The following is a 57,671-nucleotide window of genomic DNA, read 5'->3' as shown; positions in this document are numbered from 1 at the left end:
TTTCATTTCATTTCTCTTTATAGGATTTTTAAGCTCTAAACTCGCGGATATATTTATAGATAGCGTGGCGAGTTATACCAAGACGTTCAGATACGAATGCTGTCGCCTCTTTCAATTCGAAAATACCATTCTCAAGCAATAGCTTGGTAATGGCTTTGTTTCGACCTTTCAAGTTGACTGACTCATCGTTATCGACTTCAAAAATAGCGTGCTCAAGTGCTTGCTCAATCACTTCTGTTGTTGAAGCTCCAAAGTTCTCATGCACACCCACAGGGGCATGAGCAATGTCCGGCATTAAAGTTTTTATGATCTCAGGAAACGGGTGAGACAAATTCATGTTGATACAGAATAGTCCAATCGGTTTGCCATTTTCTCCAGCTAGCACACAGGTCGTAGATTTAAGCAGTGACCCATCTTTGCTGGTGGTGAAGTAACTCTTTGGCGTGACCTCACCAGTGCTCTCAAACACACTCAGCATTTTCAGCCCTAGATCGGTGATAGGTGACCCTACTTCTCGACCTGTGTGATGACCGTTCACGATCTTCACCACTGATTTTTCAAAGCTCTCGAATGAGTGAATCACTACCTCACAATGCGGACCAATAAAGTCGGCAATAGTTTCGGCTAAGCGAAAGTTCAGTGCGAGATGCTCTCTGTCATTGTCGGTGAATTCTACGTTAAACGATTTATATGCTGATGCGTTCATTTTAGACCACTGTTGTTAACTTTAATTGCCTTTCATTATCTTTGGTTACTCGATGGATTTCAAGTTGCCAATTAACTTTATGTAACTATAAAACTATACACTCGCTCCTTGCACAAGTATAAAGTTACAAATAAGTACCTAAAATTGATCAAAATCAACAAAAATTCTGGTTTTAGATGGGTTTGGGTCACTATAGTTAACTGTAAGATCCTGGTCACATTATTTAACTGAAATGTCAGTAAGATGCTCATCGTAACGTAAACAAAATTGAACTATAGGGTCGGTTCGTAATTGCTGACCCAACAATAATAATTAGAGGCCCCAATGACTAACTACCTAAACCGAGGCTTTGAACAAGCTGAGTTTGAAAACAGAACATCACGCGCTCAAAAAGTTATGCATGAGATGAAGCTAGACGCGATGATTTTTACTACGGAACCAAACGTTCGCTATTTTACTGGTTTTCACACTCAGTTTTGGCACAGCCCAACTAGACCATGGTTCGTTGTTATCCCAGCAGAAGGTAAACCTATTGCTATTGTTCCTGAGATTGGTGCTAGCGGTATGGCAGGAACATGGGTTGAGAACATCATTACTTGGCCTTCACCAAGGCCAGAAGATGACGGCATTAGCTTGGTTGCAAGCACGTTGAACTCTTTACCTTGTCGTCACGGCAGAGTTGGCGCGACATTAGGGATTGAGTCTCACTTGCGTATGCCAGTAAATAACTACCTCAAATTAACCACCATGGTTAAGAAAGATTTTGTTGATGTGTCATTAGCGATGCATGAGCTTCGTCAGATTAAATCACAAGCTGAAATAGAAAAAACTCGCGAAATCTGTCGTATTACCAATGTGGGCTTTAGCAAAATTCCTGGGTATGCAAAAGCCGGCATGACCGAGCGCGAAATCTGTAAGCAGTTCCGTATCGATATGTTGCTAGAAGGGGCTGATGAGTGTCCTTATATCATTGCTGGTTCAGGCCCCGATGGTTACGACAGTATTATTATGGGCCCAACCGACCGCATCATTGAACCGGGAGATGTATTGATCATCGATACCGGTGCTGTTCGTGATGGTTACTTCTCTGATTTCGACCGTAACTGGGCATTTGGCTCGGCAAGTGAGCAAACTAAAGCTGCTTACCGTGCAACTTATGAAGCAACAACAAAAGGCTTCGAAGCTGCTAAACCTGGCGCTACAACCACTGATATTTACAACGCAATGTGGGGAGTATTGGAAGCCAATGGTGCATTGGGTAATGACGTTGGCCGTCTTGGTCACGGTTTAGGTATGGAGCTGACAGAGCGCCCGTCTAACACAGCAACCGATAACACAGTGCTTAAACCAGGCATGGTGATGACGCTAGAGCCGGGCATGGTTTACGCACCTGGCAAGTCAATGGTGCACGAAGAGAACATCGTGATCACGGAAGACGGTGCTGAATGGTTGAGCGAGCGTGCTGAACCCGAGCTGATCATTATTTAGCCCCTTACAAACTTAACACCCTACAAAAGCTGACTCTGGACTCCGGAGTCAGCATATAAAAACTATAAAAATACGAGTTTCTCATGCAAACAATAGAACAGTTTCGACAATTTGAAATCCCATTACACCACGTTCAGGCTCCAAGGATTGGTCGAGTTCATATCGGTTTAGTGCAGCTAAGTACTGACCACTCATTAGAGATGGACTGGGCAAAATTACTGGGCACACAAGCAGGAGTGTTTAGCTCCCGTGTTTATTACAGCAGCGAAATGACTCCAGAAGCGCTCGACCAAATTGCGGTTGGGATCAGCGAAGCATCAGATCTGATAGCGACGGGTTTATCCATGGATGTCATGGCGTTTGGTTGCACTTCAGCTTCTATCATTATCGGTGAAGAAAAAGTCGCTAACCTTCTTACGAAAAATCGCGGTGATATTCCCGCAACCAATCCATGGACAGCTGCTCAAGCCGCATTTAAGCACTTGGGTGCAAAGAAAGTTGCCGTGTTTTCCCCCTATCCAACAGAAGTGAATTTCCCTCTTTATCAACAACTGACAGCCGCTGGTTTTGAAGTTCCTGTTTTAGGTTCACTTGGCATTGAGAAAGACACTGACATTACGACGGTTTCAAAGGAATCGATGATGGAAGCGTTGAGCAAGATGTTGCCAGGCTCAGGTGCCGATGTGGTGTTTATGTCTTGCACCAACCTTCGTGTTCTTGACCACATTCAAGAGATTGAAGACCGATTTGGTATCCCTGTCGTGTGCAGCAACTCTGCGATGTTCTGGCACTGCATGCACTTAGTCGGCAACAAAGCTCAATGTCCAGGTTACGGCCAATTGCTAAATCAATAGCAAACACTGAAAGGAATTTAAAGATGAGTAATACAGTAAAAGGTTGGATTGCGGCTATTTTCATTGGCCTGTTATGGGGTGTTCCATGGATCGTTGGAACGCCTATTCTTGAAGTAATGGATGCACAAGTCTTGGTATGGGTTCGCTATACCGTAGCCTTCATTACATTGTTTGTGATTATCCAAGTCAGTAACGCTATAGGTAAACCACAGAAAAAAGTCGACTTTAAACTTAATTGGGCAAATCGACACGACATCTTCTGGGCAGCATGTTGCGGTATTATCGGTCAAGGCGCTTTCAGTTTTCTATCGTTCCTGTCTCTTGACTACATTACCGCTTCAGAAAACGGCGTAATCCAAGGCCTTATCCCAATCATCATTTTATGTGTAGGTTTCCTTCGTCATGGAGAACGCTTTACACCATTACAGATTTTAGCAGCTGTCGGTGCGTTTGCTGGTGTGGCTATCTTGGTCATGGATCCATCGGTTGAAGGCAGTGGGTTCAACATTGGTCACTTGATCTGTCTTGGTAGTGCGGCGAGTTTCTCTACGATGGCTTACGCTCGTGCAAAACTGGCTGAGAAATACGGTTCAGTGGCAACTATGTATCATCAGTTTGTTTTTGCGGCAATTGGTTTCGGTCTTTATCTATTGGTTGTCGGCGCCGATTTCTCATCAGCGCTAGGAATCTTTAGTTCTCCCCTTCGTGTGCTTTGTATTGCGATTCTAGGTGTGGGTATCTCTGGTATCAGTTACCTGATTTACATCTACGCAATGGAACGTGTTGGCGTAGATGGTACTGGTATGGCATTGAACTTAATGCCTCTATCTTCATTTGTACTCGCTGTTTTTGCTCTCGGTGAGGCAGTTACACCAATGCGATTACTTGCGATAGCCGTAGTTATTGGTTCGATGATGATGTTCATGAAGTTTGGCAAGGCGAAGAAAAAAGTGCCTCAGCTGAAAACGGCGACGGAAGCGAATTAACCACTAGTTTCTACATGTAAATCATGAATATTCAGGCGGTGTTCTGCACCGCCGTTATCAAAAATTATGGAAGATAGACAGATGAACACAACAAACAGAGACACATTTTTAGGATGGACTGCTGCCATTGCTGTTGCCTGTATCTGGGGCGTAACTGGGGTTGTATCAAAGCCACTTTCTATGGCGGTTGACCCGATGACATTGGTATTTTTCCGCTACGTTACCGCGGTAATTGGCCTTTCCATCATTTTCTTTTTTACATCACGTAGCAAAAGCTTGAGCGCTGATTTAGGTTCTTCATTGAAGATCGATACCAAAGATATTGGTCGCATTGCGCTTTGTGGCATCGTTGGACAAGGGGTGTTTTCACTGTTTAACTTCCTTTCTCTGTCTCACATTGGTGCGACTGAAAACGGTGTTATTCAAGGCATGCAGCCGTTCGCGACGGTTTTCTTTGGCATGATGTTTATGAACTTCCGCATGAACAAGATTCAGTGGGGTGCTTTTATTGCCTCTGCGGTATGTATCTATGCGATGAGTGTTGGTCCAACAAACTCCATTGAAGGTGGTACACCACTACTAGGCTATGTTTACGTGACGTGTTCAATGCTGGCGCTAGCGTGGACTGCTCACTTACGAGCGAGCCTGGCGGATAAATATGGCTCAGTCGTTTCTATGCTGTACCAATATATTTCAGTTGCTGTCATGGGCATTATTGTTGTGATCACCATGGGGTTAGACTTATCTCAGATCTACATCATATTCTCTAGCCCATTGTTGATTGCTCTGCTTATTTTCTTAGGTACAGGTATCTCTGGTGGTAGCTACTTGATTCAACTTTATTCCTTCAAACGTATTGGTGTAGAGAAAGCGACAATGGCTCTTAACCTAATGCCTTTGGTTGGTTATTTGGTGGCGGTACTAACACTAGGCGAACAGATGGCTCTGGGAAAAACCATTATCGTGTCACTGATTGTTGTAGCACTTTACGTATTCACTAAGTTCGAAACGAAACAAGAAGAGCAGACTACGGAAAGATTGCCTAGCAATAAAAAAGCAACACCGGAAGCGAGCTAAATGATGAAATCTGTGACTAAAGGTTGGATGGCGGCGATTGGCGTAGGGTTGTTATGGGGTTCTGAGGGCGCATTAGCTACCTTGCCATTACAAACCATTGATGCGCGATTGTTGGTGTGGTTACGCTACATGATGGCATTCTTTGTCTTATCTTTAGTCCTGATTTTCTCTGCAATGCTCCACAAGAAAACTCAAAGCAAACCGAAGTTGGCGTTTAGTTGGGCTAATCGGAGCGAACTATTCAAGTTGTTGGTGTGCGGTGTTGTTGGCCAAGGTTTGTTTAGCTTTCTTTCGTTTCTCTCGTTGGACTATATTTCACTGTCAGAAAATGGCGTCATTCAGGGACTTGTTCCCATCGCTATCTTAGCAATAGGTCAGCTTTTTTACGGCGCTCGATTTACTCGCATGCAAATCGTCTCTAGCGGAATTGCTTTGGTTGGCGTCACCATGTTAGTGCTCGCTCCTCCGTTTACTTCTCAAGATAGAGGGGTAAATATCGGGCACCTGATTTGTCTATTGAGTGTGCTGAGCTTTGCATCGGTGACTCATTTGCGTGCTCAGCTTGCAGAAAAATACGGTGCAACTTGCACCATGCATTATCAATTTGGTTTTGCGGCGGTTGGATTTTTCATTTATCTACTGGTTTCAGGCATTGATGTACCAAGTCTGTTACTGGTAATTCGCCCTTCTTGGTCGTTACTCTGCATTATTGTGTTGGGTGGCTTTGTATCAGGACTGGGCTACATCGCATACATATACGGCATAGAGCGTGTTGGTGTTGAAGGCAGCAGTATGGCTTTAAATCTCATTCCTATGTCTGCATTTTTCATCGCTGTTTTGGTGTTTGGAGAACCCATCACACCTTTTAGGGCGCTGGCTGTGGGCTTGATTATTGTAGCAATGACGCTGTTTGCGGCATCTAACAAGTCCCGCGAGATGACATCTAAAACAGTTTTAACGAATTAATTTTAAGTATTTATTGGAGTTTCCATGACTAACATTGCCAACGTTACAGAATGGCGCCGCCATTTACATCAGTACCCAGAATTTGGTACTAAAGAGTTCATCACATCTGAATTCGTAGCGAACAAGCTCGAAGAGTTCGGCATTGAAGTTCACCGCGGTATTGGCGGGACAGGTGTGCTTGGAATTCTGAAAAATGGCACAAGCGATCGCTCGATTGGTCTACGTGCGGACATGGATGCGCTGCGTATTCATGAAAAGAACACTTTTTGTCACGCTTCAAAGCATGAAGGAGCGATGCACGCTTGTGGACATGATGGCCATACCGCGATGCTACTGGGTGCGGCGCAAGAGTTAGCAACCAGTAAGCAATTCGATGGCACTGTGTACTTCATTTTCCAACCAGATGAAGAGCGAGGCACAGGAGCGAAAGCGATGATCGCTGATGGCCTGTTCACTCGTTGGAATATGGATGCGATTTACGCGATGCATAACTTACCGGGCATCCCAGAAGGTAAATTTGTGACTCGTCCAAGCTCGCTTATGGCAAGTGAAAGCAGTTTTGAGATTGTGATCAAAGCGACGGGCGGTCACGCGGCGATGCCACACATGGGAACCGACCCGATTGTTGTTGGATCTCAGGTGGTCACAGCACTGCAAACCATCGTTTCGCGTAATTTGAGCGCCATTGATGAGACGGCGGTTATCTCGGTGACTAATTTTGTTACTAATGGCACCGTGAATGTGATTCCTTCGCAAGTGACTATTTCTGGTGACACTCGCAGCTTTACCGATCAAGCATTGCATAAAATTGAGAAAGCGATTGAGCGTGTCGTCGCTGGCCAGTGCATGTCGGCAGGTGTTGATTATCAATACCACTTCAACAACAGCTTCTTATCAACGATTAACACGCCTGAAGAGACGGCTCATGCAGTGAAAGCAGCACAAGCGGTTGTTGGTGAAGAGAATGTGAATGGAGCTTGTGAACGCTTCACCATTAGTGAGGATTTCTCGTTCATGTTACGCGAAGTAAAAGGGTGCTATATGCTAGTTGGGAATGGTGTTGGTGAATGTGGAGGCACTGCGCTCCATAACCCACACTACGATTTTAACGATAATATTTTGGAACACGGTGTTGGGTTTTGGAAGACGCTTGTAGAGCAACAATTGTCACAGTAAGTTGATGAAAAAAAGAGCGAGAGGCTAACTTCTCGCTCTTTTTGTATCTAAGGTGTTCTCAAATTGGTGAACAGTTTGGCTGGCTTGGATTAGTTTGCTTAGCGATTCACTTGTTCAACAATCTCGCGTGTTAGGCGGGCAATTTCGTCCCATTCTCCATTTTCAACGAGTTTCTTGTCGACCATCCACGTACCACCGCAGGCTAATACTTGAGGCACTGCTAAGTAGTTATCGATGTTTGATGGCGTGATACCGCCTGTAGGCATGAGTCGAATATCGCCGTATGGACCAACGAGCGATTTAACCATGTTGATGCCACCAGAGGCTTCGGCAGGAAAAAATTTGAGAGTCGTTAGTCCCATCTGAAGTGCCGCTTCAACGGTGCTTGGATTGTTCACACCTGGAATGATATCGATACCGATCTCTTGGCATGCTTTAACTGTGTTTGGATTGAATCCTGGTGATACCACAAAGGTTGCGCCCGCTTCTTTTGCTGCGAGTGCTTGCTTACGGTTCAAGATGGTACCCGCGCCGATCAGCATGTCAGGCTGTGCTTGGCGAAGCAGTCGAATCGCTTCAACAGCGGCATCTGAACGGAACGTAATCTCAGCAGCTGGAAGCCCATTCTCTGCCAATACTTTGCCTAGTGGGATGATGTTTTCTGCGTTATCAATGGCGATAACAGGGATAACTTTAAGTGCTTTTAATTGGTCATTAATTGTAGGCATGGTTTACTTCTTAATAGGGTTTGAAAGAGTGTCGGTGATGGATTTTGGGATGATTGCGCCATGATGTTGAATAACTAATCTGGCTAATGCATTACCTTGGTGGCAGGCTTCTTCAATAGAACCTCCAGCGAGATAGCAAGATAAGAAACCGCCGTTAAAAGAGTCGCCAGCAGAGGTGCTATCAACCACAGTTTCGACCGGTGTCGTTGTGATTTTTACGGGCTCATTTGCGGGGTTTTCGCTGATCAAGCAGCCTTCAGCTCCAAGCTTGACAACAACGGTTTTGACACCGAGTGCATGCAGCCTTGTTATGGTGTCTTGTGGTGTTTGATCGCCCCACAACAGTTGTTCATCATCGAACGTGACTAGAGCTATGTCGGTCGTTTTATAACCTAATAGATAGCATTCTTTAGTTGCGGCCTCTGAGCTCCACAGCTTTGGTCGATAGTTGCTATCAAAGGCGATGGTAACGCCACGTTCACGTAGGCCTTCTATGATAGTGAGCAACTTTAGTTGATCGCTGTGTGGCAGTATCGCGAGGGAAATACCACTTAGAAACACCATATCAACGTCACGAAGTTGGTTCGCTATCTTATCGAAATCGGTGTGCTGTACCATGTAGCGAGCCGCAGAATCGTTGCGCCAGTATAGGAAGGTTCGCTCACCAACATCGTCGAGTTGAATCAGATAGAGCCCGGGTGAACGCTGCTCATCAATAAGCACGAACTCGGTTGATAGTCCTTCATCTTGCCATCGATTAAGCATCTCTTGGCTGATAACGTCTGAGCCTAGCGCCGTGACATAGCTTGTTTGTATCGCTGGATTCGCAGTGTTATTACTGCTCATGGGATTGCTAACCGCAGCGCTACGGTTCAAATAGATTGCCGCGTTTAATGTGTCTCCACCATAGCTTTGATGCATGTTACCAAATGGAGATCCATTCAGTTCAATCATGCACTCACCGATGATTGCGATGTGGGTCATAATATAGCCTTAGAAAGGAAAGATTGGATTTGTTCGTATTGAGGAAAGCATGACCATAACGAGATATGGTCATGCTTTTTCGATTCTAATCTTACGGGAGTGGGACTAGCCGATTACTTGTTGTCTAGTTTTACGAACAACATGGTTAGAACAAAAGAGAGTGCGAATACACCCACCACGCCCATAATTGCCTGAAGGAAGTTTTGTGTACCGCTTGCAAGGTAAGCTGGCAAGCTGAATACAGAAGAAAGAATGTAGCTTGTTAAGTGCGTATCGATTGTTACCGAGATAGCACCGAACACACCTGCAGCCAAACTCGCGGTCATCATCGCTTTGGTGTATTTCGTTAGTACACCAAATAGAGCTGGCTCCGTGATGCCTAAGATAGCGGTAACACTTGAACCCATCGTAATTGAAGATTGCTCTTTAGAAACCGTTTTACGTTGCTTGTGCCAGATAGCCATTGTCGCGCCAGCAATTGCCATGTTACCCAAACACATAATCGGCATCAGTAGATCCTTACCATACAGTGCAAAGTTGTTCAGGCTGATCGGCGTCATGCTGTGGTGGATACCAAATACGATGGTAATTGGGCGAGTTAGACCAAACACAAAGCCCGTTAATGTCGGAGAGATCTCCAGTAGTGAACTCATCACCCAGCCTGCACCGTTACTTAGCCAGATACCTGCAGGACCAACAAAAGATAGTGTGATGGTTGAAGTTACCGTAAAGGCCAACAGTGGTGTAAATACAGGCTTCGCAGAAGATGGTACTAGACGGTCAACTAACGGAGTCACTTTAGACAATAACCAGATAGCAAGAATCGCCGGTACGATAGCGCCGCCGTAGTTGAGCAGCTCAATCGGAACCACGCCAAGAACCGTCAGCTCCGGAGCAGCGCCTGCGTCTTTTAGCATTGTTGCTTTATCAACGAGCAAAGGCGCTAGCATTGCAGAAGAGACAGCAAGCGCAATATATTCGTTTACTTTAAAGACCTTGGCGGCAGAGAAAGAGACCAGCATAGGTAAGAAGAAGAACACAGCAACAGAAATTGAACGGAAGAAGTAAACCGTGTCTGAGGTTTCAGAGATAACATTGGTAGCAATAAGGCCCGATAGCAGACCCATGAGCATACCGGCACCAGCAATGGCTGGAACAACAGGACCAAAGATGCCCGCGACAATGCGCATCACACCTTGGAATAGCTTGCCTTTCTCTAGCTCATCAGCAGGAGTCGCGTCAGCTTGCTGAGTGTTTGAGAGTGCGTTGAACCACTTCTCTACCTCAACACCGATGATGACTTGAGTTTGGCCCTGTTGAAGGACAACACCTTTCACATCTGCGATCTGCTTGATCGCTTCTTCGTCTACCAGTGATTCGTCTGCTAATTTGAAGCGCAACCTTGTCATACAGTGCGTGATACTCACGATGTTGTCTTCACCACCAACAGCGGTGACTAATAACTGTATATTTTCGTTGAAATTTTTCTTTTTCGATGATGACTTAGAGTTATTCACAACGGCATCACTCTTTTCTACCATTTGCATACTACACCTGTTATTGGAAATATTTAACTCGAGAAATCATAACGACAACCAATTTAAATCCAACGGAGAAAAAAGAGATCTCAATCACATTTAAAATTCGAAAAATTAATTTTTCAGCGTTTTTTGCCAATTGGTATGTTTTGTTTATCAAAAAAAAACACTTAACGTACCAATTATTTTTGGGCAAAAATTAGCGCTTGAAATGTGATTTTTAAAGCGGTTAGATAATAGGAGTTGACTTAAGTTTAGGTTATTTAATTGTGAAAGAAACTATTATATCCGATATCCATTGTATTATTACTAAACCAGACAGACACAACCTCATTACCGTGGTAGTTGAAACGAATGAAGGTGTGACTGGCTTTGGTTGTGCGACATTCCAACAAAGACCGCTTGCTGTAAAAACAATGGTCGATGAATATTTAAAACCTATTCTTATTGGTAAAAATGCCAATAATATTGAAGACTTATGGCAAATGATGATGGTCAACGCTTATTGGCGAAATGGCCCTGTTATCAATAATGCAATTTCCGGTGTTGATATGGCACTGTGGGATATTAAAGCCAAATTGGCGGGTATGCCGTTACACCAGTTATTTGGTGGTAAGTCTCGAGATGCTATTCCTGTATACACACACGCGACTAGCGACACAATGGAAGGTATTTATGAGCTGGTGGAATCTTTCTTAGACAAAGGCTACAAGCACATTCGTTGTCAGCTTGGTTTCTATGGTGGCGTTCCAACCGATTTGCATACCACTCAAAGCCCGACTGAAGGCTCGTACTACGACCAAGATCAGTACATGGACAACACGCTAACCATGTTTAAGTCGTTGAGAGAGAAGTATGGTAATCAATTCCATATTCTTCATGATGTTCACGAGCGTCTTTTCCCAAATCAAGCGATACAATTTGCGAAAGAAGTGGAGCAATATAAGCCGTACTTCATTGAAGATATTCTTCCGCCAAATCAAACGGAATGGCTAGACAATATTCGTAGCCAAAGCTCAGTATCATTGGGCTTAGGTGAGTTATTTAATAACCCTGAAGAGTGGAAGTCTCTAATCGCGAATCGTCGAATCGACTTCATCCGTTGCCATGTTTCACAAATCGGTGGTATTACGCCCGCTCTGAAACTCGGGCATCTATGCCAGAACTTCGGTGTACGTATTGCGTGGCACTGTCCGCCAGATATGACGCCAATTGGCGCTGCGGTGAATACGCATTTGAACGTGCATTTACATAATGCAGCGATTCAAGAGCATGTCGAATACAACGAGAATACGCTCAAGGTATTCCCGAACGCTGCAGAGCCAATTAATGGCTACTTATACGCTTCAGAAATCGCAGGTATTGGTGTTGAAATCGACCGAGAGGTTGCAGCCGAGTTCCCTGTTATGTATCGCCCCCACGAGTGGACTCAAAGTCGCCTTCCTGATGGCGCAATTCATACCCCTTAACTCGTATTTATAATATAAAATGGTCGCTATAAGCGGCCATTTTTTTGAGTTGATTTGATTATCTAATTAAAATTAGGTACTAACAAGACTATATTATTGGTGATTTAAATTAATATTTTAATAGTCATTCACTAATCTGACCCACTCAATATAAGTATCATTTTCAGGTTAGTATTATTTCTTATCTCGGAAGCTCATGCTCTCATTGTTAAAAGGCGTGTGGTAGGTGCATTGGTAATTAATATCAATAATGTCGCTGACTATAAATAACTCACCAGACGCTAAGAAACCTCGGTTGGTGATATTCATCGCTGCCGCATTTTTTTTGCAACCAAGCAACTCTGCATCTTCCTTAGAAACGTTGATCGCTTGATACGTCGTTAAGTAGCTATCGATCTGAAGGCCTTTCGCTAGCGCATGTTTCTGGATTGAGCTTTCAATGATCTCGGCATTCATCTCTGGGAAGACACTGACAGGGATCTTGGCTTCTTCTATCTGAACGACTTTGTTGTTAATCAATCGAAGACGTCGAATTTTCCAAATGTAGTCATTGTCGTCTAAAGAAAAAATCTGCTGTTCGTGGTTATCGGGTAGCGCTTTATTCAGCTGGAGCTTTTTATAAGAGATCTCTTCAAAACTGTTTTCAGTGATGGAGTTGTAGACTAGTGGTGTACCAATGAGAGAAGTGTTGACGAAATAACCAGAACCCACCTTAGATTTCACCATGCCAATAGCCTCTAGCTTAGCTAGTGCTTTACGAATCGTGAAACGAGATAATCCATATATTTCAGACAGTTCTCTTTCAGCAGGAAGCTTATGGCTGATACTGTTTTGACAGATCTTACTCACAATATCTTGGACAACTAATTCGTATTTTTTCATAGTTCGATAACGTTAAAGTGGATTCACTGTGGTTAAAGAATAGTGAACTAAATCAGGGATTCAGCACGCTTTGAGAGACTAAGAATTATAACACATAAGGGCATTTGGAGGATGAGAAATGAGTCTTATTAAACCGCTTAAGTCGGTGCATTTTGAGGCTTAATCGTGAATGCGTATCTTGTGAACTCAAGAGAATAGAGGCTAAACTAGAAAGCCAAAATGTGCATTCTACGTCATCAAAATAGGGGAAGGGTATAGAATGGGACTTAATATACTGCTCATAGATAAACGTATAGCAATCCACTGCCAATATTGTGTGGAAACAGCTGGCGCGCCAACGATCGTGTCATCTGAAGCCGATTTGTGTTGATAGTTTGCTCACTTGTAAATAATGAGAAGGCCATCGTAATGATGGCCTTTTTTGTACTCCATTGGTTGTATATTCTATTCGATACTTTTAATTTATAAACGTTCGTCATGAATCTTGATGCGTGGCACTTTGTGTCTTTTTTCCATCAATAACATGGCGATCACAGGAGTATGTATGAGTTCTAATGAAATCAAAAATGTGGTGTTTGATGTGGGTAATGTCATTGTGCGTTGGGCACCTCTGGAAATTGCCCGTCTTACTTTTGGTGATACTGAAGACTTGGAGTCTCGAGCTCGTAATATTTTCCAAAGCACGATTTGGTTGGATTTGAATAAAGGTTTTTTGACCGAAAGTGAGGCCAAGCTTCGTTATCAACAAGAACTTGACTTATCTCCATTAGAGTGTGACCGCTTGTTTTATTACGTTAAACAAACGCAGATCTTACTGCATGGTTCTGTAGAACTCATTGAGCGTGTAAAGCGCTCTGGCTATGGCGTGTATGCGCTGACCGATAATGTGGTCGAGATTGTCGAGTACTTGAAAAAGACCTACGAATTTTGGCCGTTATTTGATGGTGCGGCAGTATCTGCTGAATTGGGCATGCTTAAGCCACAACCTGCAATCTACCAAGCGCTGTTATCTAATAATGGGCTTGAAGCTTCAGAAACCGTCTTCATCGATGATATGTCCTATAACGTTGAAGGGGCAAAGGCTGTAGGCATGGCTGGTATTCAGTTTACCGATGCCGCTCAGTGTGAAAACAGCTTGCAGGCGCTTGGCGTTAATTTAATCGATTGACACCTTGGCGATTGAGTTAAATTTGAGGATGTAGAAAATGAAAAGATACCCACTTAAGTCTATCGTTACATTCTTGTTTTTAACTATGTCGGTACTGGTTTTAGTCGTGGCTTTCGTGCTTCAAATTCGCGGTGAGCAAGCATGTGATAGTTGCTATGAATCAGATAAAGGACAGTTCAAGTTTGTCCTTTACGATGGAACTTCACCTGCGATAATTCCAAGTATTCACAACGAGCTAATACTCAAACAGGCGCCTTTGATGAAGAGCTTCGGCCTGGGCTCAATACCGGTCATAACGGTGAGAGTATGGCAAAGCCAAAAGGCCTACTTAGATGAGCAAGAGCGTAGCATTGGACAGCGATATGCATTTTCTACTGGGTATATCGAGCCTCAAAGTAATGAAATCAGGCTGCTTTATTTTGGTGGTGAAATCCAACGAACAGCATTGCATGAGTTTGTGCACTTACTGACACTTCAAATCAACCCCAATTTTGCGAATAACCCTCGTTGGTTGTGGGAAGCGGTGGCTATCTATAAATCTGAAGATTATTGGTTCCACATGAATAACAGGAATGCCATCAAAGCCCGTTTTGATGGGCTTATTCAAGAGTTATATATCAACCCTAATGGTGGTTCAACAATCTATGAAGTCGGTTATACCATCGGTGAGTTTATCGAGCGTTCTTGGGGGGAGGAGGCTTTTATCAAGCTCATAAAGAGTAACGGTGATGTGTCTGGAATAACGAATGAGCCGATAGAGTCGCTATTTTCAGGGTGGAAGGATTTCGTGAAAAATACCTACCTTAGCTCACCACAAAGTGAGTATGAGAAGGCTTTAGAGCGGAGCCCATTGCAGGCCTCTGAGCAGTGAATGAGATGAACTGAGTAGAAAGTTAACCGTACGATAGAACAACGCTGTTTATTAGATTAAGAGCCATGTTATTGAAACATGGCTCTTTTTGTTTTTAGATTTGGATACGCAATTTGCTTTTTAGTCGTGGGCTTGTTCGGCATTCAAGTGTCGAATCAGCTTTGCTGGTGTGCCGCCGTACAAGCAGTCTGGTGGTACATCACTGTTGACCACAGAGTTGGCTGCGATCACAGAGCGAGCACCAATGGTCACGCCTTGGTTAATCACCGAGTTTCCACCAATCCAGACATCATCTTCGATTGCGATAGGTAGACAGAAAGTTTCCCACTTGCGACGACTGAGGTGGTTCAGTGAGTGAGAAGCAGTGTAAAACTGGACACTTGGCCCCACCAATACATTGTTGCCAATTTTGATGTTGGAACCGTCAAGCATCACCACATTCATGTTGATGAAGGTGTCGTCACCAATCTCGATTGTTTTACCAAACTCACAATGAAAAGGGGGCTGGATTAAGCTGCTGCTACCAACCTTACCAAATAGCTGCTCTTGCAATGTGTGTTGCTGGTCTGGGTCTTGGTGGCTGTTGAAAGCCATTAGCGACTTTCTGGCATTGGAACGCATGGTTTCAATTTCTTGGTCTGCACCATTATATACTTGCCCAGATAGCATCTTTTCTAGTTCAGTTTTAACGTTTGTATTACTCATGCTTGCCCACTTTCCGAGAGTCTCGGTCTAAATGACGAATACTGCAAGATTAGCGATTTTCGGGCATAAAAAAAGAGAAAAGCCTCAGCCTTTCTCTTCCTGTTTTTCTACTTAGCAATCAAGATTGCTTAAATTAGATTTGCTCAACGAAACCCATCAAGTGCTGTTTCACTTCGTCTGAAGCAAAAGCGCTTTCTACAGAGTACTTGTAGATTTCTGCGTAATCTTCTTTTGTTAGACCGAAGGTTTCACACACACGTTTCACTTCGTTAGTCATGGTTGTGTTCGACACTGTACGGTTATCTGTGTTGATCGTTACAACGATGCCGTCTTTCTTGAATTCAGCAATTGGGTGGTCGCTGAATTGGTGAATACACTTAGTTTGCACGTTACTTGTTGGGCAAGTTTCTAGTGCAACTTGCTTCTCTTTAACGATGTTGTACGCATCTTCGTTGCCTTGGATGTGAACACCGTGGCCGATACGCTCTGCGTCTAGCATAGTTACTGCATCGTAAACGTTCTGACCATGCCATTGCTCACCAGCGTGAACCGTCACTCGGTAGCCTTGCTCGATAGCGTATTGCGTGTATTCAGGGAACTCTGCACAGAAACCTGGCTTTTCACCGCCAGCGATATCAAATGCCACTACGCCTTTACCAAGGTATGGCTTACCTGCATCTATCACGTCTTTGATTGAATCTTTAGGGAACATACGCAGTACAGACATAATGTAGTTGCCCTTGATGTCGTATTTCTCTTCAGCACGCTTCATGCCTTTCACTGCACTTGCAATGATCGCGTCAAGAGACAGACCTTTATTGACGTGCAGGATTGGTGCGAAACGAACTTCTAGGTACTTAACGTTTTCTAGTGCTGCGTCTTCGTAAAGCTCAAAAGAGATACGCTCAATCGCTTCTTCCGTTTGCATCACTTGCAGTGGCAGGCTAAAGCAAGCTAGGTACTCATCAAGGTTCTTGCAATCTTCAGGCACAGTTAGAGATTGAACAACCGCATCACGGTCTTCAGGTAGTTCGATATTGTATTGTTTTGCTAGATCAATAATCGTATCTGGGCGAACACTTCCGTCTAGGTGGCAGTGTAAGTCAATCTTTGGTAATGCTAGAAAATCCATGAGTATTCCTTAATTCTATTATTCTTTGAGTGTGTTAACTCACATGCGCTAAATTTACCAAGAGCATGATATGATTTAAAGTGACAAATAATCATCATTAACCTGAATTTGGGGAATATCATGGTCGATGTTAAAAGCTTACTTAAATGCGATATGAATTTGCTGTTGTGCTTACATGTTTTGATTGAAGAACGCAGCGTAAGCAAAACGGCAGAGCGGCTGTTTTTGAGCCAATCTGCGGTAAGCAAACAACTCACCAAGCTCCGAGCTTTGTTTGACGACCCGCTGTTTGAGCGTGAGTCTAAAGGTCTATTCCCAACCCCAAAAGCACTGGTATTAGCGCCTAAGATCCACCAAATCTTACTGCAAATCGAGAAACTGACGGTCCCTGAGGTGTTTGATCCTAAGGAGAGTGAGCGTACTTTCACTATAGACCTTGTTGAGACCGCCTACACAGCAGTTTATCCGCAATTCATGCCAACCGCGCTTGCCGATGCGCCTCATATCACCATCAATAGCTCAACGTGGAGTAGTGATAGTTTCAAACGTTTACTCAAGCGCGAAGTCGATTTTGGTATCGGTATTTTTGAATTAGATGAACGAGCCTCAACCCATGTGCAATGTATTCCGGATGAACTGGATTATGTTGAGCTGTGTTTGGATTATTCCGTTTGTTTGATGCGTAATGATCACCCCGCTTTGCAAGAAGAGTGGAACCTCGACACTTTTCTCAAATATCGACACATACAATTGGTGACGGGCGGAGCGGGCGACTGGTTATTGATGGAAGTGCTTAACGCTAAGCAGTTAGAGATCAACAAGGCCGCTAACGTGTCGGATATCACTAGTGCCATTAAACTATGTAAGCAGAGCGACCTGTTGATGTGCTATCCATACAACTCGGTACGTGATTATATCGATAGTGGTGAACTAGTGATGAAGCCAGTTCCCATTGATTTGGTACCGGGCGGGTTATTCTTGTTGTGGCACCGTTATTTTGACTCTGAGCCTAGCCATCGCTGGCTGCGAGAGCTGATTGTTAACAACACGCAAGACACTCAAGAGTAGATGGTGGTTGAATACATTGTAATTCATAAAATATTTTTCGTTTTTCGTTCGCCTTTTCAGACTGAGCATCGTCTTAATTGGGGGCGTAATTCCCGATAATAGTGAGAGATTAAAATGAATCCAATGCCAGTGTCATTGATTCCGCAACAAATAATAGAAGATGCCTGTGAGTGGGCGATCATGCACGGCGTTGCGTTTCGCCAGTCAGATAATACCGCTAGGCATTGTCCTTTCAGTATTGCGCCAATGACAATGGAACGTGAGGTTTATCAACACCTGCGCCGCGTCACTCCGCTCATTACCAAGCTGATCAGTAACGTATCGGAAGACCATGATTTCTTACAATCTTCATTGAGTGATATGGCGCAAGCCGACCCGTTTTTTGGTCGCTTGATGGCACTTCATCAACAAGCTCATGGCAGTGCTGATGAACGCTTGAGCCCTGCTCGGCAACCTTTGCTATTGATGCGAACCGATTTTATGGACGATCGCCAACATGGCGCAAAAGTCATTGAATTCAATGGTATTGCAGCAGGCATGGCACCATTTGGTCAGCGAGCAACAGAATTCCACTCATACATGCAAAACCAATGGCCAGAAACGTACAAGAACTGGCTAGAAGACCCGTCAGCAACACCAGCAGAGAACCAAGGTTTAGCTCAGCTAGCTTATGGTATTGCGACGACGGCTAGGCAAGTGAAAAACGATTTTAATGAGCAAGATGAACCAGTTTTCTTGATGGTGGTGCAGAAGAACGAAGACAATGTATATGACCAACATTTGCTTGAAGTTGAACTGCAAAAGCAAGGTATTCGCACGGTGCGTCGTACTTTTGAACAGTTGAGCTGTCAGCTTTCAACAGGAGATAACCAACGTTTGTTGCTGCAAGATGTTGGCGCGGTCGATGTGGTGTATCTAAGAGCTGGTTATCAGTATTCAGATTACTGGGCTCCAGAACTCAATGAATCGGTTTGTTGCCACACGCTAAGTCAGACTCGCTTATTTATGGAACAACACCATGTCGCAATGAACGCGACTATCAGCCAACAGTTAGCGACCAGTAAAACCATGCAAATGCTGCTGACCATGATGCCAGCAACAGAATACGCACGCTGGGGTTTAACGCTAGAAGAAGCGGAATTGGTGAAGGGTGTTTTAGCCGACATGAAGCCAATCACCCGTGAATCGATTGAATGGTTTAACACACAAGCTGATAAGCAAGAATGGGTGCTAAAAAACCAAGGTGAGGGCGGCGGTCATTGTGTATTTGGTGACGATATCAGTGAACAGCTGAGGCAACTTAAGCCAGAAGAGTACGACGCGTGGGCATTGATGCAGCGCTTGTACCCGCATGAACGTGACTTGCCGACTATTGCAGTGCGTGACACTCAACAAACGCTAGTGACAGATTTGGTCAGCGAAGTGGGTTTGTTCACCGCTTACTACAAAGGTGAACCAGTAACAGAGCTAGACGGCTACGCGGGCTATTTAATCCGCAGCAAACCCGCTAGCGAAAATGAAGGTGGAATCCACAGTGGAAAAGGGATTCTCGATTCTTTGGTGTTGATTGATTAGTTCTGAATTCTGACGAGTAACAGATAGCAGTATGGCCAACGTTTATACGCTGGCCTTTTTTATGGTTCTTTTGCAGATTAGCACCAAGTTGGATAAGCGACTCAGCTTCTCGCTGCGTTATGCCGGAACCTTAAAACAAGAATCTTGATTGCTGTATTTTGGTACGAAACACAATTTGTCTGCTGACATTTTTAAGCCGTTTTGCATCTGGATATGTGTTACCGCCCAGATTACGCAGCCATGAGGCAAATTGAATAGCGAGCGAGTTTGAGTGAATAACACGCCGTCATCATAGGCTGGTGTAATGTTCGTCGCTTTGCCTTGCCACGCCTTATGAGTGGTTTGCACATCAATATTTGGCACAATCAGTGAGAGCATTTCTGGCTCAACGTCTTTGACGACTTTCAAGCAGATACGACACCCATCGTAGTATTGTTCTATCCAGATTTTATGTGGAATAGCGTTGTCATCCCAACTCAGTTGTAAGATATGTTCCATGACTTTGTCCTTGGTATCTAAGAAGGAAAGGCAGTGCTCACACTGCCTGAATTAGCTCAAATATTATTCGTAACTTAAACCATGTCCGAACGGGTAAAGGGTGTCGGCTTGATCATACCCAGGGTAATCTGAGTCTTGGTTTTGAATGGCTTGGGCGCTGTTTGCTAAAGCAAATGGCAGTTTTCCTTGAGGAGCAAAGTTGCCTGAAAGCACTTCCATGAGGTTGTTGTCCGAGACTCCAAATGTGGCTATCACGGCACCGGCTTGCTTAAGATTACTTTGATCGTCTAGCACGAAGGGTTGTCTAAAGTTGATGGACAAGACCGTTTTGTCAGCACCCACTTCGTTCATAACGGCTTTGATGTCGCTTAGGCTTGGTTCAATATGCCAAGATGCCGCTGTAGCCATTTCACTGAATGCAAGAATATCGAGTTCATCTGGGTTCGCACCACCAAAGATAAGGTCAGGATCTGAACCTTCGTTAGATACGCGAACACGAATAACCGCATAGTCCGTATCGGCTGGTGCTGGTGGACGCGTTTCTCCCGCTTCGTAATCTCCAGAAGTCACGGTAAAGTTGTACTTGTCGTCTCCAGCAATGTTTTCGTCCATTCCCATGACATACAGAGCAACAGGATTTTGTGCGGTTGATTCAGCTAGAGGTAAAGTCTTATTGGTATTTTGAAGTAAGACGACAGACTTTTTCTGTGCGTAATCAGCGCGTTCTTGGTACTTCTCATTGCCTAAAATCTCTTGGGCTTTTTTCTCGTCAACATAAGTGTTTTCGAAAAGGCCAAGCTTGAATTGTTCTTCAAGTAAGCGTGTTACTGATAGGTCGACACGCTCTTCGGTGATCAGATCCTTTTCGACCAGTTTCACGATGACTTCTTTATCATGGAAACCTGAAAGAACATCGACTCCAGCGTCGACCGCCATTGCAACTTGCTCATCAATCGTTTTGTGTTCTACACCCCATGCTCGCTCACCAATAATGCCGGTATCTGAGTTCACGTTACCTGTGTAGCCCAATTCGTCTCTGAGCAGGTCGGTGACAATGCCTTTTGAAAAGGACATACCAACATCGTTTGGCATCCACTTTTGATCTACAGGGATGCCGTAGTAAGGCATTATTGAAGAAGCGCCAGCCTCAATCGCGGCAATAAACGGTTTTAGGTGGTAATCAAAATTGTTCTTTGGATAGACTTGGTTCTTACCAAAGTCATAGTGTGGGTCACCACCGTTTTCTTGTGGACCGCCTCCAGGGAAGTGTTTGATTGTTAGCGCGATACTGTCTTCGTTAATCTCACCGCCATCCTGCAACCCTTTGATCAGTGAACGCATAATGTCAGACGCTAAATCGGCATCTTCGGTAAAGGTTTCGTGTACTCGATACCAGCGAGGTTCTGTCGCCAAATCCATCATGTATCCGTACATACTCCGCAGGCCAATTGAAGACCATTCTTCATTCATGATGCCGGCAAATTCAGTGATCAAATCCATGTCGCGAGTTGCTGCTAAACCTGCCTCTTTAGGCCAAGCAGAAAATGCTCCTGAAGAAACGTTGATCCCTGCTTTTGCTGATGGATCAATATGGTTACGGGCATTGGATTTGAATAGAGCGGGGATACCCATTCGCGTCTGTTCACGCAGTTCTTGAACGCTATTCATGAACTGGGCAGCTTCTGTTGGGGTTATCTGACAACCTGAACGTCCAGCATCACAATCAGGAGTGTTAGTTGGGGTTTCAACTACGCTGTTACGGAAGATAAAACGTGTCATTTGGGCATCGGCAATCATGTCTTGCCCTGTGCTGCTAACAAGCCCACCTTCAGACGAGTTTAAGGTGTCAATGAGCATCATGCCGGCTTTCTCATCTAGCGTCATTCGGCTAACCAAGTCTGCTGCTCGCTCTTCTGGAGATAATCGCCAGTCTTCAAAGGGTTCAAGTGTTCCATTGCCGTTAGAATCTCGGAATTGGTAACCTTCAACGTTCAATACATCATGAACACGAGAGTGAACTTGGGGTTGTTGGAAGTTATTGTCGCTATCAGATGAGTTGCATCCTGCAAGAAGCAACGCGATTGCTATAGGTGTCAGGGTAAGACGCTTCATGGTCACGATCCTATTGTTAGTATAATAATAAGTACATGACCAATTTTAATGATTTACGGATTATTGGTTAACCAAAATAAATCAAACTAAAGATTTGGATCACCATATAAATTTAATTGGTGATTTAATTCAATTTAGTATTGGAAATATATTGACGACGTTTAAATAACGTAAACTTAACTAGATTTAATTTTTTGATATCCAATTAATTTTCCATTTAATTAGTGATGTATTACTTCCATATTTTAAAGCTAGAATAAAAAATATATTGCCTATTTTATAGTTAACAATCTGCGCTGATGTAAACGATAGATAGTGACCATGTTGGTGACAATAAAGGTGATTTCGACAAAGGATCCACCAATCGAACCAATCCAAATGTTATGGCTAGCCCAACAGAAGGAATTGAATAAGATCAATGATCTCAAGGCGATTCCTTGTCTTGAAAAGAGTGCCCATGTCGCAACGGATGAACCAACAACCGTAATAAACTCAAAGAAATGGTTCATGTTGGGCAAAGTCATGCACCACATTAATACGATAAAGAACCACATCACTTTGCGTGATTGAGTTTTTATCGATACGTAGCTTCGAATAGCATTAATAATGACACCTATAGCGGCTACTATTGCACCCATTAATATAAAATGAATACTCATGGCAAAACAAAATATCATCATTTGATAGCGAAAACTCATATCATCTTTTTGCCAAAAGGCCATTATACCGATACAAAAAGCCAGGCCGCCAACTCCTTGTGTTATCCAGTTTTCCATATTTAGCCTTTATTTTTAAGATGCTATCGAGCACGATTAAATATTAACTTTGAAAGAATAATGCTCAACCATAAAATAACCCTCCAAAAGGAGGGCTAGATATAATGCTAAAGGTGCTATTGCATTAGGTTTAATTGACTAACTTAACGGCTTCACGAGTTAAATGAGCCAGCTCTTCCCAATTGCCTTCTTCAATCAGCTTCTTATCCACCATCCAAGTACCACCACATGCGAGTACTCGAGGTATCGCTAGGTAGTCTTTGATGTTGTTTGGGTTAATACCACCTGTCGGCATGATTTCAATATCCGTGTAAGGCGCAAGAAGTGACTTAACCATGTTGATGCCACCTGATGCTTCCGCTGGGAAGAACTTCAATGTGGTTAAGCCCATTTCTAGAGCAGCTTCTACTGTGCTCGGGTTGTTGACCCCAGGAATGATATCAATACCAATCTCTTGGCAGGCTCTTACCGTATTTGGGTTAAAGCCAGGAGAGACCACAAACGTTGCGCCCGCTTCTTTAGCGGCGAACGCTTGCTCACGATTGAGTACAGTGCCTGCGCCGATCAACATATCTGGTTGTGATTCACGAAGTAGACGAATAGCTTCAACTGCAGCTTCCGAACGGAATGTAATTTCTGCTGCAGGTAACCCATTTTCAGCTAACACTTTACCCAGAGGGATGATGTCTTCAGCGTTGTCGATAGCGATCACAGGGATAACTTTCAGTGTTTTTAGTTGTTGTTTGATGTTAGACATTGGTATTCCTTAAATGGCTGTGATGGCCGCTTGAGTTAGTTCTTTTGCAATAATGGCACCACGATGTTGGATAACGACGCCTGCCATGGCATTACCGCGCTGGCATGACTTTGTTAAGTCTTCGCCCGCAAGGTAAGCAGATAAAAATCCGCCATTGAATGAGTCTCCTGCTGAGGTCGTATCAACGACGTGCTCAACAGGTAGGGTCGGCACCGCCCGTGGAGCCGAAGCGGTACCAGAATCTGGATTTATGTCACTTTGAGTGATGGCATCTTGAATGAGACAACCATCGGGACCCAGTTTAACGATGCATCGCTTAACACCCAGTGCAGTTAGACGCTCAATAGTTTGTTCTGGAAAGCTATCTCCCCAAATTAACTGTTCATCATCGAATGTCACCAATGCTAAATCCGTCAATGTATACATGGCTTGGTAGCTGTTTTTGACGGTTTGGTTTTCGTCCTGTGGCCAAAGTGCAGGGCGGAAGTTACTGTCGAAGGCGATCTCAACGCCTTGTATCTTCAACTCAACCAAGATGTTCAATAGCTCGATACGATCTTGCTCAGGCAGAATCGCTAATGTGATACCGCTGAGAAAGATCATATCGACATTGCGCAGTGTCTGTTTTATCTGATTGAAATCTGGGTGCTGCAGCAGGTAGCGTGCAGCTGATTGGTTTCTCCAATACAGAAAGGTACGTTCACCTGCGTCATCAAGCTGAATTAGGTACAGACCTGGAGTACGTTGGCTGTCTTGCAGAACTAGGTCAGTCGACACCCCTTCTTGTTGCCAGCGTTCTAACATTCCCTTGCTAATCGGGTCTACGCCCAAAGCCGTGACGTAGGACACTTTGATGTCATCTTGATTGATGTTGGCCTCGCAGCCCCGGCTTAAATAGACCGCAGCATTGAGCGTGTCTCCGCCAAACGTTTGATGCATTGAGCCGAACGGTTTACCGTTCAGCTCGATCATGCACTCACCAATAATGGCGATATGTTTCATGGGTTACGCCCTCTCTTCGAAGTAGCGTTTTGCGTTACCAAAGCAGATGTCCTCGACCATAGGGCCAAGCAGTGACATGTCGTTTGGCACCTCGCCGTTTTCAGCCCAACGACCAAGCATGTCACACAGAATTCGGCGGAAGTATTCGTGGCGTGTGTACGACAAGAAGCTGCGAGAGTCAGTCAGCATGCCGACAAACTGGCTAAGCAGACCAAGCTGAGATAGCTGCTCCATTTGGCGTTGCATGCCGTCCTTCTGATCGTTGAACCACCAACCAGAACCAAACTGAACTTTGCCCGCGATGCCGCCACCTTGGAAGTTACCAATCATAGTTGCCATCATCTCGTTATCGCGAGGGTTTAAGCAGTAAAGGATGGTGCGAGGTAATTTATTGCTTTGATCCATTTCGTCCAACAGATGCGCCAATTCGAAGGCAAATGTCTTATCGCTAATCGAATCAAACCCCGCATCTGCGCCTAACAGTTGGAACATACGCGTGTTGTTATTGCGCTGAGCACCAATGTGAAGCTGCATTACCCAACCCATTGCGGCGTAGCGCTTGCCTAACCACACTTGAACCGCTGTTGAAAACTGCGCATATTCTAGATCGGTGAGTGTTTCGCCATTGAGGCGTCGAGCTAACAGGGCATCCAAATCCGATTCTGATGGAATAGGTGCGTAGCGAACCACTTCAATACCGTGGTCTGCTGCACGGCAACCATGGTCGTTGAAATGCGTTAGGCGGCTGTCTAAAGCACTCAAGAGATGATGGAAGCGAGTGATCTCAACGTCAGCAACCATGCTTAATTTTTGTAGGTAATCAGCAAAGCCATCAAGTTCAATTTTGAACGCTTTATCTGGGCGCCAGCTTGGTAGAACCTTCACATCAAATGAACTGTCTTGAGCGATCGCTTTATGGTGTTCAAGAGAATCAATTGGATCGTCTGTCGTACCTGCCATCACCACATTCATTTGCTTCATGATGCCGCGAGCACTAAATTCTGGTGTCGCTAATAGCTCGTTGCATTGGTGCCAAATTTGGTCTGCGGTTTCTGGACCAAAGAGAGTGCCAGTAATACCAAATGGGCGGCGTAGTTCTAAATGAGTCCAGTGGTAAAGTGGGTTGCCCAAGGTTTGAGGGACGGTTCTAGCCCATGCCATGAACTTATCATAATCGCTTGCGCCTCCAGTAATCAGACGCTCATTAATCCCTGCTGAACGCATACCACGCCATTTGTAGTGGTCACCTTCAAGCCAAATCTTAGACATGTTTTCGAACTGACGATCTTGAGCCACTTCTGCCGGGTTTAGGTGGCAATGATAGTCATAAATCGGCTGGTGGCTTGCGTGTTCGTGGTACAAACGGCGTGCAGTCTCATTCGACAGCAAAAAGTCTTCACATAAGAAATTCTTCATTGTTTGTACTCCTTATAACGCAGCCACGGTCGCAACGGCACCGTGTTCAATTAGTGATTGGTACGCTGAACTTACCGCATCAATCACTTGTGGGGTTTGGCCTAGCTCGGCAGGGAAAATCGCTTCAACCGCAAGTAATGCCGGAACCACAGATACATTGAGTCCATGCTGGTCGCAGATCTGGCGAAGTGTGTCTGCCATTGGATCGCGGACATCAATCTCATTGCCTTGCTCGTTAACGCCAGAGACATAACGCATCCAGCCAGCGATAGCGGTTGCAAGCCACGAGAAATCTGAGCCTTGATCTAAATGGAATCGTAAGCTGCCACCCATACGTTGAGGGATCTTCTGGCTGCCATCCATCGCAATCTGCCATGTCTTATGCTTCAAGCTTGGGTTAGTGAAGCGGTTGATCAGCAAGGTTGCGTAACCTTCTAAATCAGTCCCTTCAGGCATGGTTAACGACGGTGCTTGGGATTTCATCATCATGTCAAAAGCGGCTTTGCGGTAGCCTGCATCTGTCATGGTGTCGGAAATATGGTCGTAGCCACCAAGGTATCCAAGGTAAGCAAGGAAAGAGTGACTGCCATTGAGCATGCGCAGTTTCATCTCTTCGTAAGGCACCACATCTTCGACGAACTCAGCGCCGGCGACATTCCAGTCTGGACGACCTGCCACAAAGTTATCTTCAATCACCCATTGGCGAAAGGGTTCACAGGCGATGCCACATGGGTCTTCACAACCAAGCAGTTCTGCAATTTCTGTCAATGTTTCTTCTGTTGCTGCGGGTACGATGCGGTCAACCATGGTGCATGGGAAGGTGACATTGGTTTCAATCCAATCACGCAACTCTGGGTCGAGCAATTGAGCGAACTCAATGATCGCTGCTTTTGCTACATGGCCGTTTTCTTGCACGTTGTCGCAAGACATGACCGTGAATGGTGTTAAGCCACGTTCACGTCGAATTTTTAGGGCTTGGACAATATAGCCGAGCGCAGATTTTGGTTGAGTTGGGTTAGCTAGGTCAGCGATGACTAGTGGATTATTTTTGTCGAGTTTTCCTGTCGCAGGGTCAGCGCAGTAGCCTTTCTCTGTGATGGTCATAGAAACGATAGCCACTTGAGGTTCGGCCATTTTTTCTAATACGGTTTCGATGCCGTCTAAGCTCGGGTGAAGAGATTCGGTTACTGAGCCGATCACTTTAACTTCTGTGGATTCAGCGCCTTTTTCAGCTACGGTGTAAAGGTGGTCTTGCGCGCGAAGTGATTCAATTAGGTCTTCGCCGCCGAATAGGTTTATCTCACAAATGCCCCAATCAGTGTTGGTTTTGCTGAGCATTTCGTTGGTAAACAGTGCTTGGTGCGCTCGGTGAAAAGCACCGAAACCAAGGTGCACAATACGGCTTTGGAGTGCTGAACGGTCGTAATCAGGTCTTAATACAGTGTTTGGCAGCGTAGAGTTAGCAACAGTCTTCATTATTCAGTTCCTTTTCCCGCTAGCGAACCAGCGGGATTTTATTATTTGATAAAGCGTTTGAGTGTTTAGCAGTCTTAGAATCTATCTGTGACCAAATTACGAACCGTAGCCCAGTACCAATTCAGGTAGGAACAAGCTCAGCTCAGGGATAAAAGTAACGGCCATCAAGGCTGCAATCAGTGCTGCATAGAATGGCAGCAAAGGTTTGATGACTTTGTCGATGGCAATGTTGGCAACCGAACAACCAATGAACAGAGCACTACCCACTGGCGGCGTACAGATACCGATAGCAAGGTTGAAGGTCATCATGATGCCGAAGTGAACAGGGTCGATGCCTAGGTCTAGCGCAATTGGTAAGAAGATTGGTGTGAAGATCAGTACCGCTGGTGTCATATCCATGAAGATACCCACAATCAGCAGAATGATGTTGATGATCAATAGAATCATTAGCGGGTTATCAGAAACCGCCAGTAATGCATCAGCAATCATGTAAGGCACATCGGCGTTCGCCATTGCCCAAGACATACCCATTGATGCGCCAACCAGTAATAGAACGATAGATGTTGTTACTGCAGACTCAAGGATGATCTTTGGAATATCGCCCCATTTCACTTCACGGTAGACAAGCACAGCTAAAACAAACGTGTATACCACAGCAATTGCGGAAGCCTCAGTAGCAGTAAAGATACCGCCAATGATGCCGCCCATGATGATGCCGATCAGTGCTAAAGAAGGTGCCGCTTTTAGGAAGGTATCCCAAACCATTGATAATGAAGGACGCGCTGCCACTGGGTAACCGCGACGTTTCGCGATGATACCCGCCACAATCATGATACTTAATCCCATCAAGATACCTGGGATGTAGCCCGCTAAGAACAGCGCCGCAATTGAAGTACCACCAGAAACCAATGAGAAAACGATCAGCGTGTTACTTGGCGGAATCAATAGACCAGTAGGACACGAAGTAATGTTTACCGCAGCAGAGAAGTTTTCGTCGTAGCCGTCTTTCTTTTGCAGAGGAGACATGGTGCCACCAACTGCAGCCGCCGATGCAACAGCTGAGCCTGAGATAGAACCAAACATCATGTTTGCCATCACGTTTACGTGTGCCAATGAACCTGGTAGACGACCACCTAACACTTTCGCGAAGTTGATCAAACGCAGCGCGATGCCGCCTTGGTTCATGATGTTGCCCGCCAAAATGAAGAACGGGATTGCCAATAGTGCAAAGTTATCAAGGCCTGCGGCCATACGTTGAGCAACTACAGCGATTGCAGGCTCAAGCGGTAAGCTCATTAAGATGGTTGCTAGTGACGATAAACCAATCGCAAAAGAGACCGGTACACCGATTGTAAGCAGTACAGCGAAACTACCGAATAAGGTCAGTATTACTTGCCATTCCATTGTGAAATCCTTCTATCAATCAAGTTGTGAGTCGGTGATCAAATCGTCACCTGACATTAATTGTTTAACGCGTTCGTAGGTAAATACGACGGAGTAAAAAATCATCAAAGCGCCACTAATCGGTAAGCAGAAGTAGATGTAGCCCATTTCTAAACCTAGAGCGGGAGTCAGCTGTCCCATCGCAAGCGTTTTAGCAGCAAGTTGGCTTCCACCGTGTACCAGAACGATATAAGAGAAAGAAGCGATGGCTATTTGGATAACGATTTCGTTGATTAATTTGCGTTTGCCAGTCAGCTTCATCGTAAGCAGGTCGATGGCAAGGTGGCGTTTCAGACCCGTAGTGTAAGCAGCACCAATTAAGGCTACCCACATAAAGAGATAACGCGCGAGCTCGTCGGTAACAGTACTTGGTTTGCCAATAACATAGCGGGATAAAACCTGCCATATCACACACAGTACTAAGAAAGACGATAGAGACACTGTAAAGGCGGCCAACCCTCTATTTATGTAACTGACCAATTTATTCATGTTTATTTCCTTTCAACAAAATTGCGTATCTCATAACAATTGGTTTACCAATGTAAGAAATTGTTTCTATGTAGGGATGGGATGTTCAAAAATCTGGCTGAATCATAAGCTATTCATTTTTTGGTTGGCGTGAGCAACTTCACAAATGATTTTGGTTGACCAATTTATGGGTTTTTATTGTGATATTGGTCAATCAATTTTAATTTCAGCTTTGACGGTTCCTTTTTTGAGCCCCAATATGAGCCCATAACAAAAAACACCCTACATTTTGGATAACCAATCCACGGAGAATAAGAATGATGATGACGCGTAAAACTTTGATTAGTGCGGTTGTCGGTGCTGCTTTGACTTTTGGAGCAACAGCTTCTGCTTATGCAGCGACAACATTGAAACTGAGCCATAACCACCCTCGTGACCATGCAGTACATGAAGCGATGACGTTTATGGCGAAAGAAGTACGTGAATTGACTGATGGTGAGGTGCGTATTCGTATTTACCCTGATGCTCAATTGGGTACACAGCGTGAATCTATGGAGCTGATGCAGAACGGCGCTTTAGATATGGTGAAAAGTAATGCTGCTGAGCTAGAAGCTTTTTCTCCTGCTTATTCATCATTCAACATGCCTTACTTATTCCGCGATCAAGCGCACTACTACAGTGTGACTGATGGTGAAGTAGGCCGTGACATTCTTAACTCTTCTCGTGATAGCGGCTTTATTGGTGTGACTTACTACGACGCTGGTGCGCGTAGCTTCTATACCAATAAGCCAATTAACACACCAGAAGATCTGAAAGGTTTGAAAGTTCGTGTTCAACCAAGCCCATCAGCAATTGCGATGGTTAAAGCGTTAGGCGGTAACCCAACGCCACTCGCTTACGGTGAGTTGTACACAGCACTGCAGCAAGGTGTTGTAGATGCGGCTGAAAATAACATTCCTTCATTCAGCTTGAGCCGTCACAGTGAAGTGTCTAAATACTTTAGCTTAGATGAGCACACGATGGTTCCGGATGTGTTGGTTATCTCAACCAAAGCATACGATAAACTGACTACAGAACAACAAGATGCGCTAATGACGGCGGCAAGTGATTCATCTGAATTGATGAAAAAATTGTGGGCAGAATCGGAAGCAAAAGAGCGTGCTAAAGCCGAGGAAATGGGCGTTACTTTTGTGGAACCAGACAAGGCTGCGTTCGCACTAGCGGTTCAACCTATGTACGACGCGCTAGATAAAGCGGACCCGGAATTGAGTGCATTGATTGACCGTATTCAGGCTGTTGAATAACGAGCAAATATAGAAAAAAGAGTAACACAAAAACAAGGTGTTACTGCATTTTAGGATATAGAGGTTGACCAATTATATTTGGTCATTATGATGGCGAGAGAAATACAATGGAAAGAAGTGACAATATCATCATGATGCCTTTCGAGCCGAAAAGACCTTATCAGGAGATAGGGTTAGTACTAAGAAAAGAACTGATTGAAGGCCTGTATAAGGTCGGAGATAGGTTACCTCCAGAACGCGATATTGCTGATCGTCTAGATGTAAGCCGCACTGTGGTGCGTGAGGCGATCATCATGCTGGAGCTTGAAAACTTAGTTGAGGTGAAAAAAGGGTCGGGTGTTTATGTCCTGAACATTCCAACTCATTCTCGCGAGAATGTGGTCAGCGATGACGCTGGTCCATTCGAGATGCTGCAGGCCCGTCAATTACTAGAAAGTAATATCGCGGAGTTTGCGGCAACTCAGGTCACTCCGGGCGACATCATTAAGATGCGCTCTGCGCTCGAACTCGAGCGCGAAGAGCTTGCAAGCGGCACCACCGATTGCAGCGGAGATGAAAGATTTCACATGTGTATTGCAGAGGCAACTCAAAACTCTGTGCTGGTAGATATGTTGAAACAATCCTGGGATCGACGCGAAAAGAGTCCAATGTGGAATAAACTCCACTCTCACATCAGTGGTCAAGATTACCGTGAAGAATGGTTAGATGATCATGCTCGTATCCTCGCCGCCTTACAGCGCAAAGACCCTGTCGCTGCTAAGAACGCAATGTGGCAACACCTTGAGAATGTTAAACAGCGTTTGTTAGCGCTGTCAGACATTGATGACCCAAACTTTGATGGTTACTTATTTAGTTCTAACCCAGTGGTGCTGCTGAGCACCGAAAGTTAGTTCTGAAAGCTAACGTTGAATTCAGCTTCAAGACTCTTTCTGGAAGCTGATTCATTCACTAGGTTGTAAATAAGTCATCGTCTTTAGACCGGCGTAGACCGGTGCTATCTCGGGCAGTAATTGTCATTGCTGCCATTAAGAAGTCGTTATTGCATTTAGCTTGATTAATTCGAGCCGGCTAAGTGCGTCTTAAAGAAAGGTAAGTCTCATGGAACAAACGTGGCGTTGGTACGGCCCTAATGATCAAGTTTCGCTAGACGATATTCGTCAAGCGGGCGCAACTGGTATTGTGAATGCACTGCACCATATTCCAAATGGTGAAGTTTGGACAAAAGAAGAAATCCTTAAGCGTAAAGCCATTATCGAAGAGAAAGGTTTAACGTGGTCGGTTGTAGAAAGCGTGCCTGTGCACGAAGAGATCAAAACTCAAACTGGCAACTACCAGCAGTGGATTGATAACTATAAGCAAACTCTGTCTAACCTTGCTGAGTGTGGCATCGATACGGTTTGTTATAACTTCATGCCCGTGTTGGACTGGACACGTACTGACTTAGAATTTGAAATGCCTGATGGCTCTCGCGCACTGCGTTTTGACCAAATCGCATTTGCGGCATTTGAGCTTCATATCTTGAAGCGCCCGGGTGCAGAATCGGACTATTCAGAGTCAGAGCAAGCGCAAGCGTTGGATTACTTCAACAACATGACGCCAGAGCAAATTCAGCAACTGACTAATAACATCATCGCTGGCCTGCCAGGCGCTGAAGAAGGTTACACACTAGAAGCGTTTCAAGCACAGCTGGATCGCTATGCGGGAATCGACAAAGACAAGCTACGTGAGCACATGTCTTACTTCCTCGCTGAGCTGATGCCAGTCTGTGATGCGAATGGTTTGAAGATGGCGGTTCACCCAGACGATCCACCGCGTCCAATTCTAGGCTTGCCTCGTATCGTTTCTACGATCGAAGACATTGATTGGTTGACCGAACATGTGCCGAGCAAAATGAATGGGTTGACGATGTGTACCGGGTCATACGGTGTGCGTGGCGACAATGATCTGGTTAACATGATCAAAAAGCACGGTGACCGAATCTACTTTACGCACCTGCGTTCTACCAAGCGTGAAGAGAGCAACCCAATGACATTCCACGAAGCAGCGCACCTAGATGGTGATGTGGACATGTACAACGTTGTAATGGCTATCTTGGATGAAGAGAATCGTCGTGCAGAGGTGGGTGACCATCGCTTAATTCCAATGCGTCCGGACCACGGTCATCAAATGCTGGATGACCTGAAGAAAACCACGAACCCAGGTTACTCGGCAATTGGTCGATTGAAAGGCTTGGCTGAAGTACGCGGTTTAGAGATGGCATTGAAACGTGCTTTTTATACTAAGTAACCACTGATTCTAGCTATAAAATTCCCTGTTAAAACCAGAACCTATGTTCTGGTTTTTTTGTATCTGGTCCTCTTGAAGATTGTGTCTATGAATCTCACTATTGACATGGGTAGAATGGTTGTTCTACTCTGTATGTAGAACAATCATTCTACCTGTTGTCGGTATTAAGAGAGCACTATGTTGAGAGAACAGATTGCAGCAAGCCTTGAAGTGGCGTTCAGCCAACAAGGTTTTGCGGAACCGAGCGTTGCACAGCTGAAAACCGCGTGTGGTGTGAGCCTAAGAACCCTTTATAAACACTTCCCTTCAAAAGAAGCGATGATTGTTGGTGCATTGGAATATCGACACCAACGTTACCTAGATTTCTTGTTGGAAACGTCACCTGAAAAGGGTCTCGAATCGGTTACTCATATCTTCAACAAGCTCCAACAATGGTTAGAAGAGTATGCGCCGCACGGGTGTATGTCGATGAATGCGATGGCCGCGTTTCCCGATAATGAGCTTATCAGCCAAGCGGTTACACAGCATAAAGAACAAGTCCGTTTGCTAATAGGCAAGCAGAGCCTGCGAGATGATCTCGCGACACCACTGTTTTTACTTCATGAAGGCGTATCAAGCGCGTGGCCAGTATTAGGCGAAGAAGCGGTGGCATCAGCACAGAATATGGTTACAAAATTACTCGAGGAAGCACGATGAAATTCGAAATACCGAAAACAATGAAAGGCATAGAGATGTTGGGGCACGGCGGAGCAGAAATGCTTGGCTACCGCGAAGATATCGCGGTTCCTCAAATCGAACCTAATGAAGTGCTGATCAAAGTGATGGCAGCAGGCGTTAACAATACCGATATCAACACACGAATCGGCTGGTACTCAAAAAGCGATGACTCAGACGATGCAAGTTGGTCGGGTGAAGCCTTGAAGTTCCCTCGTATCCAAGGTGCTGACGTGTGTGGTTTCATCGTAGCAGTCGGTAATGAAGTCTCTGCTGACCGTATTGGTGAGCGTGTTCTTATCGAACCTTGTTTAACAGAAGTATACGGACGAGATCTGCCACAGCCATGGTATTTCGGTTCTGAGTGCGATGGTGGGTTCGCTGAATACACCAAAGTTGCAGCGAAGCACGCTTATGCGGTGAACAGCACCATGTCGGATGTTGAACTAGCATCTTTCCCATGTTCTTACTCAACAGCAGAGAACATGCTAACTCGCGTGAATGTGGCTGAAGGTGATCGCGTGCTTATCTCTGGTGCATCGGGCGGTGTGGGCTCGGCGGCGATTCAATTGGCGAAAGCGCGCGGTGCTTACGTGATTGCGATTACTAGCCCAAGCAAGAACCAACAGCTACTTGAATTGGGAGCTGATGAGGTGATTGCTCGTGATGCTGATTTGGTCGCAGCCTTGGGTGAAAGCAGCGTTAACGTTGTGATTGATTTGGTCGCCGGTGACAAGTGGCCAGAGTTTCTTGAAGTTCTAAAACCGCATGGCCGTTATGCCGTATCTGGTGCGATTGGTGGTGCGATGGTCGAGCTTGATGTTCGTACTCTGTACCTGAAAGACCTTAGCTTTTTTGGTTGCACAGTTTTAGAACCGCAAGTATTCCAAAACTTGGTTAACCGCATTGAGAAACATCAGATTAAGGCGATTGTTGCGGAATCTTTCCCGTTGGCTGAAATTTATACTGCACAAGATGAATTTTTGAAGAAAAAACACGTCGGTAAGATCGTACTAGAAGTAGCAGAGCGCTAGTTTTAGTCAGCTTCACAATTTAGATTGATGGAAGAGTGAGCAAGCTTTATTTGCTCGCTCTTTTTGTTCCTGGCGAATACCGAGGAGCTGAGCAAATTGTTGGGTAACAGATCCTATACAGCTAAAAGATTAATGATTCATTTATCACTGTATGGTTTATGAGTTGCCTGTGCGATAATCACCGCCGTTATATATCCCGGTCTATGTTGTATTCATCTAGGAGCTGTATTGATGTTTAAAAGGGTATTGCAGGCGCTATTTTCCCCTTTCGTTGCTAATCAAAGTAATCAAAGTTATTGTTCAAAAAGTGCCTCTCAACAAGCTACCTCCCAAAAAAACACCTCTGAGCAAGAAAACGATAAAGCAGAGCAAATCACTCCTCGCACTTCAATCTTTGTTCCGCCTTCGTCTGCGCAGCCATCATCACTCATTGTCGATAAAACGATAAGCCTTCACGATGGTGAATTTCTTGATTATCTGTTTGGAGAGTCACGTCTGCGAACGGAATCTGATCCATTTAGCGACTTTGTGGCCAGCCAAGTTGAACGTTTAATTCGTTCTCCTAAAGCGCTTCTCAATGAATTGCCTGTGATGCCTGCTTCTGTCACGACATTAATGGGTGAATTACAGGGCGACGAGTTTGATGTCGAGGCATTGCTAAGGGTGATTGAGCGAGAGCCGAGCATGGCAGCCGATGTGATTAAACTAGCGAACAGCGCATACTACAAACGTAGTGAAAAACAGGTAACCGATCTAAAAACCGCATTCTTAAATATGGGTTCGCAAGGTTTGGTAGAGGGTGTAGTGAATTCGTACATGAAGAATTTTACCCCGGGCAACAATATTTATTGGCGCCATTTCGGTGAGAAAATTTGGAATCACAGCATTCAAACGGCTTCTTTTTCAAAGGAGTTAATGAAAGAGTCGCCATTTCAAGAAGATCAGGCTAGCGCCTATTTTATTGGGTTGATCCGTAACCTAGGTAAGATGATCATTTTCCAAATGATGGTGGAGGCTTTCAAGTATGTTGACCCTTCGGTTCCGCCTAACTCATTTGCATTGAAGCGTTTGATCAACAGCTACTCCATTCGTTTGACTTACACCATTGCTAAGTTTTGGGAAATGCCGGAGTCGGTGCTGACAGTGATTGGTTATCAAGAGTCGAGCCGATACCAATGCACACCACTTGGTCAAACTGTGTTTGAAGCGAACTACCTAAGTGAACTGAAATACTTATTGGAAGAGCAGGTGATTGATATTGAACAGTTTAAAGCGCGATGCAAAGAAACGCTGACGTCACCCGCCGCCTACAAGGTGGCCAACCGCATCTATAAAGAGTCTATGGTGGCGTTGGCTGGATAAGCCATTGGCGTTGATGCTGGTTTATAGCGGTCTTTTGCGAATGGTCTTACGAATGAGTAAGACCATGTTTTTATTGAAGCTGCTTCGATGTGTGCGAATTTGATTTAAGGGATTTCAGACAGTTCTTGCTTTAAGTCGTCAATTTTACGCTGCTCTTTTTCTATCTTGCGCTGATACTTTTTAATTTTGTCCGACCTGTTGTCTTGTTTGGCTTTTTCTAAGTCGGCTTGGTATTCAGCTAAATCTTGTTCGTTAGATTCAATTTTCTCGAGAATCTCGTCTTTCAAACCTTCGTTGCTACAGTTTTCTTTTGCCGCTTTTAATGCCGTTGTGAGTCGGTCGACTTTGTATTGATTGTTGTATTGCTTGGCTTTTTCGATTTGATGCTCGATCTCACAGAACTTTTTCTCACAGCCAGTAAGTGAGTTGCAGGTCGTGCTTGCCATACTGCTAAAAGAAAATGCACTGAGGAGCAGTATTGAGCCTTTTAGGTGTCGATTCATGATTTACCTTCTACTGGTTCTATAGGGTTGAGCCTAGTTTCATCGTAACTTAACACCCGCACGCATTGCTTATGGCAGAGGAGTGTTAAAGGTAAGTCTATGTGTAGAATGACTTATCTCTATTAAAGATAGAATCAAATATGGCTAACCCACAACTTATCGAGGTCACACCAACCGAATCCATTTACTCGTGCTCCGCGTATTTTTTCAGATACTTCTAGATTGAATGCCTCTTGCTTAAGCTCGACCACAACTTCAGTCTTGTATAGCCAGCATTTGAGTTTCAAGAGCATTTTGGCGGCTTGCTCAAAGTCTGGTTCGCATTGAATTGAGGTTAAAGCCTGTTCGATGGTTGCGAGCAACTCGGCGGGCAGCGATAGGTCTCCAAAAGGGAAACGAGTAAAGAAGTTGAACCATGAGGAAAAGGTGTCGTTTTCATCAATAATGCTGCACAGCGTAATGTCTTTGGTAGCCGTGTAGTACCCATATTCGACACTGGTTTTTTGATCGCCAGATACTGACAACTGCTCGAAAAGAGCTTGGCATTCAGAGGTGTCCTCAACAGTGAACTCACGAGTGGTTTGGGACAACTTCGGGTTTTGAATCTTAAAGAAGATTGACCTGCAATTCTGTAGATCTGAATTACTCGCGCCACTCACCTTTACCGTTTTCTCTGGCATTTTGACGCACACTTGGTTTTGCGCACACGCCTTAGTTTGTGACCATTCAGGATAGACCCAAAGTTCGACTCGATTGAGAATAGGTGTGCTGTGTGAGTAGGCGTTATTGCGGTTTAACCTAAGCATCTTGCTTGAGAAAATCTCCAACGCGAAAGCACCTGAGCCGATAAGTTTATCGTCTGATGTGTGTTCATATATCGAAGCCTCAGTTCTAGCCAGTAATCGAGGTAAATGCCAATCAGGCTCGCTAAGAGTCACTTTGATCACATCGCCAGTGACAGCCGATACTTCAACAATATGTTGATAGCATCGATGCCAGAGTTTGCTCTTAGATAGTGAGGAGAGACATCGTACTACGTCTTGGGCTTCAAGCATTCGACCACTATGGAATTGAACACCATTACGAACTTGGAAATGCCAAACGGTAGCATTTTCATTGGGTTGCCAGTGATAAGCTAAATCACCGCTCAGATTGCCTTGTTGAATAGAGGTTAGGCGCTGGCAAACCTGCATCACTAAGAAACGTTCAGTACGCCTTAGTACACGCTGAGGGTGAAGCGCTTCTAGTTCACGATGGAAGGGGATGTACGCGACGCTTTGTGCCGATTGACTAGCGCTATTTAGAAAGGCTTGCAGTTCTGCAACAGCATTGCGTCCATTAAAGCTTAAGGTGCTGAAGACCTGCTCGATGTTGCCGGAATCTGCTTGGCTTTGTGCGTATTGGTGGCACGCTTCCATCGGCTCAATCAGACACGTGAGTTGTGCCTTTTTATTGCGTCCTGAACTGGCTTGCCACTCAATCCAGCCTTGCGCTGTCATTGCTTTGAGTAGAGTTTGAACGTGACGCTCACTCACGTGTAACAGTGTTGCTATCTGGCTGACTTGGCAACGCGATACTCCAGGCCCAAAAGCCTGAAATATCTTTTCGTACAGTTCAAGCTTGCGCTTTAGGTTGCCCAATTCGAACTCCTAAATGTTAGGTTGAGTTAAGTGCTGGTAGCCTGCATCAGCGAGCGCTTTTTCCATGGTTTCAAGAACCTGTGCACTTATCTTTGAGCTTAGGATATCAGACTCAAGTTTGCCCTCTAATACAAGTTGCGAAAAGTGCTCGATTTGATACTCGAACCCATTACCTTGAACGGGGTGCTCGATGGTGAAGGTTTCATGTTTGTACTCCACCGTTATATGGGCTGGGTTCCACCATTTATCTTTAATCATAATGGTGATATCTGGGCCCGTTAATCGCGCTGCCCGCGGCAGATTGTGTACCGTTGAAGCAGATATGGTCGCGTTGATCTCTCCAGAGAACTGGAAGCACGAATCGGTATCTACATTCGAACCTTCATAGAGGCTCGACATTTCGACTTTAGGTAGAGAAGACGTAATCCCAAGAGTGCGACATAAATCGTAGAAGAACCACAGACCATACACTCCAACATCAAGTGTTGCCCCGCCAGCTAAATCTGGGTTGAAGATAAACAGGTTAGGGTCGTAGTCGTGCTCATTACCAAAGCTGGCTTCTATCGAATCAAGCTTAATATGGTTGCTGGTTAAAAATGATGTAAGCTCGCGATAAGCTGGGAATACGACGGTCTTCATCGCCTCTAGCAACATTACTCCATTTTGCTCTGCCAGAGCTTTCATTTCTAACCAATCACCAAGGTTGGTGAAGGCAGGCTTTTCTACCAGTACGTGTTTTTTATGGTTTAGAAATAGTTCAGATAGAGGCTTGTGATAAGGATGAACCGTTGCGACATATACTGCTTCAACATCGGGATCTTGAGCCATGGCTTCATAAGATCCATAAGCTTTATCGCAATCAAACTTATTAGCAAACACAGAGGCTCTTGATTGGTCGCGTGCTGACACCGCGTAGAGTTCGCCAAATGAGCAGTGCTCGGTGAGTGCGGTCGCAAAGCGGTTAGCGATGTTACCTAATCCAGCTATGCCCCATTTTATCTTGCGTTGCGTGTCACTCATCATTTACTCCAACCGTTGTTTTGTCCCAGTGTACTTAGGGGCGTCACAAACAAATAGAGAACAGATCTTTCAATCTGTTCTCTATTTTTGTAATTCTAATCGAAAGGGCGGTTTTAGCTTTGTGTGGAGCGCTTCCAATCCGCTAGAGCTTGAATGTGTTTTGGCCCAATACCGCAGCAACCACCGACAATATTGGCACCAAGTTCGTGCCAGCGTTTTGCGTAAGCTAAGTAACCTTGGTCATCTAACTCGCGCATTTTTTGAAGCATGTCATTCGCTTCATGTTCACTGCTGATCGGCGCAAAGTTATTCGCATATACACCGATTTCTAGATCTTGGCCTAACTCATCCATTATCTGCTTGGTATCGATAATCGCTTGATCCATTACTTCCGGTACTGAACAGTTAAACATAATGCCTGTCGCGTTTGACTGGCAAGCCAGTTTGACGGCTTCTTTTACGCTCTCACCTGAACGAATAGACGCAGAGTCGCCTTTGGTATCTTCTAAGCTAAAGGCGTAGTAACACGGTTTCGTTGATTGCTTCAGTACCGCATGAATGGATTCAAACTCTTGTATGCTGCATAGGGTTTCTACTAACCATAGGTCGATATTTGGTTCTTGTGCATCGTAGAGGGTTTGAATGATAGATGCCGCTTGTTCGACTTTGAATAAGTCAGGTCGGTAGCTACCAAATGGTGGTGGAATAGAGCCTGCCACTTTGACCGCTTGAGGCGCTTGGTCAGCAACTGCTCTAGCTAATTCGCCAGATAGCGCTGCTAGCTCGAATCCTCTTTGTGCGAACAGTTCTTCACCCAAATGAAAAGGCACACACGCATAGCTGTTGGTAATTATGATTTCAGCGCCTGCATTGACAAAGTTTTGGTGCGCTTGGCTAACAAAATCCGGAGCTTCAATCAGCGCTTGAGCGCTCCAAAGAGGCTGCGAGAAGGGTGCGCCAATTTCTTTGAGTTCTCGGCCCATGCCGCCATCAAGTATGGTGAGTGTTTTCATATTCAATACTATCTAAAACAATTGCTGAAGTTCTGCCGTCACCATATCAGACAACCTTGCTTGACTAAAGCTGTCCAAGCACGAGGTTTTTAACTAAGCCGATACAGCATAGATAGGAATAATAAAATTTTGTACCTCTGGCGCTATGTTGTATTAGATTTGGGGATATATTATCAATCTAGGGCTAGTGATTAAATCGAACTCACAAGTTGTAGAGGAAAGTGCATTGAAGTTAACGAATAAGCTCGTGCGTTACCCGCACATTGATGTTGATCGTGCGTTTGAAAAAGAAGATGAGCTACTGCAGCAAATACAGAATGGTGAGATTGGACAAGCCTTAATGTTGTGGCAAGCCAAAACGCCGACACTTGTTTTGCCTGCAGGTAAAAAGTGGCCAGTAACGTTGGAATCTAGAAAGCAACTTGAGGCTCAAGGTTGGCAACTCTCTTCGCGTAAAACGGGTGGTGCTCCCGTTCCCCAGCTACCGGGCGTGATTAACTTGTCGCACATTTATCATTGGCCGAGCGATGAAGCGTACAATATTCAAAAAGCGTATCTGCATTTATGTGATGTTTTAACTCAATTTTTTAAAGAGTTAGGCGTTGATGTCGATGTGCACGCAACTCCAGGTTCTTATTGCGATGGTGATTACAATCTCAACATCAATAAGCAAAAAATAGTGGGAACGGCTCAGCGTGTTTTGCTGAAACGCGGGGGCGGTCAGATCGTACTTTCGCAAGCCTGTATCTTGTTAGATGCTGACTTAGAGCATATCGTTGCCCCAGTGAACTTTTACAATCAGATTTGCGCCAATCCAACCGTGGTAGAGCCACATGTTCATACGCTTTTATCTGAACATGTGACGTCCATGCCCAACGTAGATTCACTCTTTCAGCAGCTGAGCCAAGCTTTTATTAAGCATGCATAATGCTATGTGTCTGCCGGAATCAATGGGGTTCGGCGGATAACTTTTCTTGTAACAGCCGCTCGATCACTTCCACCAATTTACGGTTTTTAATGGGATCAAGAGCATCGTTGTGAGGGTCTTTGAATAATCCAGAGTCATTATCGAAGTATCGTCCTGAGGCATCGGCAAACTCATCGCTGAGCGCTGCCCGACAAAGGATGTCTGCGCCGATCGCAAGATCATTACCATCAACGCCATAAGCGTCTTTGACCAGTTTGCTCCCTAAGAAAGAGGCAGGGTTTACTGGAATAACCGCGAGGCCATTAGTTGATGGGCTATTTGCTATGGCATTCGCCAAATCAATCGACCACATTGTTAGTGCGAGTTTACTTTGTGCGTAAACGGGGCCATCTAGCTCTCCTGCATTTGGGCTGATAAGGGCACTTAAATCTACGGGTGACTGAGCTGCGGAAGATAGGTTGACGATACGGCCGTTCGTATCAAAAAGAGGAAGCAGCTTTTGTGTTAGTAGATAAGGTGCAATGGTGTTAACCACAAAACGCACATCAAGATTATCTGGAGTTGTGACTTCCGACACCTTATACACGCCAGCGTTGTTGATGAGAACGTCGAGTCGCTGGTGGTCAGCCATTATCTGAGTTGCGAGCGCTTCGACTTCTGAGAGTGTTGATAGGTCTGCAATATAACTTTCAATGACTGCTGTCTTAGACAGTCGAGATAGAGCTGCGGCAACTTTGTTGATCTTGGCAGGGCTTCGACCATGAATCAGAATGTGGTGTCCCTGCTGAGCGAGCATTTTTGCGGTCTCTAAACCAATGCCATCTGTGGCTCCTGTGATCAGAATTGTTTTCTGCATATCTTTCCCTTGATATCGATTCCGAAGCACTTTTATAACAAAGTTTAATTGCGCAAAGTTTCTAATACTTCACAGGATAGAGAGAAGGCATGTGTCCGTTATTGAGAAAATCTTAATTTATGATGTGTAAAGTTTTGAGAAGGGAGTAAGCCTCAACCGTCGAAATTGGTTGAGGCTTTGTCGTTAGTAGCCTGTGGCTATTTTAGCTTGGTCTGACGTTGTTATCGTTATATCGCTCCGGCTTGTGGTACTTAATAGCAAGTATTTAAAGTTACTATTAGAGCTATTCCCATCTAGAGCTCGTTACGATGAATAAATGGTACACCCAACACATATAGCAAAAAATAAAGTAAGCTTTATTTAACGTATCACGAACAGTGATGTGTTTTAGTTGTATTAAGGTATCGGTTCAGAATGAAACCTTGTCGTATGCTAAATACGGCCTCAAGCGAACATGGAGAGCTGCTGTGAGCGATATTGAAAAGCTAGACCTGAATCTACTAAGTGTGTTTTTAGAGGTGTACCGATTGAAGTCGATTACTTTGGCCTCCGAATCTCTTGGCATGACTCAACCTGGAGTGAGTGGCGCTTTGAAGCGTTTACAAGGTCAACTCGATACCGACCTCTTTATTCGCGAAGGGCGCGGGATCACGCCTACCAATGCGGCAGTGCAATTAGCGATTCGAGTGGAACCTGCCTTAGAAGGGATAACCAGCGCGGTCAGCACGCTAAAGCAGTTCGATAATCAGAAGCATCATGTGTTTCGAATTTTGGTTAACGAAATCGGTCTCAACAAACTTCAGCCTCTCGTTGAACGGGATAAGACCTTAGGCAATATCTCAATCGAATTTAACATGGTGCCGAACAACGAAGAGGAGTTGCTTCAAAGCTTGAGCATGCAGCAAGCGGATCTCGCGATCGATATTCATTACCCGCAAGTGAATGGCTATATGACAAAGCCAGTAATTGAAGATGAGCTAGTGCTAATAGCTCGAAAAGGTCACCCTAGAATCAATGGCTCGGTAACACAAGAGCAGTATTATGACGAAAAACACATTACGTTTCGGATGCGTCGAACTCGCCTATACACGGCAGAATACTTCACTAAAACGCCACTCAAGCAAAGGAAAGTGAGTGCAGAATGTGATTCGATCATGACCATGTGTGTATTGGTAGCGGGATCGGATTGCGTAGGCAGTACGTCACGTGATTTTGCTAATCAATTTGCGGAGACCTTCCAGCTACAAGTATTGGAACAACCATTCGAAATTGTTCCGATGCAGCAATACATGATCTGGCATAAAAGAACCGACTTGAATTCTGCCCATCAGTGGTTAAGAGATAAGGTTCAGCAATACATGAAGAAGTCTGAAAACAGCTGAATCTGAAGATAGAACTATAAAAACGGCCTCTAAAATGAGGCCGCTTTTGTTCTTGATTGTTCCACTTTTATTGATAATCAAAGTGAAATTATGCCGAACTTAGCTTGCTCGTTGGCGACGTTTTTGGCGTGCATTTTTGAACATCTGCGTTGGAGATAAACCGGTCACCAGCATGGTACCAGTGATAACCAAGATAGAGCCAACCACAGTATTAATGCCAATAGCTTCACCTAAGAACAAGTTACCCCAAAGGATGCCAAAAACGGGAATTAGAAAGGTAACTGAAAGCGCTGAAGGCGCACCAAGCTCATTGATGAGATTGAAATAAAGCAGGTACGCTAACCCGGTACATACTGCACCTAATAAGATGACCGATGTGGTAATCGTGAGATCGGGTGCCTCTCTCATTGGCATGAAAAACACAAAGGGTAATACGATTAACACTGCTGCCCACATGCTGCCGTGGGCATTGTTGAAAGCTTCAACCTTAGGTGCTGTTTTGGTGTAGTTAGACGCGATACCGTAGCTAAATGCGGCCATCACGGCTGCAAAGATTGGAAGAATGGCTTCTTGGCCAATATTGAATGCATCCCAACCAACCAACACGCTAACCCCAGTAACACCAACACCTAGCCCAAGTAATACCTTGCTCTCAAGTGCAGTTTTGGTCCATATAGCTCCAATGATTGCCGCCCATATCGGTGCGGTGGAGTTCAGGATCGCGAGGGTTGAAGCATTCAGTGTTTGAGCCGCATAAGCGAAACACAAAAAAGGAAGCGCGGTGTTAAACAAACCGAGAATGAAAAAGTGTTTCGAGTGAGCATTAAATGAGAGCTTTCTCTTTAGATAAAATGAAACCAAAAGTAGGGTGATTGCCGCGCATAAAACTCGCGCTTCAATTAGGACCGCTGGGCCTAAAGGATTGGCCGCAATTCTCATGAAAAGGAATGAACCTCCCCATATGGCGGCTAGCATTATCAATTTAAAATAGCTCACAGTTTAAATCTCGATTGTGTAAAACACCGACTATGGAGCAAAGCTAACTATTACACAAACTGAGATAGCAATATTGCGCAGCGACTGGGCGAAATGTCACCGATAAAATAGGAATGCTAATGGTACTTTCTGTTCTGTTTATCCTTCCTTATTTGGCGAGTAATCTAGTGTCATACGTAAACATTAGGTGATAAAAATGAAGATTGAACATATCGCGATTTGGACCAAACAACTCGAAGTACTTAAACGATTTTATGAAGATTACTTTGGCGCGACATCTAACCAGAAATACCACAATCCAACCAAAGGCTTTTCGTCTTACTTCTTGTCTTTTGAGAGTGGTAGCCGCTTAGAGATCATGGAAATGGACTCGGTTCCTGAATCGAAAGATGACATCTATGATCAATTCACTGGCTTCATTCATATGGCTATTTCATTGGGTTCAGAGCAAGCAGTAGATGAGCTTACTCGCCGCTTGGTTGAAGAGAGGTATGAACGCTTAGATGGTCCAAGAAGAACCGGTGATGGCTATTATGAGAGCTGTGTACTCGATCCTGATGGTAATCGCTTGGAACTTACCGTTTAATGTAAGAACTCGATTGAATGACTTACGGATTTGAGGGGGCAATGATGAAGCGAATTTTGGCTTTTGTTTTTAGTCTGAGTTTGATGGGATGTACGTCCTCAGAGCTAGCACAGGTTGATGCACCAGAGACAACAATCGAACCATCTCAACCGATTGGCTACCTTGGCTTTAAAGAGCATCAAGCGTGGGCTATCAAATTTAATGATTGTACGGTCTACGATCTAATCGGAGCTCAACCGTATCAATGGTTTGACCGTACTTCTGCGTCTGTAAGTTGTTATACGTTTAAGCCAAGCGATGCTATTGCACCTTTGCCTGTTTATTCTAGTGCAAGTTTTGAAAGCGAGCAGCTTACCTCAATTGAACGCTTTCAAGAGCTACAGGTGTCGGATTCTGGCTGGGGCCGTTTTCCTATTGTCTATGAGAAAAACGGTACCAATTGGCTAAGGGTTAAAGAAGGCTGGATTCATCTTACGCTCGCCGACCAGACGCTCGTCCAGTTCTATCCTGGTACTCAAGACCAATCGGCTAAATCACAACACGATCAGTATTTTGAGCACCATTGATAAACGAATGATCAATGCCCCTTGCTAAATGCGGTTTGGGGCATAAATAGTTAGCCGTTATCACCGAATAGTGACAGTTACTATTTCTGCTTCGCTTTGATGATAAACGGTAGGATGGCACTGAATAAAATCACGCTCGTACCGATCAAAGCGAGTGAATTTGGTAATTCCGCAAACAACAGAAAGCCTAGAACCATTGAGTAGATCATTTGTGAGTATTCGACATTTGACACCACGTTCGCTTCCCCCCATTTATAGGCTGTCACTCCAAACCACTGCCCGATAGAAGAGATCACACCGACCAGAACTAATAAAGCCAGTTCAGACCATGTCGGCCATTGCAATTCGATGATCGCTGGGATTAACGCAACAGCGCCAACAAAGATGGCTTGGTAGGCCAATACAACGGTTTTCGATTCTACATTCGCCATTTTCCTTACACAGATAACCGCAATAGCAGCACCTAATGCCGCGACTAATCCTGTTCCAACATAGAACATAGATTCGCTTTCTAAGGAGGGTTGTACGACTAACATCACTCCAGTAAAGCCAATTAGGATCGTCGTCATGCGAGCCCAACCAACGTTTTCTTTCAGGAATAAACGAGAGATAACTGCCACGAACAACACTTTCAGAAATCCTAATGCGGTTGCATCGGCAAACGGAATATTACTGACGGTTAAGAAGCTGAAGTAGAGTGCGATGAACGCTCCTGTGACACGCCATACATGCATCGACACCATTTTAGGGTGGAGCATTGCATCGATGTTGCTGATTATCGATGGCATTAATAAGGTCACAAAAACCAGTTGGCGAAATAGCAAGATCTGGAAAATATCAATGCTCTGGCTCAACTCGCGGACAATAACGCCGACTAATATGAACAGCGCATTTGAGATAAGCGCCAGTGCAATTCCTTTTGCTGGGTCGGACAGTCCGTCGAAAAATGAAAGCAGCGGACGAGGTACTGCGAAGGAACGATGAATAGACATAACACACCTCTTGATGAATGGGTGCTGAGCATAAAGCCTACACTGGTAGACGGGTCAAATAAGTTATCAAGAAAACTCTGATGAGTAACGGATAGGAATTAATGAATCTTTCATAAATTTAATTAATAGGAATGAGGTAAAACCATATAGATTATTTTTATCACGATAAACGAAAGTTTATTTTATAACTTAATGATGAAAATTAAATTTTGACAAATTTAACGAGACCTGAAGTTTACTCGATAATAAGTAAAGTGATGATTATATCCTCTTTATTTATATGGTTAACTTTCTATGAATATATTCTAAATTATAAAAAACGTTCTAAAATCATTGATATTATTAACATTAAGTGTGGGTATTGATGCGAGTGACAACAAATAAACATGCCGAATTTTGTAAAAACTAATCCTTCTTTGTTGTGGAGGTGAGTGATTACTTGAATATTGTTGAACTATTAACATTTAAGTCAATGTAAATCATTGTTTTATATTCGGATGGTTTGTAAGTTTGTTTTATGTCCTAGTTTGGCTTTTCAATATTTAGAAATTTTACATTGCTAAGGTGATTAATTAACTTGGCGCTGTCCGTTTAATCAATTAAATGGGTTGTAAGTAATGGTTATCGGAGTGGTCAATGGCGTTTACAAATTTGATGATGTGAACATTAAATAAGGCAAAGACCTTAAGATGATTTAATTATCAAAAAACTGTCATATCTAAAGATAACTGTGCTTTTTATTTAATTTCTTAACGAATAATGTTGAGGGTCAATACTATGAAGTTATCGATGAAGAAGTCATTGTTATTAGCAATGTCGGCGTGTGTTTTTTCTAATGTAAGTGTTGCTGCCATTAATGGTGATTATCATGTGGTCGACGATGATCTGACGGCTGATCATAATGAAAGCAATGGTGTACCAATGCCTTTTTATGCTAACGGAAGAATGCAGTCAAAACTCAGCGTTTCTGTTTCTTTTGCGGATAGTTACGGCAGACCAGTGACCGTATCTAAGAGTGACTTAGAGGGGGCGATATCTTTTTACCTAAAGAATAGTGGGCAGGAGTTAGGCAAAGATAAAGACTGCAGTTACGGAAGAGGTTGTTGGGGATACACGTTGAATCCAAATGACTACTCTCACCAAATGGGCAGCAGTTACGGTTACTCGAAAACCCTTCCTACGTCTCGTGTTTCAGCGAGTGATACTAAATTAACCGCTTGGGTGTATAGCAACGAAGTCGCTCAATATCGTGAAGTGTGTATGAAGGTTAAGTTCGATGCCGGAAGCCAGTATGACAACAATTACTACGATAGCTGTGCCTTCCCGAATGAAAGCAGTGCGTTCTACCAAAGCGTGCAGCCTAAGTCTTACAGCGCTGCTGATTTTTCTGAGCTTGGAGAAGGTGAGTTGGTGTGGGAAGAAGCCAACGCCGACGGGTTCTATTTTGATAAAGCAGAGATGCGTAACTTTTATGTGACGCCGAAAGATACGTCCGTTCAACTGGTTCAGGTTGCTATGGATAACTTTGACGAGTCGGATAGCGATAAAGTGTTCCTAAACGATGAATGGTTGGGCTGCTACTCAGATTGCCCAGACGATAATCGCTCTGTGAAAGGTTATATATTTGTTCCAGGTTCAGAGCGCAATGTCTCTGACGAGTATGTTTGGAATAGTGCTGCTGGTGAAGGCAGAACTGCTGTGTGGCGTGTGAACCAACAGTTGAGATCAGTGACTCTTAGCAAGCTGTTATATTCGAATAACGCAACATCAAACAACGATTCGCAAAAGGAGTACCGATTTACTGTATTTGACCAGTACGGTAACAAGGGACCATTGAAGCTTACTTATCCTCAAAGTGAATTTACTGGTGGTGGTCAGAAATGGGATTACACCCGTTGGACCCTAGTTAGCCAATAACATTCGAACAAAACAGAGTTAGCTCAACCATTTGGGCTAACTCATTCACTTTAGGGGAAATTTATGTCTAATTGGACTTCAAATGCTTTTAACTTTGATAGCTTTTGTTCGGGCGGCGTAGACCAAAGAACCAGAAGCTACTCATACCAAATCTTACTTGGCTCTCTTATTGGTAACTGGCTCAAGGGACCAAACCTCGACATCTCCATTCAATTCTCTCCTTACTCAGCCGACAACCTTGGTTTTGGTAAAGGCTGGAAGTTGAATCTCCCGAGATACGATATTGAAAACAAACAACTCTATCTGGCCAATGGACAATCCTATCGCGCCGAATTAAATGCCAATCTAGAAATGAGTATTCGCTACAAAAAGTTGCTCGATTTTTCGGTATCGTCTAGTGCGAATGGTTACGAAATTACTTATAAAAATGGCCGTACTGATATTCTAGATAAAGATGGCAATATCATTAAGGTAGTTCAAAGTAATGGACATGCTCTCTACTTTTCTTGGCTCAATGTTGGCGGCAAGAAGCGCTTGGACAAAGTTTGGGACGACAGAACAGATAAGCAAACGGCACTGCTGTGGGTTGAATATGTGAGCGCAGGGCGCATAAACATTTTTACCAATATTGGCAGCACCCATGAAGCCTTTTTTAGTCTTACGTTAAACAACAGTAAGCTGGTTCAATGCAATTTACCCGAGCGTGCGGGGAGTTATGGCTTTGGCTATCAAGATATTGGTTCGTACACGTTAATTGATGAAGTGGTCCATCCTTGCGGTTTGACTGAAAGGCTAAGATACCGAGCCGATGGTATTCGAATTAATTCGATGACCTATCTACCTGCGGTGACTGCTCATGATGTGCTGACTCTCAACTCTCCCATCATTACGACAACCTATGACAGCATTGGTACCGATAGTCGTAATTTTATGGGGTACGGATCGCCTGGTGGCGAGTTGAGCGAAGGGCTTGATAATTTGCTGGAGCGCGGCAGAGAGTACAGCTATCGCGTACAAAAAATTGAAAATGGCTCTATTGTCACTGCTCAAACCTACAACCAATTCCACTTACTTGTTGAAGAAGCTCGACACGTCGATGGCAACCTTGTTCATTTGAAAAGGTTGGACTATCCCGCCCTTGATAATCAAGAGTTTTCCGCTCAACCCGCTCAGTACTCATTGATCAGTAAAGAGGAGCAGATCTGGTTTTCTGGATCGGATAGCCAAGCTCAAAATAGATTCTGGGACTATGATGAATACGGCAACATGCTTAGATTTGTCGACGAGAATAGTATTACGGAACACTATGAATACTATGCTAAAAATGGTGAGACGGGCTGTCCGGCATCACCAACTGGCATGGTGAATTTCGTCAAGTCTCGCACGTTAGACAATGGCTCAGAACAAAGAGTGATCGCATACCAGTATGCTTCTCTAGCGGGTTTAAATGGTCAGCGAGACGTGGTGCTGAGCTTAGAAGAAGATACGCAACGCTACCAAACTCATTATGCCTATCAAACTGATACGCGTGATACCTATTCATTTAGTCGACTGGCTTCGGTGCAAAATGACATCCTTCATCCTAATGGTGTCTATTCTGCCACTTCGCGCTATCAGTATGCACTGGATAATGATGTCCTTGAAGAACACGAAGAACTGACTTGTCATGATAATACGAAAACCAACCTTGTTGTCGGTCACTACCTTGATATTGGCGAGTTAGCGCGACATGTCGACTCGGATGGTGTCAGTTGTTCATTTGCGTATGACACGCTGCGAAGAACCACCGAAGAGCGTATTGAAGGAAGTGCATCCCGTTCGTACCAATACCTTGTTGATACAGGTTTGAGCCGACAAACTCTGTTGTTAACAGACTGCAAAGGTAATTTGTGTGAACAGAGTTGGGATGGTCAAGGGCGAGAATTAGAAGCCAAGGTTGGCAACTCAGTCGTATGGACAAAAATGTACGATGCGTTCGGCAGACTACAAAGTAAGAGTACCTACGATGTACTGCCTGATCGTAATTCTAGATCGGCACCTGTGGTGCTGACCGAGAGCTATGAATACGATGACTGGGGGCAAGTTAAATCGACACTGCTTGCGAACGGAAAACGTCGCGTTGAATTTAACAACCTTGCATCGCGTAAGAAAACTCAGGGTATTGAAGGCTTAACTATGACGGTCAGCTCTCTGAACACTTGGGGTCTTGAAGACAAAAAAGAGCAGGGGATTCATAGCTGGGATTATGAGTATGATTCGTGGGGGAGACTGATCAAAGAAACCAACCCGCTTGCTCAATCTAAGCACTACCATTACGACCGATTTGATCGCGTGATTCGCATGACTCAAGCGAACGGTGTCGATCACGACATCACCTATGCTGAGCATACCGATCAGTCACAGGTTATAGACCTAAAGATTGGCGGGACAACGGTGGGGAAACGTGACATTGATGGCTTAGGGCGTCAGCGAACACTGCGACGCGGTGCGAGTACTCAAGCGGCGTTGAGTTGGTCCTACTCAGACAGCAGTAATATTCCTGAAACCGAAACTAGCTTGTCAGCGCCGGTGCGTAAGTTTACTCGCGATAGTCAGCTGGGTGTGTTGAGTGCGAAATCGTCTGATGGGCAGGTTGCTAACTATAGTCATGACCCAATATCCGGCTTGCAAACCGGGAGTCAAGATAATGAAGGCAATCAAAGTACCATTACCTATTCGTCGAAGGGGTTACCTGAAGTTGAGGTGAATGAAGGACAGATTCGTTACTACAGCTATTCGGATGGTGGGGTTATCGCTGCCATTGATGGCGACACGGATACTCGACAGTATGGTTATGATGAACTAGGACGCTTGGTGAAGCTGAGCTCAAACTCGACAACGGTTTATTACGAGTATGACGAGTTTGATCGTGTGATTGTCGAAACCTTGGTGTCTGGAAATCAAACTCAAATCACCGAGCTTGAGTGGGATGAATACAGTCGAGAAGTGAACCGCGCTATTGCCTTGAACGACCATTATATCTTTGAGCAATCACAAGAATATAACGCGCTAGGCTTGCTCGATTCTCGTACAAAAGAGTGTGCGACATTAGGCAACCTGACAGAAAGCTATACCTATGACGAGCTTGCTCAGCTTACTAAGGTTGAATTCTTTGGGACGGGACCTTTGAGTGATTGGGGACAGCCAATGACTTCAATTGAGTGGAGCTACGACGAGTTGGGTAACATGTTGACCCAACGTACATCGACGGCTGAATCTGAAGATTTTGCTCGTTATTTTTACGAGTCGGATGACCCTTGTCGGTTGACCAGTATTACTCACTCTCATCCACAACTGGATAGCCAAGTATCAATCGAGTACGACTTGAATGGCAACATGACTCAAGACGCGGATGGTCGCGTGCTCGAGTATGACAACTTCGACCGCCTACAACGCGTGTTTGCCGACAATACTGAATGGATTTACCACTATGACAGTAATGACCGACTTTCGGCTCAGCAGTCGCCATCTGAATCTCGCCAATTTAGCTATCTATGGGGTGACCTCTCAGCAATAGAGGAAAACGGCACACTGACTCAGTATATCTATCACGAAGGGGTCCCAATATGGTCAGAGTCAGGTTCGGATACAAACCTGTTAGCGACCGATCAAAATGGATCTGTCGTTGCCTCTAATACTTCAGGAAAAACGGGCTCAACGTACCGTTACTCTCCATATGGACAACGTGAGCAAGCGGGGAATGCAAATGAAGAATAAAGACTCGGTATTTATTACCCCACTTAATCGCCGTCAGTTTCTGATTAAAATTGGTCAAACTGCTGCAGTGGCTGGTGGCATATCCTTGCTACCGACTTCAGTTCGTTTAGCGATGGCGCAGTCGATGGCAATCTCTCACTCAGACATTGGCTTCAATGGTGAGTGGCTGGACCCTGTGTTGCAAGGTTATCACTTAGGTCAAGGCTATCGCGTCTACCAGCCTAAGCTGATGCGCTTCAATGCCCCCGACAGTTTGGCGCCTTTTAATGAGGGTGTTCATAATGCTTATGTGTATTGTCACAATGATCCTATTAATTTCACTGACCCAAGTGGCCACCTGAACATCAGCAAGATCTTGTTTGGTGCTTTTGGTGTGCTTGCAGGGATAGTTGGCATTGCATTGGCCGCGCCTACTGGTGGCTCAAGTTTAGTATTAGCTGCGGGCATCATCGGCGGTATTGCAGGAATGACCAGCGGTGCATTACAAATTGCGTCTGGTGTGATTGATGATGGGGACATTTCCCGCAAACTCGATATAGCGACGATCCCATTCGATATTATTGGTGTAGTGAGTGGTGGATATTCGGCCTATAAATCGGTTCAGAATCTGCGTTGGGTAAGAGCAGGTGGTGCTTTGGAAGATGTCACACAGCCAGGCCTAGGTTCTCGCTTGATGAATAAAATCAGACCTTCCGGTGAGTATAATGTGGCATGGGCCAATAAAACGAACCCAGCAATGCGAATAGGGAGTTCTGAGGGGCAGGTGATTGCGACCAGAATGACTCAGGGCGGCAAGACAATGACGTACACGCCTCCTCCGATTCATGGCGGCTACACTAAGATCCTCCTTGGGCAAGTAAAGGTGAGTGCACGAGGTTATACCATCTATCAAGGCATAATGACGGCGCGCTCGATTGGCAGTTTGGGCTGGTCTACTGTGAAAACGATACCTGGGCGATTAGATCAGGAAAAGTCATCAGCGGATAATATGGTAACCGAAGGTCGAAGTGTTAATCCTGCAGCGAAGAAGACTCAAATGTACGCGCTCGAAGAGACCAGACAGCGCATAAAATATGGTAATGAGGTTCAACAAATGATCCGTCAATTGCCATTGTCGTAGTCTGACCGACTCTTTTCTTTAACAACGCAAAGCCAGCTCAACCCACGTAGAGCTGGCTTTTTTGCATTAGGTGTTGGCGTTTTTGAATGTTATTCATCGCTTAAGAGTGCTTTTTTCAACCCCATCATGTGATCAAAAAAAGATCCAAAAAACTCTTGTTGAAACCGGTTTCAGGTTGTATCTTTGCTTTATTGAAATCGGTTTCAGAGCTGCGGTTGGCGTTCTAGTTCCGATCTTTTTCACGAATAACTTGTAGCGAGTAATGGTATGAACAACGAATTTCCGAACGATTTTTTATGGGGCGGTGCAGTAGCAGCGCATCAGTTAGAAGGCGGCTGGGATGCGAATGGTAAAGGTGTCAGTGTTGTTGATGTATTAACAGCGGGCGCTCATGGTGTACAACGTCGAATCACCAATGGCGTGATCGACGGCGAAAACTACCCAAACCAAGTTGCTGTGGATTTCTACCATCGCTATAAAGAAGACATTAAGTTATTCGCTGAGATGGGCTTTAAGTGCTTCCGCACCAGCATTGCGTGGACACGAATCTTCCCGAACGGCGATGAAGCTGAACCGTGTGAAGCGGGTTTGGCGTTTTACGATGACCTATTTGATGAGCTTCTGAAATACGATATTCAGCCAGTTGTGACGCTGAGCCACTTTGAAATGCCTTACCATCTAGCCAAAGAATATGGTGGTTGGATGAACCGAAAAGTAATCGATTTCTTTGTTAAATACTCAACCACAGTGATGGAGCGTTATCAGCACAAAGTGAAGTACTGGATGACGTTTAACGAGATTAATAACCAGATGAACACCTCGGCAGACATCTTCGGTTGGTTATGCTCTGGCGTGAAGTTCCCACAATGCGAAAAGCCACAAGAGGCTATGTATCAAGCGGTTCACCATCAATTTGTTGCGAGTGCCTTGGTGGTTAAAAAAGGTCACGAGATCAACCCAGATCTTCAGATTGGTGCAATGTGTGCGATGGTGCCTTTCTATCCTCGTTCTTCAAAGCCAGAAGATATCATGGTGGCGCAGCAAGCGATGCGCGATCGTTACTTCTTCTCAGATGTGATGGTTCGCGGTCATTACCCAAGCTACGCAAAACGTGACTGGGCTATTAAAGGCTTCAATATCGAAATGCAGCCTGAAGATGAACAAATCTTGAAAGAGGGTAAAGCGGATTACCTTGGCTTTAGCTATTACATGTCAAACACCTTGGACTCGTCTTCTCATCAATCGACAGAAGAAGCGATGGACGGTGGTCATGAAAACTCGGTAGAGAACCCATTTATCAAGTCGAGCGATTGGGGCTGGCCGATTGATCCAACAGGTTTGCGTTACTGTTTGGCGTCTCTTTATGAGCGCTATGAAGTGCCACTGTTTATCGTTGAGAATGGTTTTGGCGCGGTTGATACCATCGAAGAAGATGGCAGTATCAATGATGACTACCGTATTGCTTACCTTGGCGACCATATAAAAGAGATGAAAAAAGCCGTAGTGATCGATGGCGTTGACCTCATGGGTTATACCCCTTGGGGCTGTATCGATTTGGTGTCGTTCACCACCGGTGAGATGAAAAAGCGTTACGGTTTTATTTACGTAGACAAACACAACGATCAATCAGGCACACTTGAGCGTAAGCGCAAGAAGTCTTTTGAGTGGTACAAAGGCGTGATTGCATCTAACGGTGCCACTATTTAGAATGCCTCTTACTGCGTCGTTCTACGTAATATAAAGATACGCGCAATATGAACTAGCATTAAATTAGTCGGCTTATGTCGGCTAATTTTTTATATAAGGAAAAGAAGCAAATGGTCACAATGCTTGATGTCGCGAACCGCGCAGGGGTATCTAAGTCGACGGTTTCTCGTGTCTTAAACGGCAAGAATATCGTGCGCCCAGATGTGGTGAAAAAGGTATTTGATGCGATTCAAGAAACGGGCTATCGACCGAACTTATTAGCTCAGCAATTGGCGACCAAGAAGACCAATTTCATCGGCTTTGTGATCACCAATGAGCTGTTCAACGGTCCTTACTTCTCTTCTTTGATGTATCACGCGGCTTCTTACAGTGAAAAATCGAATCACCAATTGGTGATCACCGATGGCAAACACAGTGCTGAAGACGAAAGAAAGGCGATCAATTTCCTACTCGATATGAAATGCGCCGGCATCATCATTTATCCGCAATGTTTAACGGAAAGCGAGATCGCTCAGATCATCGAAAGCACGGATACACCGATTTTGGTGCTCAACCGGGAAATGCCTTCGAAGCCTGAGCATGCTATCACTACCGATCATTATCAAAGTGCTTGTTTGATGGTTGAACACATCATCGAGCAGGGGCATACAGAGATTGCGGTGATCCGCGGTAAAGCAGGGTCGTCGACCGATGAGCAACGTTATAAAGCCTATCAAGATGTGCTCACTCAGCATGGTATTGAGCTGAACGAGTCTAGTGTGGTTCAAGGCGATTGGACGATGGAGAGTGGTTACCGTGCCGCACAAGCTTTAGTAGAAAGTAAAGCAAGCTTCACTGCGATTCTGTCTGAAAACGATGACATGGCGATTGGTGCGATTAAGGCGTTAACGGAGCTAGGGTATTCATTACCTCAAGATATCTCTATCGTCGGTTTTGATAACAGCAAAGTGGGCGAGTTTTTAACACCAAGCTTAACCTCTGTGAGTGTCCCACTTGAGCAAATGACGCAAAAAGCGATTCTGCAAATCGTTGGAGATTCGGAACAATCAAATGCCATCGACACTACTGGCAGTCTTGTAATTCGAGATTCAGTTGCTCAGTGTACTTAAACGAAAATTACATCAATTTCATACTGGCCTTTGCTTAATAACAAAAACTTTTTATTGGTGCCATCTATGTGTTTCGTTTGTTGTACATGAATTTTAATGGGTCGTTCACTACAAATCGTGACAGGAAGCGCATCTCCGTAAGACTCTTAAAACCGCTCTTATTGTGAGAGGGAAAGATATGCGATATTGCGTTTTTTGGTCGATGTATTGACCATTACTGGGTAAGTAGTGTGGAAATCGGTAAATAACGTGAAAACAGAAAAACAGAAGATGTTGGCAGGTGAGCCTTACCTTGCTTGGGATGAAGAACTGTACGCAGAGCGGATCGAGTGTCGTAAGGTTCTTCAAAAGCTTAACAACAGTATTCCAGACAGTGACGAATGGCGCTATGCAATTGACACTCTAATTCCTGATTCTGAAGGCGCTTATTTAGAACCACCATTTCGCTGTGACTACGGCTCAAACATCAAACCGGGTAAGAACTTTTACGCCAACTTTAACTGTGTGATTTTGGATGTCGCGGAAGTAACTATTGGCGACAATGTGCTGTTCGCTCCGAATGTACAAGTGCTCACGGCAGGTCACCCATTGGATGTGAAGAGCCGTGTCGACGAAGGCGTTGAGTTCGGTACCCCAATTACCATTGGTGACAATGCTTGGATTGGTGCGGGCGTGATCATTTGCCCAGGTGTGAACATTGGTAAGAACAGTGTGATCGGTGCGGGTAGTGTGGTGACCAAAGATATTCCAGACAATGTGGTCGCAGTCGGTAATCCATGCCGAGTTTTGAAGCCAATTGATAATGAATAGTAGAACAACCAAATAGACAAAGCCCGAACTTAGATTCGGGCTTTGTTTTTTCTATTCTAGCTAGATGCTAGATGCTAGATGCTAGATGCTAGATGCTAGATGCAGCGACTTGCGGAGTCTGTTTCTTGTCTAGCAGACCACTGAATCGAGTTAATACAGTATCGAGTCAATGCGGTGTTCTATAAATCATCCTCGGTATCTAAGCGTATCTCTGCGTTTATCGATTTTATTCAGCCTAGGCTAAACCTTTGATTTACTGTTAGACGAAATTAGTCTTGCTATTGATTATTACTGATATGTAATAATTATTCTCATAAATATGGGATTATCAAACTTGATAGTCACACCTATACTAGCCCCAACAAAACGAGAGAGCGATAACAAACAAGCTTAACGTTGACTGACTAATATAGGAAATATCACATGACTATCGAAATCAAACCTGGTCAAACTCATATCCAATCTAAAGCTATGGTTGCTTGGAAAGCGGGCGAGCCGCTAAAGCGTGAAACGGTTGACGTTGAACTGCCAAAAGCTGGCGAAGTACTTGTTCGTATCGTTGCTACTGGTGTTTGTCACACTGACGCATTCACTCTTTCAGGTGACGATCCAGAAGGCATCTTCCCTTCTATCCTTGGTCACGAGGGTGGCGGTATCGTTGAAATGGTTGGCGAAGGCGTAACAAGCGTTGAAGTTGGCGACCACGTTATCCCACTTTACACAGCTGAGTGTGGCGAATGTAAATTCTG

General features: G+C 44.6%; 52 protein-coding genes (1 of these 52 running past the window's edge). 28 read left to right on the top strand and 24 right to left on the bottom strand.

The features are described 5' to 3' along the window. On the bottom strand, positions 1–6 hold the 5' end (the start) of the coding sequence (locus F0232_RS02765; RefSeq protein ID WP_004732389.1) for a RidA family protein. It extends 378 nt beyond the left edge of the window; only the first 6 of its 384 coding nucleotides appear in the window; it begins with the start codon at positions 4–6; the stop codon falls past the left edge of the window. A gap of 22 nt (positions 7–28) precedes the next feature. Beyond that, entirely contained in the window at positions 29–706 is a 678-nt protein-coding gene (locus tag F0232_RS02760; RefSeq protein ID WP_017068123.1) for a transcriptional regulator, read from the bottom strand. 324 nt (positions 707–1,030) lie between these two features. Here F0232_RS02760 and F0232_RS02755 point away from each other — a divergent pair, with 324 nt between their 5' ends. The 6 genes from F0232_RS02755 (at position 1,031) to F0232_RS02730 (ending at position 7,253) form a co-directional block, all read left to right on the top strand. Next, the gene (locus F0232_RS02755) at positions 1,031–2,194 is read left to right on the top strand and encodes a Xaa-Pro peptidase family protein (protein ID WP_061032017.1); all 1,164 of its coding nucleotides are present in this window, start codon (positions 1,031–1,033) and stop codon (positions 2,192–2,194) included. Between the two features lie 83 nt (positions 2,195–2,277). Continuing rightward, positions 2,278–3,048 (top strand): aspartate/glutamate racemase family protein, encoded by a 771-nt coding sequence (locus F0232_RS02750; RefSeq protein WP_061032018.1) that lies wholly within the window; start codon positions 2,278–2,280, stop codon positions 3,046–3,048. Between the two features lie 23 nt (positions 3,049–3,071). Further along, entirely contained in the window at positions 3,072–4,034 is a 963-nt protein-coding gene (locus F0232_RS02745) for a DMT family transporter (protein ID WP_061032019.1), read from the top strand. 81 nt (positions 4,035–4,115) lie between these two features. Continuing rightward, positions 4,116–5,111 (top strand): DMT family transporter, encoded by a 996-nt coding sequence (locus F0232_RS02740; protein ID WP_061032020.1) that lies wholly within the window; start codon positions 4,116–4,118, stop codon positions 5,109–5,111. Next, positions 5,112–6,077 (top strand): DMT family transporter, encoded by a 966-nt coding sequence (locus F0232_RS02735; protein WP_239940056.1) that lies wholly within the window; start codon positions 5,112–5,114, stop codon positions 6,075–6,077. A gap of 24 nt (positions 6,078–6,101) precedes the next feature. Further along, complete coding sequence (locus F0232_RS02730; RefSeq protein WP_061032021.1) at positions 6,102–7,253, top strand: M20 aminoacylase family protein; 1,152 nt, start codon at positions 6,102–6,104, stop codon at positions 7,251–7,253. Positions 7,254–7,351: 98 nt separating this feature from the next. Here the strand turns inward: F0232_RS02730 and F0232_RS02725 are convergent, their stop codons facing one another. The 3 genes from F0232_RS02725 to F0232_RS02715 all read right to left on the bottom strand — a co-directional run bounded on the left by F0232_RS02725 (position 7,352) and on the right by F0232_RS02715 (position 10,512). Next, entirely contained in the window at positions 7,352–7,981 is a 630-nt protein-coding gene (locus tag F0232_RS02725; protein ID WP_105058544.1) for a bifunctional 4-hydroxy-2-oxoglutarate aldolase/2-dehydro-3-deoxy-phosphogluconate aldolase, read from the bottom strand. A 3-nt stretch (positions 7,982–7,984) separates the two neighbouring features. After that, positions 7,985–8,965: a sugar kinase gene (locus tag F0232_RS02720; RefSeq protein WP_105058543.1), complete on the bottom strand. Its 981-nt coding sequence runs from the start codon at positions 8,963–8,965 to the stop codon at positions 7,985–7,987. A gap of 113 nt (positions 8,966–9,078) precedes the next feature. Continuing rightward, on the bottom strand, positions 9,079–10,512 hold the full coding sequence (locus F0232_RS02715) for a PTS transporter subunit EIIC (RefSeq protein ID WP_105058542.1): 1,434 nt from the start codon (positions 10,510–10,512) through the stop codon (positions 9,079–9,081). Positions 10,513–10,772: 260 nt separating this feature from the next. Between F0232_RS02715 and F0232_RS02710 the strand changes: the two genes are divergently transcribed. Next, on the top strand, positions 10,773–11,972 hold the full coding sequence (locus F0232_RS02710) for an enolase C-terminal domain-like protein (RefSeq protein WP_105058541.1): 1,200 nt from the start codon (positions 10,773–10,775) through the stop codon (positions 11,970–11,972). Between the two features lie 174 nt (positions 11,973–12,146). Here F0232_RS02710 and F0232_RS02705 read toward each other — a convergent pair whose 3' ends face one another. Further along, positions 12,147–12,854, bottom strand: coding sequence for a GntR family transcriptional regulator (locus F0232_RS02705; RefSeq protein WP_050052609.1), 708 nt, complete (start codon positions 12,852–12,854; stop codon positions 12,147–12,149). A 544-nt stretch (positions 12,855–13,398) separates the two neighbouring features. Here F0232_RS02705 and F0232_RS02700 point away from each other — a divergent pair. Beyond that, a complete protein-coding gene (locus tag F0232_RS02700) occupies positions 13,399–14,022 on the top strand; it encodes an HAD family phosphatase (protein ID WP_105058540.1) in 624 nt (207 codons plus the stop codon). A gap of 37 nt (positions 14,023–14,059) precedes the next feature. Then, entirely contained in the window at positions 14,060–14,893 is an 834-nt protein-coding gene (locus tag F0232_RS02695) for a hypothetical protein (protein WP_105058539.1), read from the top strand. A gap of 120 nt (positions 14,894–15,013) precedes the next feature. Here F0232_RS02695 and F0232_RS02690 read toward each other — a convergent pair whose 3' ends face one another. After that, a complete protein-coding gene (locus F0232_RS02690) occupies positions 15,014–15,598 on the bottom strand; it encodes a sugar O-acetyltransferase (RefSeq protein ID WP_105058538.1) in 585 nt (194 codons plus the stop codon). Positions 15,599–15,731: 133 nt separating this feature from the next. Further along, positions 15,732–16,730 carry an adenosine deaminase gene (add, locus tag F0232_RS02685; RefSeq protein ID WP_171750666.1) on the bottom strand — a complete coding sequence of 333 codons (999 nt, stop codon included), beginning with the start codon at positions 16,728–16,730 and terminating at the stop codon, positions 15,732–15,734. A gap of 120 nt (positions 16,731–16,850) precedes the next feature. On the opposite strand from add, the gene F0232_RS02680 reads away from it, so the two are divergent. Further along, positions 16,851–17,798 (top strand): LysR substrate-binding domain-containing protein, encoded by a 948-nt coding sequence (locus tag F0232_RS02680; protein ID WP_105058536.1) that lies wholly within the window; start codon positions 16,851–16,853, stop codon positions 17,796–17,798. A gap of 123 nt (positions 17,799–17,921) precedes the next feature. Further along, on the top strand, positions 17,922–19,373 hold the full coding sequence (locus F0232_RS02675) for a glutathione synthase (RefSeq protein ID WP_105058535.1): 1,452 nt from the start codon (positions 17,922–17,924) through the stop codon (positions 19,371–19,373). A 117-nt stretch (positions 19,374–19,490) separates the two neighbouring features. On the opposite strand, the gene F0232_RS02670 is transcribed toward F0232_RS02675, so the two are convergent. From F0232_RS02670 to F0232_RS02630, 9 genes are all read right to left on the bottom strand, one after another. Then, positions 19,491–19,871 (bottom strand): hypothetical protein, encoded by a 381-nt coding sequence (locus tag F0232_RS02670; RefSeq protein WP_061032033.1) that lies wholly within the window; start codon positions 19,869–19,871, stop codon positions 19,491–19,493. 63 nt (positions 19,872–19,934) lie between these two features. Then, positions 19,935–21,983: a glycoside hydrolase family 3 N-terminal domain-containing protein gene (locus F0232_RS02665; RefSeq protein WP_105058534.1), complete on the bottom strand. Its 2,049-nt coding sequence runs from the start codon at positions 21,981–21,983 to the stop codon at positions 19,935–19,937. Positions 21,984–22,255: 272 nt separating this feature from the next. Then, complete coding sequence (locus tag F0232_RS02660; protein ID WP_105058533.1) at positions 22,256–22,759, bottom strand: YgjV family protein; 504 nt, start codon at positions 22,757–22,759, stop codon at positions 22,256–22,258. Between the two features lie 130 nt (positions 22,760–22,889). Then, positions 22,890–23,516 carry a bifunctional 4-hydroxy-2-oxoglutarate aldolase/2-dehydro-3-deoxy-phosphogluconate aldolase gene (locus F0232_RS02655; protein WP_105058532.1) on the bottom strand — a complete coding sequence of 209 codons (627 nt, stop codon included), beginning with the start codon at positions 23,514–23,516 and terminating at the stop codon, positions 22,890–22,892. Between the two features lie 9 nt (positions 23,517–23,525). After that, positions 23,526–24,518, bottom strand: coding sequence for a sugar kinase (locus tag F0232_RS02650; protein ID WP_105058531.1), 993 nt, complete (start codon positions 24,516–24,518; stop codon positions 23,526–23,528). Between the two features lie 3 nt (positions 24,519–24,521). Continuing rightward, positions 24,522–25,934 carry a glucuronate isomerase gene (gene uxaC / locus F0232_RS02645; protein WP_105058530.1) on the bottom strand — a complete coding sequence of 471 codons (1,413 nt, stop codon included), beginning with the start codon at positions 25,932–25,934 and terminating at the stop codon, positions 24,522–24,524. Between the two features lie 12 nt (positions 25,935–25,946). Continuing rightward, a complete protein-coding gene (locus F0232_RS02640; protein WP_105058529.1) occupies positions 25,947–27,410 on the bottom strand; it encodes a fructuronate reductase in 1,464 nt (487 codons plus the stop codon). Positions 27,411–27,506: 96 nt separating this feature from the next. Then, complete coding sequence (locus F0232_RS02635) at positions 27,507–28,814, bottom strand: TRAP transporter large permease (protein WP_048609953.1); 1,308 nt, start codon at positions 28,812–28,814, stop codon at positions 27,507–27,509. Positions 28,815–28,829: 15 nt separating this feature from the next. Further along, positions 28,830–29,342, bottom strand: coding sequence for a TRAP transporter small permease (locus F0232_RS02630; RefSeq protein WP_048609952.1), 513 nt, complete (start codon positions 29,340–29,342; stop codon positions 28,830–28,832). 299 nt (positions 29,343–29,641) lie between these two features. Here F0232_RS02630 and F0232_RS02625 point away from each other — a divergent pair, with 299 nt between their 5' ends. From F0232_RS02625 to F0232_RS02600, 6 genes are all read left to right on the top strand, one after another. After that, positions 29,642–30,625 (top strand): TRAP transporter substrate-binding protein, encoded by a 984-nt coding sequence (locus tag F0232_RS02625; protein WP_105058855.1) that lies wholly within the window; start codon positions 29,642–29,644, stop codon positions 30,623–30,625. 107 nt (positions 30,626–30,732) lie between these two features. Further along, positions 30,733–31,515, top strand: a complete 783-nt coding sequence (locus F0232_RS02620; protein WP_061020948.1) for an FCD domain-containing protein — start codon at positions 30,733–30,735, stop codon at positions 31,513–31,515. Positions 31,516–31,723: 208 nt separating this feature from the next. Then, on the top strand, positions 31,724–32,911 hold the full coding sequence (uxuA, locus tag F0232_RS02615) for a mannonate dehydratase (RefSeq protein ID WP_048609951.1): 1,188 nt from the start codon (positions 31,724–31,726) through the stop codon (positions 32,909–32,911). Positions 32,912–33,088: 177 nt separating this feature from the next. Continuing rightward, the gene (locus F0232_RS02610; protein ID WP_105058528.1) at positions 33,089–33,607 is read left to right on the top strand and encodes a TetR/AcrR family transcriptional regulator; all 519 of its coding nucleotides are present in this window, start codon (positions 33,089–33,091) and stop codon (positions 33,605–33,607) included. Continuing rightward, positions 33,604–34,659 carry an alcohol dehydrogenase family protein gene (locus tag F0232_RS02605; protein ID WP_105058527.1) on the top strand — a complete coding sequence of 352 codons (1,056 nt, stop codon included), beginning with the start codon at positions 33,604–33,606 and terminating at the stop codon, positions 34,657–34,659. Before F0232_RS02610 ends, F0232_RS02605 begins: the two co-directional genes overlap by 4 nt. Positions 34,660–34,890: 231 nt before the next feature. Continuing rightward, a complete protein-coding gene (locus tag F0232_RS02600) occupies positions 34,891–36,021 on the top strand; it encodes an HDOD domain-containing protein (protein ID WP_105058526.1) in 1,131 nt (376 codons plus the stop codon). 104 nt (positions 36,022–36,125) lie between these two features. Here the strand turns inward: F0232_RS02600 and F0232_RS02595 are convergent, their stop codons facing one another. The 4 genes from F0232_RS02595 to F0232_RS02580 all read right to left on the bottom strand — a co-directional run bounded on the left by F0232_RS02595 (position 36,126) and on the right by F0232_RS02580 (position 40,197). Beyond that, on the bottom strand, positions 36,126–36,524 hold the full coding sequence (locus F0232_RS02595; RefSeq protein ID WP_105058525.1) for a DUF1090 domain-containing protein: 399 nt from the start codon (positions 36,522–36,524) through the stop codon (positions 36,126–36,128). Between the two features lie 134 nt (positions 36,525–36,658). Further along, the gene (locus F0232_RS02590; protein WP_105058524.1) at positions 36,659–38,164 is read right to left on the bottom strand and encodes an SgrR family transcriptional regulator; all 1,506 of its coding nucleotides are present in this window, start codon (positions 38,162–38,164) and stop codon (positions 36,659–36,661) included. 9 nt (positions 38,165–38,173) lie between these two features. Next, a complete protein-coding gene (locus F0232_RS02585; protein WP_105058523.1) occupies positions 38,174–39,184 on the bottom strand; it encodes a Gfo/Idh/MocA family protein in 1,011 nt (336 codons plus the stop codon). Between the two features lie 113 nt (positions 39,185–39,297). After that, on the bottom strand, positions 39,298–40,197 hold the full coding sequence (locus F0232_RS02580; protein WP_105058522.1) for a homocysteine S-methyltransferase family protein: 900 nt from the start codon (positions 40,195–40,197) through the stop codon (positions 39,298–39,300). 226 nt (positions 40,198–40,423) lie between these two features. On the opposite strand from F0232_RS02580, the gene F0232_RS02575 reads away from it, so the two are divergent. After that, positions 40,424–41,125 carry a hypothetical protein gene (locus F0232_RS02575; protein WP_061032046.1) on the top strand — a complete coding sequence of 234 codons (702 nt, stop codon included), beginning with the start codon at positions 40,424–40,426 and terminating at the stop codon, positions 41,123–41,125. A 19-nt stretch (positions 41,126–41,144) separates the two neighbouring features. Here F0232_RS02575 and F0232_RS02570 read toward each other — a convergent pair whose 3' ends face one another. Then, positions 41,145–41,981, bottom strand: a complete 837-nt coding sequence (locus F0232_RS02570) for an SDR family NAD(P)-dependent oxidoreductase (protein ID WP_105058521.1) — start codon at positions 41,979–41,981, stop codon at positions 41,145–41,147. A 467-nt stretch (positions 41,982–42,448) separates the two neighbouring features. On the opposite strand from F0232_RS02570, the gene F0232_RS02565 reads away from it, so the two are divergent. After that, complete coding sequence (locus tag F0232_RS02565) at positions 42,449–43,363, top strand: LysR family transcriptional regulator (RefSeq protein ID WP_105058520.1); 915 nt, start codon at positions 42,449–42,451, stop codon at positions 43,361–43,363. Between the two features lie 99 nt (positions 43,364–43,462). Here the strand turns inward: F0232_RS02565 and F0232_RS02560 are convergent, their stop codons facing one another. Beyond that, positions 43,463–44,302 carry a DMT family transporter gene (locus F0232_RS02560; RefSeq protein ID WP_253820275.1) on the bottom strand — a complete coding sequence of 280 codons (840 nt, stop codon included), beginning with the start codon at positions 44,300–44,302 and terminating at the stop codon, positions 43,463–43,465. Positions 44,303–44,555: 253 nt separating this feature from the next. Here F0232_RS02560 and F0232_RS02555 point away from each other — a divergent pair, with 253 nt between their 5' ends. Then, positions 44,556–44,945, top strand: coding sequence for a VOC family protein (locus F0232_RS02555; protein WP_105058518.1), 390 nt, complete (start codon positions 44,556–44,558; stop codon positions 44,943–44,945). 41 nt (positions 44,946–44,986) lie between these two features. Then, positions 44,987–45,511 (top strand): hypothetical protein, encoded by a 525-nt coding sequence (locus F0232_RS02550; RefSeq protein WP_105058854.1) that lies wholly within the window; start codon positions 44,987–44,989, stop codon positions 45,509–45,511. 80 nt (positions 45,512–45,591) lie between these two features. Here the strand turns inward: F0232_RS02550 and F0232_RS02545 are convergent, their stop codons facing one another. After that, positions 45,592–46,503 (bottom strand): DMT family transporter, encoded by a 912-nt coding sequence (locus F0232_RS02545; RefSeq protein WP_105058517.1) that lies wholly within the window; start codon positions 46,501–46,503, stop codon positions 45,592–45,594. Positions 46,504–47,292: 789 nt separating this feature from the next. On the opposite strand from F0232_RS02545, the gene F0232_RS02540 reads away from it, so the two are divergent. The 7 genes from F0232_RS02540 to F0232_RS02510 form a co-directional block, all read left to right on the top strand. Next, positions 47,293–48,420 carry a hypothetical protein gene (locus F0232_RS02540; RefSeq protein WP_105058516.1) on the top strand — a complete coding sequence of 376 codons (1,128 nt, stop codon included), beginning with the start codon at positions 47,293–47,295 and terminating at the stop codon, positions 48,418–48,420. A gap of 63 nt (positions 48,421–48,483) precedes the next feature. Further along, positions 48,484–52,176, top strand: coding sequence for an RHS repeat protein (locus tag F0232_RS02535; protein WP_105058515.1), 3,693 nt, complete (start codon positions 48,484–48,486; stop codon positions 52,174–52,176). Further along, the gene (locus F0232_RS02530) at positions 52,166–53,296 is read left to right on the top strand and encodes an RHS repeat-associated core domain-containing protein (RefSeq protein WP_061032054.1); all 1,131 of its coding nucleotides are present in this window, start codon (positions 52,166–52,168) and stop codon (positions 53,294–53,296) included. The genes F0232_RS02535 and F0232_RS02530 overlap by 11 nt, the downstream gene beginning before the upstream one ends. 267 nt (positions 53,297–53,563) lie before the next feature. Then, positions 53,564–55,003 (top strand): 6-phospho-beta-glucosidase, encoded by a 1,440-nt coding sequence (locus tag F0232_RS02525; RefSeq protein ID WP_105058514.1) that lies wholly within the window; start codon positions 53,564–53,566, stop codon positions 55,001–55,003. A 110-nt stretch (positions 55,004–55,113) separates the two neighbouring features. Then, positions 55,114–56,112: a LacI family DNA-binding transcriptional regulator gene (locus F0232_RS02520; RefSeq protein WP_061032056.1), complete on the top strand. Its 999-nt coding sequence runs from the start codon at positions 55,114–55,116 to the stop codon at positions 56,110–56,112. Between the two features lie 249 nt (positions 56,113–56,361). Then, positions 56,362–56,922 carry a sugar O-acetyltransferase gene (locus tag F0232_RS02515; protein WP_061032057.1) on the top strand — a complete coding sequence of 187 codons (561 nt, stop codon included), beginning with the start codon at positions 56,362–56,364 and terminating at the stop codon, positions 56,920–56,922. A 423-nt stretch (positions 56,923–57,345) separates the two neighbouring features. Next, positions 57,346–57,671: alcohol dehydrogenase catalytic domain-containing protein (locus F0232_RS02510; RefSeq protein ID WP_171750665.1), on the top strand; the 326-nt coding region annotated here is incomplete at its 3' end.

It is taken from the genome of Vibrio sp. T3Y01, assembly GCF_013114525.1.
Classification (GTDB): Bacteria; Pseudomonadota; Gammaproteobacteria; order Enterobacterales; family Vibrionaceae; genus Vibrio; species Vibrio chagasii_B.
This window is presented reverse-complemented; position numbering and strand designations above follow the sequence as displayed.

Coding starts and splice junctions, on each gene's coding strand:
- F0232_RS02760 (WP_017068123.1), bottom strand. CDS start 706: ATGAACGCATCAGCATATAAATCGTTTAACGTAGAATTCACCGACAAT.
- F0232_RS02755 (WP_061032017.1), top strand. CDS start 1,031: ATGACTAACTACCTAAACCGAGGCTTTGAACAAGCTGAGTTTGAAAAC.
- F0232_RS02750 (WP_061032018.1), top strand. CDS start 2,278: ATGCAAACAATAGAACAGTTTCGACAATTTGAAATCCCATTACACCAC.
- F0232_RS02745 (WP_061032019.1), top strand. CDS start 3,072: ATGAGTAATACAGTAAAAGGTTGGATTGCGGCTATTTTCATTGGCCTG.
- F0232_RS02740 (WP_061032020.1), top strand. CDS start 4,116: ATGAACACAACAAACAGAGACACATTTTTAGGATGGACTGCTGCCATT.
- F0232_RS02735 (WP_239940056.1), top strand. CDS start 5,112: ATGATGAAATCTGTGACTAAAGGTTGGATGGCGGCGATTGGCGTAGGG.
- F0232_RS02730 (WP_061032021.1), top strand. CDS start 6,102: ATGACTAACATTGCCAACGTTACAGAATGGCGCCGCCATTTACATCAG.
- F0232_RS02725 (WP_105058544.1), bottom strand. CDS start 7,981: ATGCCTACAATTAATGACCAATTAAAAGCACTTAAAGTTATCCCTGTT.
- F0232_RS02720 (WP_105058543.1), bottom strand. CDS start 8,965: ATGACCCACATCGCAATCATCGGTGAGTGCATGATTGAACTGAATGGA.
- F0232_RS02715 (WP_105058542.1), bottom strand. CDS start 10,512: ATGCAAATGGTAGAAAAGAGTGATGCCGTTGTGAATAACTCTAAGTCA.
- F0232_RS02705 (WP_050052609.1), bottom strand. CDS start 12,854: ATGAAAAAATACGAATTAGTTGTCCAAGATATTGTGAGTAAGATCTGT.
- F0232_RS02700 (WP_105058540.1), top strand. CDS start 13,399: ATGAGTTCTAATGAAATCAAAAATGTGGTGTTTGATGTGGGTAATGTC.
- F0232_RS02695 (WP_105058539.1), top strand. CDS start 14,060: ATGAAAAGATACCCACTTAAGTCTATCGTTACATTCTTGTTTTTAACT.
- F0232_RS02690 (WP_105058538.1), bottom strand. CDS start 15,598: ATGAGTAATACAAACGTTAAAACTGAACTAGAAAAGATGCTATCTGGG.
- add (WP_171750666.1), bottom strand. CDS start 16,730: ATGGATTTTCTAGCATTACCAAAGATTGACTTACACTGCCACCTAGAC.
- F0232_RS02680 (WP_105058536.1), top strand. CDS start 16,851: ATGGTCGATGTTAAAAGCTTACTTAAATGCGATATGAATTTGCTGTTG.
- F0232_RS02675 (WP_105058535.1), top strand. CDS start 17,922: ATGCCAGTGTCATTGATTCCGCAACAAATAATAGAAGATGCCTGTGAG.
- F0232_RS02670 (WP_061032033.1), bottom strand. CDS start 19,871: ATGGAACATATCTTACAACTGAGTTGGGATGACAACGCTATTCCACAT.
- F0232_RS02665 (WP_105058534.1), bottom strand. CDS start 21,983: ATGAAGCGTCTTACCCTGACACCTATAGCAATCGCGTTGCTTCTTGCA.
- F0232_RS02660 (WP_105058533.1), bottom strand. CDS start 22,759: ATGGAAAACTGGATAACACAAGGAGTTGGCGGCCTGGCTTTTTGTATC.
- F0232_RS02655 (WP_105058532.1), bottom strand. CDS start 23,516: ATGTCTAACATCAAACAACAACTAAAAACACTGAAAGTTATCCCTGTG.
- F0232_RS02650 (WP_105058531.1), bottom strand. CDS start 24,518: ATGAAACATATCGCCATTATTGGTGAGTGCATGATCGAGCTGAACGGT.
- uxaC (WP_105058530.1), bottom strand. CDS start 25,934: ATGAAGAATTTCTTATGTGAAGACTTTTTGCTGTCGAATGAGACTGCA.
- F0232_RS02640 (WP_105058529.1), bottom strand. CDS start 27,410: ATGAAGACTGTTGCTAACTCTACGCTGCCAAACACTGTATTAAGACCT.
- F0232_RS02635 (WP_048609953.1), bottom strand. CDS start 28,814: ATGGAATGGCAAGTAATACTGACCTTATTCGGTAGTTTCGCTGTACTG.
- F0232_RS02630 (WP_048609952.1), bottom strand. CDS start 29,342: ATGAATAAATTGGTCAGTTACATAAATAGAGGGTTGGCCGCCTTTACA.
- F0232_RS02625 (WP_105058855.1), top strand. CDS start 29,642: ATGATGACGCGTAAAACTTTGATTAGTGCGGTTGTCGGTGCTGCTTTG.
- F0232_RS02620 (WP_061020948.1), top strand. CDS start 30,733: ATGGAAAGAAGTGACAATATCATCATGATGCCTTTCGAGCCGAAAAGA.
- uxuA (WP_048609951.1), top strand. CDS start 31,724: ATGGAACAAACGTGGCGTTGGTACGGCCCTAATGATCAAGTTTCGCTA.
- F0232_RS02610 (WP_105058528.1), top strand. CDS start 33,089: ATGTTGAGAGAACAGATTGCAGCAAGCCTTGAAGTGGCGTTCAGCCAA.
- F0232_RS02605 (WP_105058527.1), top strand. CDS start 33,604: ATGAAATTCGAAATACCGAAAACAATGAAAGGCATAGAGATGTTGGGG.
- F0232_RS02600 (WP_105058526.1), top strand. CDS start 34,891: ATGTTTAAAAGGGTATTGCAGGCGCTATTTTCCCCTTTCGTTGCTAAT.
- F0232_RS02595 (WP_105058525.1), bottom strand. CDS start 36,524: ATGAATCGACACCTAAAAGGCTCAATACTGCTCCTCAGTGCATTTTCT.
- F0232_RS02585 (WP_105058523.1), bottom strand. CDS start 39,184: ATGAGTGACACGCAACGCAAGATAAAATGGGGCATAGCTGGATTAGGT.
- F0232_RS02580 (WP_105058522.1), bottom strand. CDS start 40,197: ATGAAAACACTCACCATACTTGATGGCGGCATGGGCCGAGAACTCAAA.
- F0232_RS02570 (WP_105058521.1), bottom strand. CDS start 41,981: ATGCAGAAAACAATTCTGATCACAGGAGCCACAGATGGCATTGGTTTA.
- F0232_RS02560 (WP_253820275.1), bottom strand. CDS start 44,302: ATGAGAATTGCGGCCAATCCTTTAGGCCCAGCGGTCCTAATTGAAGCG.
- F0232_RS02555 (WP_105058518.1), top strand. CDS start 44,556: ATGAAGATTGAACATATCGCGATTTGGACCAAACAACTCGAAGTACTT.
- F0232_RS02550 (WP_105058854.1), top strand. CDS start 44,987: ATGATGAAGCGAATTTTGGCTTTTGTTTTTAGTCTGAGTTTGATGGGA.
- F0232_RS02545 (WP_105058517.1), bottom strand. CDS start 46,503: ATGTCTATTCATCGTTCCTTCGCAGTACCTCGTCCGCTGCTTTCATTT.
- F0232_RS02540 (WP_105058516.1), top strand. CDS start 47,293: ATGAAGAAGTCATTGTTATTAGCAATGTCGGCGTGTGTTTTTTCTAAT.
- F0232_RS02535 (WP_105058515.1), top strand. CDS start 48,484: ATGTCTAATTGGACTTCAAATGCTTTTAACTTTGATAGCTTTTGTTCG.
- F0232_RS02530 (WP_061032054.1), top strand. CDS start 52,166: ATGAAGAATAAAGACTCGGTATTTATTACCCCACTTAATCGCCGTCAG.
- F0232_RS02525 (WP_105058514.1), top strand. CDS start 53,564: ATGAACAACGAATTTCCGAACGATTTTTTATGGGGCGGTGCAGTAGCA.
- F0232_RS02520 (WP_061032056.1), top strand. CDS start 55,114: ATGGTCACAATGCTTGATGTCGCGAACCGCGCAGGGGTATCTAAGTCG.